Origin of the sequence: Desulfurobacterium atlanticum, from assembly GCF_900188395.1 — a bacterium.
GTDB lineage: Bacteria > Aquificota > Aquificia > Desulfurobacteriales > Desulfurobacteriaceae > Desulfurobacterium_A > Desulfurobacterium_A atlanticum.
Map to the genome: position 1 here is coordinate 173015 of NZ_FZOB01000002.1, position 46061 is coordinate 219075.

At 36.1% G+C, this 46061-nt stretch carries 40 protein-coding genes and 1 CRISPR repeat array (1 of these 41 cut by a window edge); of the genes, 16 read left to right on the top strand and 24 right to left on the bottom strand.

Annotation, left to right across the window (positions count from 1 at the left end; translation table 11 throughout):
* The 5 genes in view from uvrA to CHB58_RS02440 are tightly spaced (at most 42 nt apart) and all read left to right on the top strand, a layout consistent with a single transcriptional unit that may run on beyond the window.
* Nucleotides 1-1398, top strand: the final stretch of a protein-coding gene (gene uvrA, locus CHB58_RS02420; protein WP_089322511.1) for an excinuclease ABC subunit UvrA. The gene continues 1413 nt to the left of window position 1, outside the view; 1398 of the gene's 2811 nt are visible here — the last part of the coding sequence; its start codon lies off the left edge, out of view; the stop codon is at nt 1396-1398.
* A gap of 42 nt (nt 1399-1440) precedes the next feature.
* Entirely contained in the window at nt 1441-3150 is a 1710-nt protein-coding gene (locus tag CHB58_RS02425; protein WP_089322512.1) for an EAL domain-containing protein, read from the top strand.
* Between the two features lie 41 nt (nt 3151-3191).
* Nucleotides 3192-3779 carry a hypothetical protein gene (locus CHB58_RS02430; RefSeq protein ID WP_089322513.1) on the top strand — a complete coding sequence of 196 codons (588 nt, stop codon included), beginning with the start codon at nt 3192-3194 and terminating at the stop codon, nt 3777-3779.
* Entirely contained in the window at nt 3779-4552 is a 774-nt protein-coding gene (locus CHB58_RS02435; protein ID WP_089322514.1) for a prepilin peptidase, read from the top strand. The genes CHB58_RS02430 and CHB58_RS02435 overlap by 1 nt, the downstream gene beginning before the upstream one ends.
* Nucleotides 4553-5083, top strand: a complete 531-nt coding sequence (locus CHB58_RS02440) for a hypothetical protein (protein ID WP_089322515.1) — start codon at nt 4553-4555, stop codon at nt 5081-5083. It abuts the gene before it with no gap.
* Here CHB58_RS02440 and CHB58_RS02445 read toward each other — a convergent pair.
* From CHB58_RS02445 to CHB58_RS02470, 6 genes are read right to left on the bottom strand one after another with little or no spacing between them, the layout of a single operon-like run.
* Entirely contained in the window at nt 5073-5687 is a 615-nt protein-coding gene (locus tag CHB58_RS02445; RefSeq protein ID WP_089322516.1) for an HAD-IA family hydrolase, read from the bottom strand. The two genes, CHB58_RS02440 and CHB58_RS02445, sit on opposite strands and share 11 nt — an antisense overlap.
* Nucleotides 5684-6868: a bifunctional phosphopantothenoylcysteine decarboxylase/phosphopantothenate--cysteine ligase CoaBC gene (gene coaBC, locus CHB58_RS02450; protein ID WP_089322517.1), complete on the bottom strand. Its 1185-nt coding sequence runs from the start codon at nt 6866-6868 to the stop codon at nt 5684-5686. The genes CHB58_RS02445 and coaBC overlap by 4 nt, the downstream gene beginning before the upstream one ends.
* Nucleotides 6852-8189 carry a chloride channel protein gene (locus CHB58_RS02455; RefSeq protein WP_245807318.1) on the bottom strand — a complete coding sequence of 446 codons (1338 nt, stop codon included), beginning with the start codon at nt 8187-8189 and terminating at the stop codon, nt 6852-6854. The genes coaBC and CHB58_RS02455 overlap by 17 nt, the downstream gene beginning before the upstream one ends.
* Nucleotides 8190-8207: 18 nt before the next feature.
* Nucleotides 8208-9110 (bottom strand): zinc metalloprotease HtpX, encoded by a 903-nt coding sequence (locus CHB58_RS02460; protein ID WP_089322519.1) that lies wholly within the window; start codon nt 9108-9110, stop codon nt 8208-8210.
* Between the two features lie 12 nt (nt 9111-9122).
* Entirely contained in the window at nt 9123-10577 is a 1455-nt protein-coding gene (gene mutL, locus CHB58_RS02465) for a DNA mismatch repair endonuclease MutL (RefSeq protein ID WP_089322520.1), read from the bottom strand.
* Nucleotides 10561-12351, bottom strand: coding sequence for a chloride channel protein (locus CHB58_RS02470; protein WP_245807319.1), 1791 nt, complete (start codon nt 12349-12351; stop codon nt 10561-10563). Before CHB58_RS02470 ends, mutL begins: the two co-directional genes overlap by 17 nt.
* 275 nt (nt 12352-12626) lie before the next feature.
* Here CHB58_RS02470 and CHB58_RS02475 point away from each other — a divergent pair, with 275 nt between their 5' ends.
* From CHB58_RS02475 to CHB58_RS02505, 7 genes are all read left to right on the top strand, one after another.
* Nucleotides 12627-13319 (top strand): TIGR00703 family protein, encoded by a 693-nt coding sequence (locus tag CHB58_RS02475; RefSeq protein ID WP_089322521.1) that lies wholly within the window; start codon nt 12627-12629, stop codon nt 13317-13319.
* 8 nt (nt 13320-13327) lie between these two features.
* Entirely contained in the window at nt 13328-14047 is a 720-nt protein-coding gene (locus tag CHB58_RS02480; RefSeq protein ID WP_089322522.1) for a hypothetical protein, read from the top strand.
* Between the two features lie 24 nt (nt 14048-14071).
* Nucleotides 14072-14527 (top strand): prefoldin subunit alpha, encoded by a 456-nt coding sequence (pfdA, locus tag CHB58_RS02485; protein WP_089322523.1) that lies wholly within the window; start codon nt 14072-14074, stop codon nt 14525-14527.
* Nucleotides 14508-14660: a prefoldin subunit gene (locus CHB58_RS02490; protein ID WP_089322524.1), complete on the top strand. Its 153-nt coding sequence runs from the start codon at nt 14508-14510 to the stop codon at nt 14658-14660. The genes pfdA and CHB58_RS02490 overlap by 20 nt, the downstream gene beginning before the upstream one ends.
* A 100-nt stretch (nt 14661-14760) precedes the next feature.
* Nucleotides 14761-15516 (top strand): tRNA pseudouridine(38-40) synthase TruA, encoded by a 756-nt coding sequence (truA, locus tag CHB58_RS02495; protein ID WP_089322525.1) that lies wholly within the window; start codon nt 14761-14763, stop codon nt 15514-15516.
* Between the two features lie 25 nt (nt 15517-15541).
* Nucleotides 15542-17782 carry a carbamoyltransferase HypF gene (hypF, locus tag CHB58_RS02500; protein ID WP_089322526.1) on the top strand — a complete coding sequence of 747 codons (2241 nt, stop codon included), beginning with the start codon at nt 15542-15544 and terminating at the stop codon, nt 17780-17782.
* Nucleotides 17779-18894 carry an aminotransferase class I/II-fold pyridoxal phosphate-dependent enzyme gene (locus CHB58_RS02505; protein ID WP_089322527.1) on the top strand — a complete coding sequence of 372 codons (1116 nt, stop codon included), beginning with the start codon at nt 17779-17781 and terminating at the stop codon, nt 18892-18894. Before hypF ends, CHB58_RS02505 begins: the two co-directional genes overlap by 4 nt.
* A 24-nt stretch (nt 18895-18918) precedes the next feature.
* Here CHB58_RS02505 and rbr read toward each other — a convergent pair whose 3' ends face one another.
* The 6 genes from rbr to CHB58_RS02535 form a co-directional block, all read right to left on the bottom strand.
* The gene (gene rbr / locus CHB58_RS02510; RefSeq protein ID WP_089322528.1) at nt 18919-19503 is read right to left on the bottom strand and encodes a rubrerythrin; all 585 of its coding nucleotides are present in this window, start codon (nt 19501-19503) and stop codon (nt 18919-18921) included.
* A gap of 232 nt (nt 19504-19735) precedes the next feature.
* Nucleotides 19736-21529: an aspartate--tRNA ligase gene (gene aspS, locus CHB58_RS02515; RefSeq protein WP_089322529.1), complete on the bottom strand. Its 1794-nt coding sequence runs from the start codon at nt 21527-21529 to the stop codon at nt 19736-19738.
* Between the two features lie 208 nt (nt 21530-21737).
* Entirely contained in the window at nt 21738-22661 is a 924-nt protein-coding gene (locus CHB58_RS02520) for a 1-phosphofructokinase family hexose kinase (RefSeq protein ID WP_089322530.1), read from the bottom strand.
* A gap of 10 nt (nt 22662-22671) precedes the next feature.
* Nucleotides 22672-23550, bottom strand: coding sequence for an acetylglutamate kinase (gene argB, locus CHB58_RS02525; protein ID WP_089322531.1), 879 nt, complete (start codon nt 23548-23550; stop codon nt 22672-22674).
* Complete coding sequence (locus tag CHB58_RS02530; RefSeq protein WP_245807320.1) at nt 23538-24485, bottom strand: amino acid--tRNA ligase-related protein; 948 nt, start codon at nt 24483-24485, stop codon at nt 23538-23540. The genes argB and CHB58_RS02530 overlap by 13 nt, the downstream gene beginning before the upstream one ends.
* On the bottom strand, nt 24475-25050 hold the full coding sequence (locus tag CHB58_RS02535) for a metallophosphoesterase (RefSeq protein WP_089322532.1): 576 nt from the start codon (nt 25048-25050) through the stop codon (nt 24475-24477). Before CHB58_RS02535 ends, CHB58_RS02530 begins: the two co-directional genes overlap by 11 nt.
* Before the next feature lie 54 nt (nt 25051-25104).
* Here CHB58_RS02535 and CHB58_RS02540 point away from each other — a divergent pair, with 54 nt between their 5' ends.
* Nucleotides 25105-25782, top strand: coding sequence for an O-methyltransferase (locus CHB58_RS02540; RefSeq protein ID WP_089322533.1), 678 nt, complete (start codon nt 25105-25107; stop codon nt 25780-25782).
* Here the strand turns inward: CHB58_RS02540 and CHB58_RS02545 are convergent.
* From CHB58_RS02545 to CHB58_RS02575, 7 genes are all read right to left on the bottom strand, one after another.
* Nucleotides 25779-26933 carry an N-acetylmuramoyl-L-alanine amidase family protein gene (locus CHB58_RS02545; protein ID WP_089322534.1) on the bottom strand — a complete coding sequence of 385 codons (1155 nt, stop codon included), beginning with the start codon at nt 26931-26933 and terminating at the stop codon, nt 25779-25781. The genes CHB58_RS02540 and CHB58_RS02545 overlap by 4 nt on opposite strands.
* A 58-nt stretch (nt 26934-26991) precedes the next feature.
* Nucleotides 26992-27729: a succinate dehydrogenase iron-sulfur subunit gene (locus CHB58_RS02550; protein ID WP_089322535.1), complete on the bottom strand. Its 738-nt coding sequence runs from the start codon at nt 27727-27729 to the stop codon at nt 26992-26994.
* Between the two features lie 16 nt (nt 27730-27745).
* Nucleotides 27746-28051 carry a hypothetical protein gene (locus CHB58_RS02555; RefSeq protein WP_089322536.1) on the bottom strand — a complete coding sequence of 102 codons (306 nt, stop codon included), beginning with the start codon at nt 28049-28051 and terminating at the stop codon, nt 27746-27748.
* Nucleotides 28048-28371, bottom strand: a complete 324-nt coding sequence (locus CHB58_RS02560) for a succinate dehydrogenase, cytochrome b556 subunit (RefSeq protein WP_089322537.1) — start codon at nt 28369-28371, stop codon at nt 28048-28050. The genes CHB58_RS02555 and CHB58_RS02560 overlap by 4 nt, the downstream gene beginning before the upstream one ends.
* Nucleotides 28372-28373: 2 nt before the next feature.
* Nucleotides 28374-30074 (bottom strand): FAD-binding protein, encoded by a 1701-nt coding sequence (locus CHB58_RS02565; protein WP_089322538.1) that lies wholly within the window; start codon nt 30072-30074, stop codon nt 28374-28376.
* Nucleotides 30075-30176: 102 nt separating this feature from the next.
* Nucleotides 30177-32177, bottom strand: coding sequence for a ferrous iron transport protein B (gene feoB / locus CHB58_RS02570; protein WP_089322539.1), 2001 nt, complete (start codon nt 32175-32177; stop codon nt 30177-30179).
* Nucleotides 32178-32179: 2 nt separating this feature from the next.
* Nucleotides 32180-32395: a FeoA family protein gene (locus tag CHB58_RS02575; protein WP_089322540.1), complete on the bottom strand. Its 216-nt coding sequence runs from the start codon at nt 32393-32395 to the stop codon at nt 32180-32182.
* A gap of 156 nt (nt 32396-32551) precedes the next feature.
* Between CHB58_RS02575 and prmC the strand changes: the two genes are divergently transcribed.
* From prmC to CHB58_RS02590, 3 genes are read left to right on the top strand one after another with little or no spacing between them, the layout of a single operon-like run.
* A complete protein-coding gene (prmC, locus tag CHB58_RS02580) occupies nt 32552-33385 on the top strand; it encodes a peptide chain release factor N(5)-glutamine methyltransferase (protein WP_245807321.1) in 834 nt (277 codons plus the stop codon).
* Entirely contained in the window at nt 33385-34653 is a 1269-nt protein-coding gene (gene murA, locus CHB58_RS02585) for a UDP-N-acetylglucosamine 1-carboxyvinyltransferase (protein ID WP_089322542.1), read from the top strand. The genes prmC and murA overlap by 1 nt, the downstream gene beginning before the upstream one ends.
* A gap of 13 nt (nt 34654-34666) precedes the next feature.
* The gene (locus CHB58_RS02590; RefSeq protein ID WP_089322543.1) at nt 34667-36334 is read left to right on the top strand and encodes a mechanosensitive ion channel family protein; all 1668 of its coding nucleotides are present in this window, start codon (nt 34667-34669) and stop codon (nt 36332-36334) included.
* A 133-nt stretch (nt 36335-36467) separates the two neighbouring features.
* A CRISPR array of direct repeats spans nt 36468-41064; the repeat unit is 30 nt; unit sequence GTTTCAATTCCTTAGAGGTACGCTTAAAAC.
* 197 nt (nt 41065-41261) lie between these two features.
* Here CHB58_RS02590 and CHB58_RS02595 read toward each other — a convergent pair.
* The 5 genes from CHB58_RS02595 to rplM form a co-directional block, all read right to left on the bottom strand.
* Nucleotides 41262-42857: an ArnT family glycosyltransferase gene (locus CHB58_RS02595; protein ID WP_089322544.1), complete on the bottom strand. Its 1596-nt coding sequence runs from the start codon at nt 42855-42857 to the stop codon at nt 41262-41264.
* Nucleotides 42850-43860: a GTPase ObgE gene (obgE, locus tag CHB58_RS02600; protein WP_089322545.1), complete on the bottom strand. Its 1011-nt coding sequence runs from the start codon at nt 43858-43860 to the stop codon at nt 42850-42852. Before obgE ends, CHB58_RS02595 begins: the two co-directional genes overlap by 8 nt.
* 80 nt (nt 43861-43940) lie before the next feature.
* Complete coding sequence (gene argC / locus CHB58_RS02605) at nt 43941-44990, bottom strand: N-acetyl-gamma-glutamyl-phosphate reductase (RefSeq protein WP_089322546.1); 1050 nt, start codon at nt 44988-44990, stop codon at nt 43941-43943.
* The gene (gene rpsI, locus CHB58_RS02610) at nt 44962-45357 is read right to left on the bottom strand and encodes a 30S ribosomal protein S9 (protein WP_180706405.1); all 396 of its coding nucleotides are present in this window, start codon (nt 45355-45357) and stop codon (nt 44962-44964) included. The genes argC and rpsI overlap by 29 nt, the downstream gene beginning before the upstream one ends.
* Nucleotides 45358-45368: 11 nt before the next feature.
* Entirely contained in the window at nt 45369-45797 is a 429-nt protein-coding gene (gene rplM / locus CHB58_RS02615; RefSeq protein ID WP_089322548.1) for a 50S ribosomal protein L13, read from the bottom strand.
* Between the last annotated feature and the right edge of the window lie 264 nt (nt 45798-46061).

Consider the following 46061-nt stretch of genomic DNA (forward strand, 5'->3'; position numbering starts at 1 on the left):
GGGCTTGATTACCTTACACTTGACAGAAGAACAGGAACATTATCCGGCGGTGAATCTCAGAGAATAAGGCTTGCAACTCAGATAGGTTCAAAGCTTACCGGCGTATTGTATGTCCTTGATGAACCAAGCATAGGACTGCATCAGAGGGATAATCAAAGACTTATAAACACTTTAAAAGAGCTCAGGGACATAGGAAACACAGTAATAGTTGTTGAACACGATACAGAGACGATAGAAAATGCAGATTTTATAGTTGATATGGGACCGGGAGCCGGAATCCACGGTGGCGAAGTTGTTGCCACAGGCACGGCTGAAGAGATAAAAATCAATGAAAACTCAATAACAGGAAAGTATCTTTCCGGGAAACTTAAAATTCCTGTTCCTGAGAAAAGGAGAACACCGCAAGGAAAGGCACTAAAAGTGATAGGAGCAAAAGAACACAATTTAAAAAACATTACTGTGGAATTTCCCCTTGGACTTTTTATATGTGTAACAGGTGTTTCAGGTTCTGGAAAATCAACTCTTGTCAATGATATTCTTTATAGAGCTCTGTCCAAAGAGATCTACAAAAGCAAAACTATTCCGGGAAAATATGAAAAAATAGAAGGACTTGAACACATAGATAAGGTTATAAATGTTGACCAATCACCGATAGGTAGAACACCACGCTCAAACCCGGCAACTTACATCGGCGTTTTTGACCTTATTAGAGAACTTTTTGCTGCTACTCCTGAAGCTCGGGCAAGGGGTTATAAAAAGGGAAGATTTTCCTTTAATGTTCCGGGAGGAAGGTGTGAAGCCTGCAGAGGAGACGGAGTAATAAAGGTTGAAATGCACTTTCTTCCTGATGTTTACGTAACCTGTGATGTTTGTGGTGGAAAGAGATACAACAGAGAAACCCTTGAGATAACATATAAGGGAAAAAATATTCACGATATTCTGGAAATGAGCGTTGAAGAAGCCCTTGAATTTTTCAAACATCATGAAAAAATAGTAAGAAAACTTAAAACCCTATACGATGTTGGACTCTCCTATATCAAACTGGGACAGCCTGCCACAACCCTTTCAGGAGGAGAAGCCCAGAGAATTAAACTTGCTAAAGAACTTTCAAAAAGGGCAACAGGCAAAACTGTCTATATCCTTGATGAACCAACCACCGGACTGCATATCCACGATGTTAAAAAACTTATAGAGGTTCTTCAAAAATTGGTTGATATGGGAAACACAGTAATTGTTATAGAACATAATCTTGACTTCATAAAATGTGCCGATTACATAATTGACCTTGGACCTGAAGGGGGAGATAAAGGGGGAAAAGTTGTTGCCACCGGAACACCTGAAGAAGTGGCAAAAATGGATACCTGGACAGGTAGATACTTGAAAAAATTTTTGTTATAGTAGTTTTCAACCATAAATTAATAATCAACTTTGAGGGTTCTTTTGAAACTTAATAGATTTCTTGAGAGTTATGAAATAAGAGAATCCTGTTTTGAAACTATTAAACCTTTACAGGAGATAATAACAAAACGAGAGATTATCTCCATAGGACGAGAGCTTAAAGAGTATATTGACAGAAGATTTCCTGAATACAGAAAGCTTTTAAAGAACTCTCAAATTTCAAAAGGACTGTTCGCAGAAACAATATACGACTTCTACAAAAGTTTGTTTAGCAGAGAAACCCTCATATTAATGGTTAACTCCATTTTAAAACTTCACGAGAAAAGAGGTATTAACATAGTTGATTTTCTTGAAGTTTATTCTCTGTTTGTGGAGAAATTACTGACACTTCTATTCTGTAGGCTGGATAAAAAAGATAAGCAAATATATAAAACAGCATCAAAACTGCTCTTTGCAATAGGTGAATACATTTTAAATATAAGGAAAGAAGAACTTAAATTAATAGAAAGAGACCCTATAACAGGTGTATTTCCAAGGTATAAAATAACAAGCTTTTTTGAAAAGTACAGAGAAGAAAAAGACCACTATGGATTTATTGTTGATATAAGAAATTTTGGCAATATAAACACTGTCCTTGGATATGAAGCAGGAGACAGTATCCTTGTTTTTGTTTCCAACCTTCTTAAGGAAAATTTGGGGCAAAACAGTGGAGAAAATGTTTTCAGGCTACAGGGAGACCAGTTTTTTGTCTTTGTAAAAGGAAAAAATAGTGATAGCATAAAAGCTCAACTTGAAAGTGTTGTGGATTATGCAAAAAAACACTCTCCAACAGTCCATTTCCAGGGCAAATCCCGCAAAGTGCAGATTCCACTTATATGCGTGGGAGCAAAACTGGAGGAATCCTGTGAATATTCATGCTTTATGTGGACTCTTGAAAACGCTTTAAAAGAGTATAAAAAATTAAAAAAAACAGGGGTTTACCTTCTTGATGAAAAAGTTAAGAACCAGTGCTTTATTCAAAGAGAAAACATAAAACAGGTAATTGAAGCGATTGAGGAAAAAAGAATAACCTTTGCACTTCAAAAAATCTTTGATATTTCAGAAAAGCAGATTTTTGGCTACGAGGCTCTTGCAAGATTGATAAATAAGCACGGCGACATAGTTTCAGCTTCTGTATTTTTTAACAATTTAAATGCCTATTCCCTTGATGAAGAGATAGATATGATTGTGATTGACAAAGTTTTTCACTTTAAAAGTAGAGCAGGTATAAAAGAGAATATATCTGTTAATGTTTCAAATACCCTTCTTGAAGGAAACTTAAATTTCCTGATTACCACTGCAGATAAATACAACATCAATCCGAAAGAAATTGTCATAGAATTAACAGAAAGACAGAACCTTTCGTTAATTTCAAACCTTGAAGAAAAAATAGAATACCTGAAAGAAGCCGGATTTAAAATATTTATTGATGATTTTGGAGTTGACTATGCTAATTTTCATCTACTTGAAAAAATAAAAGTTGACGGTGTTAAAATAGATGGGAAGTTTATTAGAGATATAAATATAAATCCAATTGATAGAGAATTTGTGTCTTTTGTCCTTTCCATAGCCAGAACTCTAAATATCCATGTTGTAGCAGAATATGTTGAAAACCGTGAAATCTTAAAAACACTTGAAGAGCTTTCATCAGACCAAAAAGTGAAAGTTTTAGGACAGGGATATCTGTTTGGCAAACCAGAGGTCAAAACCTAAATTTACATTTTCGTTATAATTTTCCCGGAGGTTTTTTACAGATGAAACTCAAAATAGACGGAAAGGAACAGGTAATTAATATAGATACAAAAAAATACAAAAAATTAAAGGAAGTCTTAAGACTTGTTGAATTTCATTATCTTTTCCCAAGCAGAGTTATAAGAACAGTGGAAGTAAAAGGAAAACCGGTACCCCCTGATATGCTTGATTTTATAGAGAATGTTTCCGAGATAAACATAATCACTGACTCAACAGCAAATTTTATAAAAAAACACATTGAGCTTTCTGTGATAGCTCTTGACTCAATGGAAAATGCTGTGGAAGCTGTGATTGAATCTTTTGACACATCTTCTGACCTTGCCAGACTGCACCTTAATTACATAACAGACTCTATTTTAAAAACCGTAGAGATAGTTGAAAAAGGAAGCAACTTTCTTCCGTTGCTGGAAGACAGTGAAGAAGCTGTGGTAAATATTGAAGAAAAAATCTTAAAACTCAACGAACTTGAAGATAAAGAAGAAATCATAAAATTTCTTAAAGAGGAACTTTTAGAAGGCGTTGAAAAGTGGAAGGAGTTTCTTTTAAGACTTCTAATGACAATGGAAAATAGCTCCAGGGAGACCCATTAATGGTATATTCCAGCCTATTTCCTGTCTTTATCGGTTTTTTTCTCGGATTGATAGTTGGCAGTTTCCTAAATGTGTGTATATACAGAATTCCGAAAGAAGAATCCATAATCTTTCCCGGTTCCCACTGCCCCCACTGCAATCACCTGATAAAGTGGTATGACAACATTCCGGTTTTAAGCTATATCTTTCTTAAAGGAAGATGCCGTTATTGTGGAAAAAAAATATCTCCAATATATCCTATGGTTGAGATATTAACGGGTATTTTTACCGCTCTTCTATTTTTCAAATTTAAACTCTCTTTTGATGCTTTTTATTACAGTATCCTGACCTGGTTTCTAATAGCTATCTCTTTTATAGATATAAAAGAACTTCAGGTTCCTGTTAAACCATGCTATTTCACAATGGTTTTCGGTATGGCATTTTCAATCTTCACAAAAACAAACACTTTCATAGATTCTATTTTAGGAGCATCTCTTGGTGCAGGAATTATACTTTTTATAATAGAGACCTATTACATAATTAAAGGTAAAGAGGGAATGGGTTACGGAGATGCAAACATCCTTGCAACAATAGGGGCTTTTCTTGGATGGAAAAAGGTGTTTTTCGTTATTATGCTGGCATCAATGGTTGGTGCTGTGGTAGGAATCTTGATTTCAATAAAAGAGAAAAAGCACGGAGACACTCCGATACCTTTTGGACCCTTTCTTTCCATAGGTGGATATCTTACAATATTTGTAGGAAATTTGCTTCTTAAATTTTATCTGGGGGTATAGTTGGGCTATTCCTTAAACTCGGATATAAGCTGTGGAAGTAAAAAATTCCATGTTCAGACAGAATTTTACAGCAGTTCACAGAAAATAGTTACCAACATATTTTTAAATGGAAACATAATAAAGAGGATTGAGAAAGCTCCAGAAACAGATAATCTTGAGCATGAGATAAAACAACAGCATAATTTTGTGGTAGAAAAATTAACCACAGCATTGAAAGAGAAAATAGCATGCACCCAAAATACAGAGAAAAACGAAAAAGGAAAGTTCCCTTTAAGGGAAAACTCAAACAGAGAGAGCTGCTTTAAACCCGGTAAAAATCTGGCTGAAAAACTGATAAAAGAAAAACCCGGAGAAAGAGCTTTTAAGGAAATTGTAAAACGTAAGCCGGGAAAAAAATTGGTGGAAAAGTTAGTAGAGAAAAAGCCGGGAAAAGAAATTTTTGAAAAAATAATAGAGAAGCACCCTGGTGAAGAAACATTTAAGAAAACAAAAAAGTTTCTTGATACACTGTTTAACATGCTTAAAGATTAATTATGCTGAGTATATCAGCAGGTTTTCTTACTATAAAATTGGGATTGTACCGTAAAAGATTTTCTTCTGTGTTAAACCCCCATGTAACAGCCACAGAAACCACTCCCGCTTTTTTTGCCGCCACAACATCCCTTCCTTCATCTCCCACATAGTAAACCTGATCAAATCTCTCTTTTAAAGTTTTTAAAATCCTCCACTTTCGCGATAGAAAAGGAGAAGTTTTAACAAAAGAGAATATCTGATAAATTCCTTCTCTCTCAAGAACCGTTCTTATAAAGGAAAAAGAGTTTGTAGAAACTATACCAAGGGAATAACCTTTCTCTCTGAGTTTAAAAAGAATCTCTTTTACATCCGGTAAAACAGTAAAGCTACCTCCCTTTTTACTTTGATTTATCAAAAATCTTAAAGTCAAAATAAGCGGAAAAACTTTGTAGGATGCTATACGGTATTCTTTAATAAATTCGGAGAAGGAGTATTCTCTTAATATATTTCTATTCTCTATTCTGGAAATCCTGAAAAATGGAGCAAGCTGATTGTAAGCGTCTATAACCGTATCATAAGTATCCACCATAGTTCCATCAAAATCAAATACTACCGCTATCAATTCAACATTCCGCCAACAACTTTTAAAATGGAAAAGGCTACTTCTCTTTTAGTTCCAGAAAAGCGTTTTTCAAAATCTTCTCCAATAACAATACAGGAGGTCTTATCACTTCCGAAAACCCCCTTTTTAACGTCATTTGCAACAATAAAGTCAAGATTTTTTTCCATAAGTTTTTTTCTCGCGTTTTCAACAATGTTTTCCGTTTCTGCTGCAAAACCGACAACCGTTTTCACTTTTTTAGAAGCAGAAACCTCTGCAAGAATATCCGGAGTTCTTTTTAGTTTTAAAATAAACTCGCCACAATTTTTCTTTATTTTATTTTCTGCTTTCTGGACAGGAGTAAAATCTCCAACCGCCGCAGCAGATATAAAAATATCTGTTCCTTCAAGGTTTTTTAAAACAGCCCTTCTCATCTCATCAACAGTTTCAACTTCAATAAAATTTCTTAGATTATAAGGAGGTTTCAAACATGTTTTCCCAGATATAAGAACAACATCAGCTCCAGCAGCTACAGCCATCTCGGCAAGTGCATACCCCATTTTTCCAGAAGATGGATTTGATATAAATCTTACCGGGTCTATATATTCTCTTGTTGGACCTGCAGTAATAACAATTTTTTTTCCCTTTAAGAACTTTGGAACAAAATAAGATTCAACAGCCTGAACTATCTTTCCGATATCTGCAAGCCTGCCTTTCCCTTTTACTCCGCAGGCAAGTTCACCTTCATCAGAATCAACAACAAAATATCCTCTCTCTTTCAGAATTTCAATGTTTTTCAAAGTCGCAGGATTGTTGTACATGTTCACATTCATCGCAGGACAGATTATTCCTCTTCCCATAACAAGCGCTGTAGCAGTTACAGGATTATCAGCTATTCCACAGGCTATTTTTGCAATTGTGTTTGCAGTAGCCGGTGCAACTATAAAAAGGTCAACAGTTGAACCTAAAGTGGTATGCCTTATCTCTGGAGAATCTTCAGAAACCACATTTTTGTAAACTTCATGTCCAGAAAGAGTTTTAAGAGCAATTTCAGGAACAAATTTTAAGCCGGCCTCGGTAACGGCAGTAAAAACATCAGCTCCCCTTCTCTGCAACTCTCTTAAAAGCTCTATGCTTTTATAAGCAGCGATGCTTCCTGTTATACCAAGGAGTATCTTTTTTCCATCAAGTGTTTTTTCCACGACAGCCTACTCCTTTTATCAGCGGTTTAATATCTATCTCCTGCCCAAGATATAAACTAAAACCAAAGCTTGTAGTATAGCTTGTAATGACAGCAGCAGTCATAGGAATAACAACATCAGCATTACTCATTTCGGTAATCATAACTATCGCCGCAAGAGGTGTTTTCGCTCCTGCTGCAAGAGCCGCTCCCATCCCTGCAAGAGAAAACATAACTATCTGGTCAGGAAAGATATGGCCGAACATATTACCCATAGCAGCACCTATTATCAAATTTGGAAGAACAAGTCCCCCTGGAATGCCAAATCCTAAAGTTAAACTTGTAATAACCATAACTCCAACAATTATTGCAACATCTATCCAGATAGGAATGGGAATCTGGGCAATATGAGAAACTATCCTCATATCCGCAGGTGCTGATAAAATCTCAGTATCATGAATGGCTAAATAAAGAAGAAAAAGCACAGGCAGAGAAATTATAGTGCCTACTAAAGGCCTCTTTAAAGGTTCAAAAAACTGAGAAACACAACAACCTGTATGAAAAAGAAAAGTGTAAATATAAATAACAAAAGAGATGGCAAGTCCCATAATAACAAGATATGGAATGCTATCAAGCGTCCACACAGGTCTCTTTGTAAGGTAGATAAAAGCACTTTCTCCTCTAAAAAATGTAAAAGTAAGATAACTTGTAATTGAAGCAATAATCATCGGAACAAACGGAGAATAATCAAAATCGTACATATTCTCAAGTTCCATAGCAAAAATGGAACTTCCAAGAGGTGCTTTAAGCAGTGCACCGGTAAATGCACCTCCTCCGATAAGACCTAAAATATTTTTAAACTTTTTACTAAAACCATAAGCTTTCCCAAGCCATTCACCTATAGCCACACCTATAAAAAAGGAAGGCCCTTCCCTTCCTGCGATAAAACCTCCTGCCAGCACTAAAGTGGATGATATAAACTTTAAAAAAATCAACCTTGCAGGAAGAAAATATTTGGTTTTAAGATGCACTATAGCATAGCCTATCCCAGGACCACCAACCACAGGGTCTATCAAAAGAGTATAACCAACAACAAGAGCAATTAAAACAGGATAGATAAAAAAGAGAATCTCATGAAACGACAAAAGTTTATTAATTTCAACAATTAAAAGATCCATGAACGCAGCTATGGAACCTGTAACTATCCCAACGGTAAAAGCATACGGAATCCATCTCCCGAGAAAATACGAGATTGATAAAAGATCAAATCTCAGCTTTAAATTAACCTTTGCACAACCTTTTAGATATTCCCATACAAGATTTATCTTTTCTCTGTTAAACAATAATTTCTCCATAAAAAATTAAAACCTGAAAAACTCTCTAACTCTGCCAAAAAGTTTCTCCGCAAGTTCAAGAAGACGCCTGATTCTTTCTTCTGTAGGTGGATGAGTGGAAAACAGAGCAGCCAGACCTTCACCTTTAAAGGGATTCACAATAAACATGTGAGAAGTTACAGGTTTTACTTCAGCTTCAACAACTCCAGGAGGAAGCCCTTTAGCATAAAGCTCAAGTTTTTTTAAAGCACTTGCAAGAGCTTCAGGTTTTTGTGATATTATACCGCCCACTTCATCAGCCTTATACTCTCTTGAACGGGAAATAGCCAATCTGATAAGAGTCGCTGCTATAGGAGCAAGTATCACCATCAGAATTAGCCCTACGGTCTCAGCCAGGCCATTATCTTCATCATCTCTTCTTCCAAAACCAAAAAACATCATCCATCTTGCCATATCAGCAAGCATAACTATTGCACTTGCCATAGTGGCTGCTACAGCCGAGATAAGAGTGTCTCTGTTTTTAATGTGAGCTATCTCGTGGGCTAAAACTCCCTCAAGCTCATCTCTGTTTAAAATCTCCATAATTTTGGTGGTAACGCATACAACTCCGTGAGCAGGATCTCTTCCGGTGGCAAACGCGTTTGGAACATCCATAGGTACTATGGCAACCTTTGGCTTTGGAATTTCGGCGGCTTTTGAAAGTTTTTCTACAATTTCGTGAAGTTCAGGGGCATCATCAGGAGAAACTTCTCTGGCACCATACATAGAGAGCACTATTTTGTCTGAGAAAAACCAGCTTGCAAAGTTCATTGCAGAAGCTAAGAAAAATGCAAATATCATTCCGGTGGTGCCACCCACCAGTTTGCCGAATGCAAGAAGAATACCTGATAAAAGACCTAAGAGGAGAACTGTTTTAATTGTATTTCCCATAAACACCTCTCTTTAAATTCTACCAAGCTTTTTTAAAATTTCCCGCTTTCTTATCCTATAAAATATAGGCCTTCCGTGGGGGCAAACATTCTTCTCTTTACAGGAAAGATAAAGATTTATCAACTTTTGAACATCATCTATTGAAACAAAAGTTGTGCCACCCTTTATAGCCCTTTTACAGGCAACAGAAGCAATAGATTCAGGAGACTCTCCATTCAACAGCTTGTAAACATCTTCAACAGTTAAGATAGAAGGGATTGAAACAACTTTATAAAAATTTTTCTCTTTTACAACCTCTACTCCGAATCTTCCCAAAGTGACAACTTTCTGGTAATCCTCTATTCTTTCTCCAATTTCAACATTTACTCTATCAACTTCTCCTTTAAACAGCTTTTCAAGCAGAAGTTCATAGTTAACCCTTTCATGAAGAAGGTGCTTATCAAAAAAATAGTAATACTCTCCATCTTCACATATAACAACGGTATCATCACTACCTATTATGTTTAACCTGCTTTGATAAAAAGCCTCTTCCGTCTCTTTTAATAACCTTCGGGTAGCAAACGAAGGAAACTTATACAAAGACGTATCCACTTTTTTTTCAATTTCATCAAGAATATTTCTAATGTTTTTTAAAATTACTCTATCCTTTAATGGAGATAGGTTTACATCAACAGACGAAGGAGGAACATCTATAAACAAAACATACTCATCAATCATCAACTTTTTTAAAAGTTCCGAAATCTCTTTAACAATCACAGGCCTTCTGTTAACAAAAATCTTCCTGACCTTTCCGCTTTTCCCTTCAAATGAAGTTTTAAAAAAACCGATGAAGAATCTACCTTCAGCAACTTTAAAATTGGTAATTCCGACCATCTTCACTCTCTCAACCAGAGAAGAAGGATAGAATACCCTATCTCCTACTTTAAAAAAAATAGACTCGTTTGCCAACGCATAATCCATAATAACAGCTTTCATCTTTGTTTTCTCTGCTTTTGAAATCTCCCGTTTTCTGATAGGAGCATTAAAATAAAGATTTGAAACAGATACAGCCGTACCCCCTGAAAATGTTATCGGTTTATAATCAACAATTTCTCCTCCTCTGACAAAAATCTCTCCCCCAATATCTTCATTAAAATATCTGCTTTTTATTCTTAATTCGGAAAACAGAGAAATAGCGTGCAGCGCTTCTCCTCTAAATCCGTAGGTTTTAAGTCTGTTGAAGTCGTCAATGGAAAAAATTTTACTGGTAGCAAACCTTTCAACAGAGAGAGGAAGGTCTTCTAAAGGAATTCCCTCACCGTCATCAACCACTTTAAACTCAAAAGGAGAAACAATATCAACAACTATTTTAGAAGCATTGGCATCTATGCTGTTTTCTATAAGCTCTTTCAAAACGGCAGAGGGAGAAACAGCTATCTGTCCAGCCGCTATTTTTGAAATTATACTTTCATCAAGCCGATGTATCATAGTTTCCTGACAGCTTTTTCCTCTCCTGCTCGGCAAGGAAGTTCGCTATATCCACTCTTGTAATCATACCAACAAGATTTTTACTTTCAAAATCTTCAACAACAGGAGCTCTTCCAACACCGTTTGTTATAAAGGTGTTTAAAACCTCAAGTATTGTCATATCAGGCAGGACACAAACAGGATTTTCTGTCATAATATGCTTAACCTCAACCTTATCCCTGTCAGGAATAGGTACTTTCATTATGTCCCTTCCTGTAACCATACCGATAACCCTGCCATTTTCAACAACAGGGATTCCTGAAATAGTATATTGAGCCATTAACCTTTCAGCCTTTATAACCGGATCATCAGGAGAAAGAGTTATAACATTCTTTGTCATAATATCAGCAACTTTAAATGTTCTAAGTAGGGCTCCTTTAAGCTCGTCCATGTGAGCTGGAGAATCAATTCTGCTTGGAACCTGAGCGGGGAACATACTTATATCGGTTGTTAAAAGATACGCAACAGAAACAGATATAAGGGCAGGCACAAGAAGGTCATAACCTCCTGTTATCTCTACAACGAGAATAAGTGTTGATAGAGGAATATTTGCCGCTGCAGCAAGGGTAGCAATCATTCCAACGATTACAAGAGAAGCTATATCAAGCTCCGAAGGAGGCATAATACTTAAAAAGTGGGCAATATGATAAAAGGAAGCTCCTGTTAATCCACCAATTACAAGACAGGGACCAAATATACCACCAGAACCACCGGAACCAAGGGTAAGAGAGAGCCCTAAAATAACCATAAAAACACCTAATATTATATGGATGGGAGTTAAGTAATGGAAATTACCGAGCATTATAAGCTGTATCCAACCGTAAGCACTTCCTATTGCAAGGGGATTAAGCATACCTAAAATGCCTGTAAAAAATCCGCCTATTGCAGGTTTTAAAGCAGGGTGAAGTTCAAGATTAATGAAAAGGTGGTGAATCTTAAAAAAGGTATAAACCAACAAACGGGCAACGAAAGCTGCAAGAACACCCATTACAAAATAGGTTATGAAAAGTGGAAGAGATAAACCCTCAAAAGGTTTGGTGGGAACCTTGAACATGTGTTCAAAACCCAGGAAAATCCCAACAATAATGTAAGAAGTAACAGAAGCTATAAATCCCGGAATTAACGCTTCAACTTCAAAATCTCTTCTGTAAAAAAGTTCACCTGAAAGGAGTGCACCTGCAAGAGGAGCTTTAAAAACTCCAGCAATTCCAGCCCCAAGGCCGACGGCAAGGGCAATGTTTCTATCATGCTCATCAAGCTTAAACAGTTTACCCACAAAAGAGCCAACACTACCGCCTATCAATGCACTTGGACCTTCCATTCCGGAAACGCCGCCTGAACCTATGGTTATTGAAGAAGTGATAAGTTTAAAAACGGCAGACTTCAGGCCCAGGGGTAATCTGAAATGGAACGCTTTAATTGCCATCTCAGTACCTTCGCCGCGGGCTTCCGGGACAAGATAGGTGATTATGCCCACTATCAGTCCGCCCAGAGCAACGCAAAAAGGTAAAAGAAAAGGTCTTTCCATAATAAAGTGAAAAACAACATGACCTCCAGCTTCACCTGCCGGTAGTGGAGGATAGTATCCCACTATTTTTCCAAGGAAAATTTCATAGGAGAATTCAACAGCCTTTATAAATACGATTATGAAAAGACCACATAAGACTCCTATTACTCCGGGAACGAAAAGGTCTTGAAAGTTTTCATGGTAGGAAATCGTAAAACGCTTTTTCAACCCTCCAAATTGGATCAATTCTTTTCCTCCTTGGAACTAACCCCATATAAAAAATCGCTCCCGCTATAAGCATAATAATTATATAACCAAACACGAAAATTACAAAAATAGCCAATCTAATTTTAGAGTATTCAATAACTTCTGCATTTAAAGTAAAAGGAGATCTGTTCTACAGTCTTAAATCCTCTTTTTGTTGAAGTTTAAATATTGACAGTTAGTTTCATAAAATATAAATTATTATTGTAGATAATTTGATAGTAATATGGAGGATTTAGATGAATCTTACGGAACTGAGGGAATTGCAGGCACTTAATACACTTGTGTTTGAAACACTTGGGCAACCTGAAAAAGAAAGGGAGTTTAAGTTTAAATCTCTTAAAAGATGGGGGCTTGATTTAATTTTAGGAAAGAAAGGTGGGGAGGAAACGTTTTTTGTTTCCGAGTACGGGAAAAGAAAAGTGGGGGATACGTATGAAGAAGAGGGGGTAAAGTACGAAGTTAATGAAGTTCTGGAGGCTCTTCCAAAGAACAAAAAGTTATTTGCCCATATAGAGATGGAAAACGGAACAGCATATATAGTTGGCGAGTTGAGGGAAGGAGACAAAAACATTGAAATACTTAGACTTCCAGCTGCATCAATGCTTCTTGCATACTTCAAAAAGCACCGTCTTCACCACCTTATAGAAGCTTTACGAAACGTAGGAACAGCTACAGAACTTGTGAAACAGAGAGGGCAGGAAGGAAAGCCCTATCCGTTTGAAAAACTTCCAAACGTTGCAAGAAGATTTTTGAGAGAAGCTAAAAAAGTGGAGAAGGAAGCTGGTTTTGGCAGAGTGGCACTTGCATATTTTGGAGAAAACAAAGATGGAGATCCAAGATTCAGGGTATCCTGGCTACTTCCAACAATAGCTTTATTTGAAATAGATATAGCAGAAAAAGCTGACAAACTTCTTGCAGCTTTTAAATAGGAGTAAAAATGGAACTTTTAACATGGACTCCTATACTGTTTGCAAAGAAGGAGTTTCCAAGGGATGAGAGCGGGAAACCGTTTCTCCCCGGAAATGTTATAAAGGAAGGGATAATAAGTGCTTTCATTTACTACTACATAAAAAAAGACAGGGATATAGAAAGCAGAGTGAAGCTTTATCTGTTGAAGCAACATCTAAACCCTGATGAAGTGGTGAGAAGGATTAAAGAGATTATCTCTGATAAGTATCCTGAAATTCTAAACTTTGAAGTGATAGAAAGGATAGATCTTTCAAGTGGAGAGATATATACGACAACAGCAGAAGTTTTCCATCTAAAAAATTGGAAAGAGATAGAAACTTTTAAAGTGGAAGTGTTTAAAGGAAAGATAGAGCTTCCTCTGAAAATAAAGATACTTGAGAAACTTAAAGCTGCGGGGCACTCATTTTGTGAAGCTCTCGCAAGGATGGAAATGAGAATGCTTGGAGAACATCCCATTGTTGAGACATTCTACAAACCTCTGCTAAATGATATGAAAAGGTGGGAGATTCCCCTTAGACTTGGGATGTGGACTGATACAAAATTTAGGGGTAATTTGCTCTTTTTCTGGAGAATCAAAGAGGTCAGGAATAGAATTTTTGAAGAGCTGAAAATAGACATAAGACCAACAAAGGTTATTTACTTACCAAGAGAAAAAGCCACAGCAGGGTGGTGTGAGATAAAAATTTAAAAACCTGTTAGAGGGAGGTGAGTCATGGCTGTGAAGAAGAACGACAAAGGGATGACAGATCTTACAAGACAGCTCAGAAGCCTCATTGCACAGATTGAGGCGTTGAGGGTGGAAATTTCTCAGCTGGACACCCTTGTATCTGAGTACAGAAGCACCATTACAACGCTAAAAAACCTTAAAGAGCTTGGAGCCGAGAAAGAGGTTCTTCTGCCTGTAGGAAGGATAGCTCAGGTAGGGGCTAAACTTGAAGATGTGGATAAGGTAGTGATAAGTATTGGGAGCGGTATATCTGTAGAACTTCCATTTGATGAAGCTGTTGAACAGATAGAAAAGGAGATTATAGCTGTTCTTGCTCTGAGAGAAGCACTGGAAAAAGCTATGGTTGAGCTTTACGGTAAGGTTGAAGAGCTGTCTCAAAAAATAAGAGAACACGGACAGGCAGAAGCTGGAGGCAAAGAAGATGAAGGAGAAGAAAAATAAAGAAAAGGAAAGGGTGTTAAAATTTCTTGAAAAGTTGCCTCCAGACAGGAAAATTTATTATAGAATCGGAACTGTTATGGTGGAGGTTACAAGGGAGGAAGCGATAAGGCTTTTAGAAAAAGAGGAAAACTAAAAATATTTGTGGCTATATAAAGAGGCTGCTTTTTATAGCAGCCTCTTTTGTTTTTCTGGTAGAGTATTTTTGCAAAATTTTAGTTTTTGGAGTTTCTTTAATGGAAAGAAACATAAAAATAACTCTTGAGTATGATGGAACAAACTATATGGGCTGGCAGATTCAGAAGCACGGAAAAACAATACAGGGAACTGTTAAAGAGGTTATTGAAAAGATAGTTAATCATAAGATAAATCTTGTAGGTGCAAGTAGAACAGATGCTGGAGTTCATGCTTTTGGACAGGTTGCAAATTTTAAAACAACAAAAGAAATGCCTATTGAAAGGCTTAAAAGAGCAATTAATGGTCTTTTGCCGCCAGACATAAAAGTTGTGAAAACAGAAGAAGTTTCTCTTTCTTTCCATTCAAGACTTGATTCCAGGGGTAAAACGTATGTTTACCGGATTTTTAATAGAGATGTTCCATCTCCTTTTGAATATAAAAAGGCATGGTTTATCTCTCACGAAATCAAAGAAGCAGAACTACAGAAAGTGTTAAACCATTTTATAGGAACACACGACTTTACCACTTTTTCAAAACTATCATCAGATGAGAAGAAAAATCCGATTAGAACCATAGATAGGATAGATGTGAAAAGGGTTAATCACACAATAACGATAACTATAACAGGCCGTTCCTTTCTAAGACACATGATAAGAGTGATAGTTGCAACAGCAGTTGAATCGCTAAAAGGAAAAATAGATAGAGACTCCATCCCCGAACTTTTTAAAAAGCGAGACAGAAAGTTTGCCCCTTTCCTTGCGCCTCCTGAGGGATTATACTTAATGAAAGTTTATTATAATGATTATCCATTTTAAATAATATCCATATATTAGGAGTCTTATGAGAGTTAAAATATTTATCACAGGGACCGTTCAGGGTGTTGGATTTCGCCCGTTTATATACAACCTTGCAACACATTTGGGACTTAAAGGATACGTTCTTAATGATGTAACAGGAGTAACTATAGAAGCTGAAGGGGAAAAGGAAAAACTGGAACAGCTTATTGTAAGGATAGAAAAAGAGAAACCTCCTATATCAAAAATTTACAGTATGGAGTATAAGTTTCTTGAAGATAAAGGTTATAAAAGCTTTGAGATTAAAAAAAGCAGTGAATCTGGTGAAAAAAGAGCACTTATCCTGCCAGACCTTGCAACGTGTAATGACTGTTTTAACGAACTTGAAAATCCTGAGGATAGAAGATATCTGTATCCTTTTATCAACTGCACAAACTGCGGTCCAAGATTTACAATAATAGAGAAACTTCCCTACGACAGAAAAAACACAACAATGAAAATTTTTAAAATGTGTCCTGAATGTGAACGGGAGTACAACGATCCATCAAACAGAAGATTCCATGCACAGCCAAACGCCTGCCCTGTATGCGGTCCGCATATCACTCTAACAGACAATACCGGTAAAATTATAGCTGAAAAGGAAGAAGCACTAATAAAAACTGTTGAGCTGATAAAAGAGGGGAAAATACTGGCGGTTAAGGGGCTTGGCGGATTTCATCTAATATGCGATGCAACAAATGAAAAAGCGGTAAGAGAATTAAGGATAAGAAAACACAGGGAAGAAAAACCTCTTGCGGTAATGTTTCCCGATATAGATGCGATTAAAAAGGTAGCTGAAGTAAACAAACTTGAAGAGAGAGCTTTACTATCAATAGAAAAACCGATTGTAATTTTAAAAAAGAAAAAAAACTTCAACCTTGCACCTTCAATAGCTCCAGATAACACAACAATAGGTGCATTTCTTCCCTATACGCCGCTTCACCACCTGATTTTAAAATTCCTGAAAAAACCAATAGTTGCAACAAGTGCAAACGTAACAGACGACCCTATCGTAAAAGATAATGATGAAGCGGTAGAAAGACTTGGAGAAATTGCCGATTTTCTTTTAATTCACAACAGACCTATAAAAAGAAGATGTGATGATTCTGTTGTGAGGATAGTTGCACAAAAGCCTGCTCCTATAAGACGCTCAAGGGGATTTGCTCCTCTTCCTGTTAAACTTCCATTTAAACTGAAAAAGCCTGTTCTTGCCCTTGGACCGTTTATGAAGAATACAATTGCCGTTGGAGTGGATGATAAAGTTTTCATCTCTCAGCACATCGGAGACCTTGAAACACCTCTTGCAGTTCAGTTTTTTGAAGAAACCATAAAAGATTTTCTGAATCTATTTGAGATAAACCCTGAAGTAGTTGTATCGGATAAGCATCCGGGTTACTACTCAACAAAGTATGGAGAGAAACACTACAAAGAAAAACTTTTAAAAGTTCAGCACCACTTTGCCCATCTTCTTTCATGCCTTGCAGAAAATGAAGTAGCACCTGAAGAAACAGTCATAGGATTTGCGTTTGATGGAACGGGATATGGAGATGATGGAACTATTTGGGGTGGAGAAGTTTTTATCGTTAACTATAAATCCTACAGGAGAGTTTTCTATTTGAAACCCTTTCCACTTCCCGGAGGAGAGAAAGCTGTGAAAGAACCGTACAGAACAGCATTTTCCCTGTGCTATACATCAAATACCCCTCTACCGGAAAATCTGACCAAACCGCAGGAGATAAAATTTCTGGAAAAAATGGTGGAGAGAAAAATCAATTCACCTTTAACGTCCAGTATGGGAAGACTGTTTGATGGAATTTGCGCAATAGCCGGAATAAGAAGAAAAGTATCATACCACGCACAGGGGGCAATTCTTCTTGAACAGGCAGCACTGAAAAGCGACACAAAAAAATCCTATTCATTTAAAATAGAAGGAAATGTAATAAACTGGGAACCTGCTTTAAAAGAGATTGTTCAGGACATTAAAAAGGGACTTCCTGTAGAAATTATTGCCCGCAAATTTCACAACGCTGTGGCAAATATGATTGTTGATACTGCTCTCCTTTTAAGGAAAACTTATGGAATAAATAGCGTGGCACTGTCAGGTGGAGTGTTTCAAAACGGACTACTTATTGAAACAGTTTTACCAGAACTAAAAGATAAGGGTTTAAAAACATATACTCACCAGATAGTCCCCACAAACGACGGAGGTATATCCCTTGGTCAGGTCATCGCAGGAGGTTTAGCGTGAAGAGATTTGAAGGTGTTACACCGTTTATAGTGATGGATATTGTAAGAGATGCTCAGAAATATGAAGACACCATCCATTTTGAAGTGGGACAGCCGGACCTTCAACCGCCACATCAGGTTTGGGAATTTGCCCAGAAAGCGGTAAAAGAACACAGAACAGAATATACAGAAAGCCTTGGTCTTATCGCTTTAAGGGAAAAGATTGCAGAGTTTTACTACAAAAAATACGGTGTTAATATATCTCCGGGAAGAATTGCAATAACTTCAGGAACTTCAGGTGCATTTCTTGTTGCATACTCAGTGCTTCTTGATTTTAAAGAGAAAATTTTACTTACAGATCCATCCTATCCCTGCTATAAAAATTTTGCAAAGGTACTTGATATTGAACCTGTTTTTGAGCCTATAGACAGTTCTACAAATTATCAGCTAACACCTGGAAAGCTGAAAAAACACAAAAAAATCAAAGCTGTTCACATTTCATCTCCTTCAAATCCGATAGGAAACGTTTACGACAGAGAAAATTTCAAATCCCTTATAGAAACGGCAGAAAATTCAGGCATTTATTTCATTTCAGATGAGATATATCACGGACTGGTATATGACAAAAAGGAACATACAGCTCTTGAGTTTTCAGATAATGCAATAGTTATCAACGGATTTTCAAAATACTTTTGTATGCCGGGATTTCGTCTCGGATGGATTATACTGCCAGAAAAACTTGTAAGAAAAGCTGAAATAGTTCTTCAAAATTTCTTTATCAGTGCACCAACAATAAGCCAATATGCCGCTCTCGGAGCATTTGACTTTGAACATCTAAATAAAACAACTCAAGTCTTCAAAGAAAGAAGAGATTTTCTATTAAAGGAGCTTTCTGAAATATTTGAAATTGATGCAAGACCAGAAGGTGCTTTCTACATATGGGCTAACATCTCAAAATACCACAACGATTCATTTACTTTTGCAAAAGAACTTCTTGAAAACATCCACGTAGCTGTTACACCTGGAGTTGACTTTGGAGAAAACAGAACTAGAGAATATATAAGGTTTGCTTATACAAGAAACATAAAACATCTGAAAGAAGGAGCTGAAAGAATTAAAAATTATCTAAAATAGGGCCGTAAACCCTCGGCCCTATAATTAATACTCTTCACACTTCACTTCAAAATAATTCTTTGGATGATCACATGAAGGACAAACTTCAGGTGGCTCTTCTCCCTCATGAACATAACCGCACTTCATACACGCCCATACAATCTTTTTCTCTTTCTTGAAAATTGTACCGTTCTCTATCTCCTGAAGAAGCTTTTTAAATCTCTCCTCATGATGCTTTTCTGCAACAGCTATCGCTCTTAATCTCTTGGCTATTTCAGGATAACCTTCCTTTTCAGCCACATCTGCAAACTCAGGATACATGGTAGTATATTCGTAATTTTCACCTTCTATTGCAGATTTAAGATTATCAACAGTATTACCTAAAATAGTTGGAACTTCCGTTTCAACCTTTAAAACAGATAGGTCTTCATCACACTTATCTTTAAGAACATTTATAAGTCTCATAAGCCACTTAGCGTGCTCTCTCTCCTGTTCGGCAGTTAAAAGAAACACCTCAGCCACCTTTTCATACCCTTCTTTCTTTGCCACTTTGGCATAAAATGTATATCTGTTCCTTGCCTGACTTTCCCCCACAAACGCTTTTGCAAGATTCTCAATCACCTGCTTCATAGACCCTCCATTTATATAGTTGTTTAACCTTAAATATAAAGTAAAAAAAACAACCTCGCAATTATTTAATTCCAAAATCAACAATTTCACAAAGCTTTTATTCAAGTAAGAAAAAAGACCTATCCGATGAAACTATTTTGTATACTAAACTAATAATGAAACACGCAAAGAGAAAGATTTCATTGAAGTAAGCATTTAAAAATATAAGCGGGCAAAAGCCCGCTGGAAATTATTATTCTTTTTCTTCCTCCGCTTCTACAGTAATACCAAGTTCCTGAAGCTGTTCCTCTCTTACAGTATCTGGAGCTCCTGTTAAAAGACACTGTCCCCTTTGAGTTTTTGGAAATGCTATAACCTCTCTAATAGAATCCTCTTTGCAAAGTATAGAGCAAATCCTGTCAAGACCAAATGCCATTCCTCCGTGAGGAGGAGCTCCATATTTTAACGCTTCAATCAAAAACCCAAATCTATCTCTTGCTTCCTCTTCGGAAAGACCTATCACTTTAAAAATCTTTTCCTGAATATCACTTCTGTGAATACGGATACTGCCACCGCCTATCTCAACCCCGTTAAGCACCATATCATAAGCTCTTGCCTTTACACTTCCCGGGTCTGTCTCAAGCTTCTCAATATCTTCCTCTTTCGGGCTTGTAAATGGATGGTGAAGAGCTTCCCACCTGTTTTCATCTTCATTCCACTCAAACATAGGAAAATCGGTAATCCATAGAAGATTCACTTTATTTTCATCTATAAGCCCTGCCATTTTCCCAAGTTTCAACCTTAAATTTGAAAGGGCATGATTAACAACATCCTTCTTATCAGCAACAAAAAACAGAATATCCCCGGTTTCTGCTTCAAATCTTTCAAGAATTTTGTTAATCTCCCCTTCAGAGAAAAACTTAACTATAGGAGATTGAAGCCCATCAGGATTCACTTTTATCCATGCAAGTCCTTTTGCCCCGTATATACCTACAAACTTTGTAAGCTCATCAATCTCCTTACGGGAAAGGGAAGCTCCACCTTTAAAGTTTATTCCTTTTACAATTCCGCCACCTTCTGCAACCATCCTGAAAACTTTAAAATTACATTCAGCAGCTATATCGGTAATATTTTTAAGCTCAAGGCCAAATCTTGTATCAGGTCTATCGGTTCCAAATCTTTCCATAGCTTCATCGTAAGTCATTACAGGCAAAGGAATTTCCACATCTATATCAAGAAGTTCCCTATAGATTCGCTTTATAAGTCTTTCTGCAAAAGACATTACATCTTTCTCTTTTACAAAAGACATCTCAAAGTCTATCTGGGTAAATTCCGGCTGTCTGTCAGCCCTTAAATCTTCATCTCTGAAACACTTAACTATCTGGAAGTATTTATCAAATCCTGAAACCATCAAAATCTGTTTAAAAAGCTGAGGAGATTGAGGCAGTGCATAGAATTTTCCCTGATGCATTCTACTTGGAACAAGAAAATCCCTTGCGCCTTCAGGAGTGCTTTTTGTTAAAAACGGTGTTTCTATCTCTATAAAACCTTCCTCATCAAAAGTTTTTCTTACAACCTGATAAAGGCGATGTCTGAAAATAATGTTTTCCTGCATCTTTTTTCTTCTTAAATCAAGGAAACGGTATCTAAGACGAACATCCTCACCTGCTTTAACATCATCATCAACAGGGAAAGGTAACGGCTCACTACGATTTAAAATCTTAAGTTCATCAACATAAACCTCAACTTCTCCGGTTGAAATTTTTGGATTTTCTGTTCCTTCCGGCCTTTTTCTTACTTCTCCCTTTACTGCAAGAACAAACTCATCCCTTATCTTTTTTGCTCTCTCTGTTAACTCCTGACTTATCTCCGGGCTTACAACTATCTGAATTTTCCCGGTTCTATCTCTTAAATCTATAAAAACCACTCCTCCGTGGTCTCTTGTAGAATCAACCCATCCTGCAAGAGACACTCTCTCTCCAACATTTTCTTTTCTCAATTCACCACAGTAATGTGTTCTTTCAAAATCACCAAAATGGTCAAGCATCTTTCCTCTCCACAGTTTAAAATTGCAGCCTAATTATCCTAAATGAAGATTTCAATAGCAACAGTTAAATATGGTCTTAAACTTTCCGTAATTTCAAAAGTATTGAGATTCTTAACCAATACTCAAAGTGACTACACTTTTACTATTCCGAGAACAAAGCCCGAAAAATTTCTCAAAGTTTAAAGCCGTCTTTCAGACATTCTCACAATTAAACATAAGAAACCATTACCCGTTCATAAATATCGTAAACTGTATCAACATCACAAAGTTTCGGTCCCTCTTTCATAACAGTAGCAGTTCCGCAGGCAACTGCAAATGCAAGAGATTCTTCAAGAGACCAGCCTTTGTCAAGAGAAAAGATAAAACCTCCAACAACAGAATCCCCTGCACCAACGGTATTTACAACTTTAACTTCCGGGGGAACTGCTCTTATAACCTTATCAGCAGTAACAGCAACAGCCCCATACCTTCCAAGAGAGCTTACAACAACGGAAACTCCCATGGAAACAACTTCCTTACAGGCTTTAACTATATCATTAAAATCAAATAAAGGTCGTCCCACAAGGCGCTCAAGCTCGTGCTTGTTGGGTTTTATAGCAAAGGGAGAAGCCTTCACCGCATTTTTCAAAAGCATACCGTCAGCATCAACAAGAACTTCACACCCTTTCATCTTAAAATGCTCAATAATATCTTTGTAAAACGTATCAGGTAAACCTGGAGGAACACTTCCACCAAGTATAAGAAACTGAGGCGAATAACTACATATAAGCTCTTTCAGTTCTCTTACTTCCTCATCTGAAAGAACCGGTCCTTTACACGCTATTAAAACATGAGAACCTTTACCTTTCTGCTCAAGAATTGTATTAACCCTTGTTTCCTCTTTAATACCAACAGCTTTAAAATCAACCCTCTCTTTCTCAAGTCCTTTTCTAACACATTCTCCTATACAACCGCCAAGAACCGTTATAAGATTTGGAGAAGCACCGAGCCTGCTTATAACCCTTGCAGCATTTAAACCTTTACCGCCAGGTGAGAGGAAAGGATTCTCCACTCTGTTTGTATCATCCTCTTTTAAAACGGAAGTGTAATAGTAAACATCAAGGCACGGATTTGGACATACAGAAACTATCATCAATTCCCCCTTAAGAAATTTCGGTGCCTACACCTTCTTTCGTAAATATTTCAAGCAAAACCGCATGTTTCACTCTTCCGTCTATGATATGGGCTTTTTTAACACCGCCACCAAGAGCAATCTGACACGCTTTCACTTTTGGAATCATTCCTCCTGAAATTGTGCCATCTTCTATTAACTGTGGAATATCGTCTTTTGACAGAACAGACATTAAATCACCATTTTTATCCTTTATTCCTTCTATATCTGTAAGCATTATCAATTTTTCAGCTTTTAAAGCTGCCGCCACCTCTCCTGCAACGATATCAGCGTTTATGTTGTAAGCTTCATAATCTTTACCAACCCCAACTGGAGCTATAACCGGAATAAATTTTGATTCAAGAAGTTTAAACACAATTGCAGGATTTACCTTTTCAACTTCACCAACAAATCCAAGGTCTATAATTTCTGTCGCCTTAACCTCTGAAAGATACTTTTTATAATCTATTTTCCTTGCTTCTATAAGATTTCCGTCTTTCCCTGACAGGCCAACAGCATTACCACCATGAGAATTTATAAGTTTGACTATCTCTTTGTTCACTTTACCAACCAAAACCATCTCAACAATATTCATCGTTTCTTTATCTGTTACCCTCATACCACCGATAAATCGGGTTTTAATATCAAGTTTCTTTAAAAACTCTCCTATCTGAGGGCCACCTCCATGAACGATTACAGGGTTAATACCGATATATTTGAGTAAAACAACATCTTCAGCGAAACTTCTTTTTAGCTCATCATCCACCATTGCATTTCCACCATACTTTATAACAACAGTTTTGCCGTAGAATCTTTTAATGTACGGAAGAGCTTCAAGAAGAACAGAAGCTTTCTCTATCAACCTTTCCAATCTTCAACCTCCCTTATAAGTTCATCTGTTGTAAAAGGTATCACATCAGATATTTTCCCGCCTTTTATGGCCATTAAAAGTCTATCAAATCCAAGAGCAACTCCTTCACAATCTGGAAGCGGTTTATTTTTTAGAAGCTTTAAAAACCCTTTATCAACTGCTCTTTTTCCCTTTTTATCAAACTTCTCAAGGTAATCTTTATATCCAACAAGCTCTGTATAGCCGTTTGCTATCTCAATACCTTTTATGTAAAGCTCAAATCTCTCAGCCTTCCTATCTTTTACTTTTGCCATGGCAGAAAACTTCTCTGGGAAATCGTAAAGAAATAGTGGTTTTTTTATCTGTGATAACGCAGGTTCAATTTTATCAACAAGAAGGAAAAAGAAAGCATCTTCGTAAACTTCTCTGCCAGCAACTTTTTTCACTTCCTCCTCATCTAAAACATCTTTCACATCGGCAAACTCCCTGAACACTTCATCAACTGTAAGTTTTAAAAAACTACCTGTTAGGTCAACATCAATCTTAAAACCAAGAGTTTCAGCTTTACTAAAACAGTGCTTTACCATCCTTTCAGTTTCATCCATACCACAGGTATAATCTTTGCCCGCTCTATACCACTCAACCATCGTAAATTCAAGATTGTGAGAATCTCCTATCTCCTGATTTCTGAAAACACGGGCAATTTGAAATATCCTATCAAAGCCATACCATATAAGTCTTTTCATGAAAAACTCTGGAGATGTATGAAGAAAAAATAGAAACTCTTTTCCTTTAAAATCGGAAAAAAGAACCTTAACATTTTCAACATTATCGTCAGGATTTTCATAAGGAACAATAAAAGGTGTATCAACCTCTATAAATCCTTCCTCCTTAAAAAAAGAACGAATCTCGGAAAGAAGAGCATCTCTTAAAACAAAAACTCCTTTATCTATCAAGACAAACCTCCTTTAAAACGGTATAAACAGATACAGGGACATACCCTGTAAACTCTACATTCACATTAAAGCAAGGAATATCAAAAACGTGACAACCGCAGTGAATATTGAAACTGTTTCTGTGAACATGACCGTGGATAAGCAGGTCGCAGTTGGAAAATTTGAACAACTCTCTTACTCTGCCAATCAAATTGAGATAGCGTTTCTTCTTCCTTAAATCAAGAGCTGGAAAATGAGAAAGAAAAAATCTTCTCCCTTCCACTTCAATTATTTTATAAAGCGGATAAATCCTATCAAAATAACCGAGAAGCTTATCTTTAAGTTTAAAATCGTGATTTCCAAGAATTAGAATCTTTCTACACGGTAGAGATTCCCAGCGTTTTAGAAATCCTTTCTCATCATTAAGCGTCCAGGTGAAATCACCAAGATGGAAAAGTATATCTCCTGCTTTAATCTCCTTTTCAAGATTTTCAAGAATTCTATTTTCAAAACCTTCAAATCTGAAAGCACTTAAATTGACTATATTGGAGTGGTAAAAATGGGTATCTGAAATAAAGTAAAGCACACAACCTCCGCTTTGTTAAAATTACATCCTAAAATTAAACCAGGGTAGAAAACAATGGAACAGCAGTTTCTAAAAAACAGATGGAACAATTTAAGTGAAATAATCCCCGAAAACGTTGAGAATTTTATCTCAATCTATAACAAAAGAGAACCTCTGTTGATTGAGATAGAAGAGTTTGCAAAAAAAGAGAAAGTTCCCATCCTGCTTCCATCCTCAGCAAACCTTCTTAAACTGCTGTGCAAACTAAAACAACCCCGTACTATACTTGAAATAGGAACAGGCATCGGATACAGCACTTTATCAATTCTTTACGCTTTAAATGGAAATTGTGAACTGATTTCTGTTGATTTTAACAGAGATAGAATAGAAATTGCATCAAGCTTCATAAAAAAGAGCGGTTTTAAAGCAACTTTAATACATAATGATGCTTTCAATGCATTAAGAGATTTCCTTGCGGAAGGGAAAACATTTGATTTTATATTTATAGACTCAATGAAATCGGAGTATCCATTTTTCAATTATAAAATTCAAGCTCTTCTAAAAGAAAACGGAATGGCGGTTTTTGACAACGTGCTTTTCAGGGGATATGTGTGTGGCGTTCATCCAGAAAGATATAAAAGAGCTGTTTTTCTTCTTAAAAAATTCCTCAAAGATGTTAAAACCTATCCAAACTTTGAAAATTCAATCATACCGGTGGGAGATGGACTTCTAATAACTGAAAGAAAAAATTAATACATGGCAACTTTATCAAGAGAATGTAAATATTCTTTAATCCCTTCAGCTATTCCCCTTGCAATTTTCCACTGATAACTGCTTTTCACAAGATTTTTTCTGTCTTTTTTGTTTGTCATAAAGCCTGTTTCAATCAGAACGGCAGGCCTTCCAGGAGTCTTAATAACAAGAATATTTCTCTTCATATCTCTTATGCCTTTAACTATACTCTCATTAGTATTAGCCTTAAGCTTCTTAACAATAGCTTCGGCAAGCCGTCTGCTCTCAACAAAAGTAACAGTACTTGATAAGGAAACTATAACAGGCGTTATACTCCAGCACATAGTATCTGAGCAGATTTTCACATTTTTTGCTATCTCCTCAGCGGTATCGGTAGCCTTTGCAAAAAGAGTCGGAGAAGCTTTGAAAACTGTAACTCCATTCCAGTTAGGATGATTTGGCATTGAGTCAGCATGGATACTTACAAAAGCATCAGCGCAGGATTTAGCTGCAATCTCAGCCCTTTTTAAAAGGGGAACAAAAACATCTCTATCTCTTGTCATAATCACGGTAATACGCGGGTCTTTCTCAAGAAGTTTTTTTACCTTTTTAGCTATCGCAAGGGTGATTGTTTTCTCTTTGTATTTTGGATGTCTCCAGTGAATAGGCCATATTGCACCGGGATCTTTTCCACCATGCCCAGGGTCAAGAACAACGATTCTTTTCCCAAACTCTGTTTTAAGCTTTAACGGAACAAAATCAGGTAGCACGTCAATAACAAGACGAAACGGCTTATTTTTTCTGGCTTTCAAAGCAAAAATTTTGTAAGAACGAGGAGAATAAAGCTTTATTCTTATCTTTGTTTTTGTTCTGGTCAATGGAATTATCTCAACATATTTTGCAAATCTACTTTTAAGATAAATTTTCTTTCTATTTGCTCTTAAACCTTTAACGATAAAGACAAGGTAATTATGCTTCATATAGTTGGAGATATACTTTTTATAAACCTTCCCGCTTAAATCAAGAACTATCCTTGTCCTTTTTGGGGAGGATGAATATCTAACTCTTTTAACGTAAGGAATATACCTTTTTGCAAAAGAAAATTCCATAGAAGAAAGGGAGAATAGGCCTCCAATACCTAAAACTTTAAGAAACTGCCTTCTGCTAAACATAACTGACCTTCTCCCCTCTAAACTCAATTATAAAACTATTATATACTCAACGGAAAGTTTAACATTTCTTCCCAAAAAGAACCATCCTTCTTAAAAGCTGAAGGGCAAGGGCAGGGTCACAGCCTTTTCCGCACACAGCAGAGCAACTTCCGGCAAAATGGCATCTGAAAACTCCCTCAGGAGAAGCAACCACTTCCATTCTTTCATAATACCCTTCATCTCTGTTATCAACAATATACCTGAAAGCCTGAGCAAGTGCTTGAGGCCCCATAAACCCCTTTACTCCTTTAGAAAGGTCAGGTGTTCCCATACACACACTGTAGCAACTACCACACTTAATACAGTAAGCAAACTGAATATAACGTGCAAGTTGCTCTGGAGTTTGCTTAAGTTCTTTATCAGGTTCTATCGAGTAAATATCTTCATGTTTATTTATAAGGTAAGGTTTTACCATCTCATGTTTTCTAAAAAACGGCTCAAGGTCAACAACAAGGTCTTTAATAACAGGGTATTTAGAAAGAGGTTCAAGTCTAACAGTATTCCCTTCAAGCTGAGCTATTTTTGTAATACATGCAAGTTTTGGAATGCCATTAACCCTAACAGCACAGGAACCGCAGATAGCCATTCTGCATGAATGCCTGTATGAAAGGGAAGAATCAATATTTTCTTTTATATAGTTAAGTGCATCAAGTATAGTAACAACACTTGCTATTTTTGGAACCTTAAAAGTCTGTTCGTAAGGCTTTTTATCCTTTGCAGGGTCAAACCTTTTAATTATAAATGTATATTCTGCCATTCTTAAAACTCCCGTCTTAAATAACCTTGTGTTTTGCAGCTATTAAAATTACAGATAAAAAGGCACCTATAACAACAAAAAGATAATCAACAGCTTTACTGTATCCCTTCTTTTCAACAACAATTGAACGAATTCCGTAAAGTCCATGATAAAGAATCATCAAAATAGAAAAGTCAAGAACGTAAATGAAATAAGGTGTTTTAGGATGCAGCATCTCTTTTAAAGGTTTAATATGCATCATCAGATTATGCACTATAAAGAAAAAGAAAACAAAAACTGCCGATACAAGATAGAAAAAGTAAAGCAACCTTTCACTTCTCATGATGTCATCCCCTTTCCGATTATAAGAACGAGAAGAAAAACAGCAGCCATAGCCATACAGATATAAAAGAGTATCCTTGAATATTTAAGGGAAACTGGAGAGTAGGGATACTCTATAAATCCAGGTTTTCCTATAAAGAAAGCAAGTTCAAGTATTATAAGCCTTATGCCGTTAAACGCGTGATACGCAAAAGCAACTACGGCAAGCCAGTCAAAGTAAACACATACAGGCCCCTTTGCTAAAACATGAATCACCATATAAACAAAAAGAAAAACTCCCGTAATTCTGTGCAGTTTTGATAGCTTCTCTTCCATCACCATGATTAATACTTCCTTTCCACCGGTTTGTATTTTGTGATTTTCACATCCCTATAGTAAAGATCAAGCTTTTCACCAACTCTTTTAACAAGAGTATGTTTTAAGAAATTTTTATCATCCCTTTCAGGATAATCTGTCCTGAAATGAGCTCCTCTTGATTCTTTCCTGTTCAAAGCAGAAAAAGTGATAACCTCTGCAACATCAACCATATTAAGAAGCTCCTGATAATTTATCAGTTCAAGATTGTATATTCTGGAAGTGTTCCCAACTTTCACTTCAGAAAGTTCAGCTTTTATATCCCTTATTTCTTCAAGAGCTTTTTGAAGTTCTTCCTCATTTCTCTCTATACCCACAAATCTATCCATCGTTTCTCTCAGTTTCTTACGTAGAGAGTATAAAGATGTTTTTCCACCGCTTCCTATATGAGAGAAAAATTCCTTCTCTTTAGAATTTAAAAGTGCCTCATCAACTTTTTTCTTTCCTGAAAACTCTTTAAGGTTTTCAACAACTTTCTCACCACAAAGTTTCCCACACACAAGGCACTCAGCGGTAGAGTTTGTTCCAAGTCTGTTAGAACCGTGAATTCCAGCAGCAGCATTCTCACCTATAGCATAAACCCCGGGAATTTCTGTAACACCGTAAACGTCAGCAGCAATTCCACCCATAGAATAGTGCGCAGCCGGCCTTATCGGTATAGGTTCTTTAACAGGGTCTATACCTAAAAACTTCATACAAACTTCTCTAATAAGATGAAGCCTGTGCTTAACCTTCTCCTCTCCAAGGTGGGTAAGGTCAAGTAAAACATAACTTAAACCGTCTCTCTCAAAGGCTCTACCTTTTTTAATCTCTTCAAAAATAGAACGGGAAACAATATCCCTTGGAGCAAGCTCCATTGCAGTGGGAGCGTAATATTTCATAAACCTTTCACCATCTTTGTTTAAAAGATGTCCGCCTTCACCCCTTGCAGCTTCTGACATAAGAATCCCTGACGGGATAAGACCAGTTGGATGGAATTGAATAAACTCCATATCTTCAAGGGGAAGTCCCATTCTTAAAGCATAAGCAAGACCATCACCGGTAGAGCTATCTGAATATGTTGTAAATGAGTAGGTGCAACCCGAGCCACCTGTGGCAAGAATAAGTTGATTTCCTACTATAAAGTCAACCTCTCCTGTTTTAAGCTTGTAGGCTGCAAGAACAAACGCACCGTTATTTTCAAAAATATCGTAAACAAAATACTCATCGTACCTTTGATAGTTTGAAAATCTGAGAAGATTATCATAAAGAGTCTGCATTTCAAAAAAACCAGTCTTATCACTTGCATAAGTTGCCCTTGGATAGGAATGACCACCAAAAGGCCGTTGAGCAATTTTTCCATCTTTTGTTCTTGACCATGGACATCCTAAATGGTCAAGAAAGTAAATTTCTTCAGGACAATACTCTACAAACTTTTCAACTGCATCCTGATCAGCAAGAAAATCACTCCCCTTAACAGTATCATACTCATGCTTCTCAAAACTGTCCTCAGGAGATAAAACAGCAGCAGTTCCCCCTTCAGCACATACAGAGTGTGCTCTCATAAGCTGAACTTTTGAGACAAGTCCCACATTCACTTCATCTTTAGTTTTTCTTAAAATCTCAATAGCCACCCTGAGTCCAGCAAGTCCTGTCCCAAGAATAACAACATCGTGATAATAAACAGCCATAGCAGCGCCTCTTTCTCAAAAAATTTTGCGCAGAGATTATAACACAAGTATATCTTCTATCAAGAAAATCAGACATTTATACTAATTATACAATTATAAAGTTTACAGACTTACCACTAAAGCAATATGGTAAACAATAAAAGCAACAACCCATGCAACAGCAAGTTCTACAGCAACTACAAATAGAACCCATTTTTTTGATCCGCTCTCCTGATAGATAGCGGAAATGGTGGCTATACACGGAATATAAAGGAGAACAAAAAATAGATAGGCAAGAGCTGCTTGAGGTGTAAAAACTGTCCTTAACACTTCAGGAAGGTGCTCAGCATTCCCATAAAGCGTTCCTAAAGTTCCGACAACAACTTCTTTAGCAACACCACCAAACAGCAAAGCAATAACAGGCTTCCAGTCAGTTATACCGATGGGTTTAAAAACAGGAAGTATCAACTTTCCAATCATTCCAGCTAAAGAATGCTCCCCGGCATACTCCACACCAAACGGAAAACTGGCAAGAACCCAGATAATAACAGAAGCTAAAAATATAACTGTTCCTGCTTTTTCTATAAAATCCTTAACCTCTATAAATGTTTGATTTAAAACCATTTTCAAAGAAGGAACTTTATAAGCAGGTAGTTCAATAAAAAACTCTTCCTCTCCACTACTCTTTAAAAACAGTGATAACAACTTAGAAAAAATAAGAGCTATAAAAATTCCCGTTCCATACAAAGAGAGTACTATCAACGTTCTGCTACTTTCAAAAAAAGCGGCTATAAAAACGGTATATACAGCAAGTCTTGCACTGCAGGAAATCCACGGAATCACAAGCATCGTTATAAGCTTTTGAATCGGTGAACGCATAGCTCTTGTAGAGTAAACGGCAGGCACATTACACCCAAAACCGAGAATAAGAGGAATAACAGAAGCTCCAGAAAGCCCAAAAATTCTCATAAAATTATCCCAAAGGGCGGCTGCTCTTGCCATATACCCTGAATCTTCTAAAATGGAAAGAAGCGTATAAAGAACGAAAAGTATGGGAAGAAAAGACAGAACAGAACCTACTCCTGCAAAAACACCCCTGTCTATAAAGGACTTCAAAATCTCAGGAAAAGGTAGCTTATAGAGAAATGAAGGTAAAATATCCCCAAAAAATTTCCCAATAATCTCCACAAAAGGTTCACTTAACATGAAAGTCAATTTAAAAACAGCCGCCATAATAGCAAAGAAAACAGGAATTCCTGTTAAAGGAGTAGTAATAACACGGTCTATCCTATCCCTTAAACATTCTTTCTCACACTTTTTTTCCGCTTCAACAACTTCCTTAGCTATTTCAGAAGCGATAATAAACCTTTCTCTAACAATAATAGCACCTATATCTTCTCCCTTTCTCTCTTTGACCTCTTTCCTTATCCTTTCAAGAACAGATTTTAACTTTTCACCTGAAGAAGAACTTAAAACTTTTTCAATAATTTCCTTATCACCCTCAAGTATTTTTATTGCATACCACCTAACTTTTTGAGGCTCAAACAAACTTTTAATAACAGATGAAACTTCAAGAATTGCTGCTTCAACAATTTCAGAATAAACAGGTTGGAAAACTTTTCCCTTTATTCCTTCAAGAGCAACTAAAACCATTTTCTCTTTTAGCTCACTCAATCCTGCACCTGTATAAGCACTCACAGGAACAACGGGTAAATTCAAAATCTTAGATAACTTTTCAAAATTTATATTAAAATCTTCAACATCATCAACTTTGTTCAATGCAAGAATTGGTTTCACACCCATTTCAAGAAGCTCAAGAGTAAGATAAAGATTTCTTCCTAACGTGGTTACATCAACAACATTTAAAACGGTATCATACTTTTCATTCAGTAGAAAATTACGAGTTACCCTTTCTTCAATGGTGTAAGAAGTCAAACTATAAACACCGGGAAGGTCTATCAACTTTATTTTAAAGCCCCTAAAGGAGAAAAAACCCTCCTTTTTTTCAACCGTTACACCGGGCCAGTTTCCAACTTTAGCTTTTGTTCCAGCAAGGGCATTCATTATTGCCGTTTTTCCAACGTTTGGATTACCAACTAAAGCAACAACTATCTCCTCTTTCAACTTCACCTCACAATAACTCTTCTTGCCATACCTTTGCCAAGAGCAAACCTGCTCCCTGCAATCTCCACAATAACAGGGCCTGGTGCTGTTTTAATCACCCTTACCTTTGTTCCTGGAAAAAGACCAACCGATGCCATGCGGTTACAAAAACAGGGAGAACCTTTTATTTCAACAACTTCAACCTTTTCTCCTTCCTTAACGTCAAGCAACGTTCTCATAACTTCACCTTTAACTCTTTGATTGTTAGAATATATTAACTTTTTGAAAAACGTCAAGAAAGCAAAGGATTAAAAACTTTTTTCAAATATTAACGCTTTTCAAAATGGTGAAACTTAAAAACTAAATGTATAATTCCTCTTATGAAATGGACTGTTATGAAACTTATCAAACGAGCGACAGAAATTCTATCTGAAAAAGGAATAGAAACACCACGTCTTGATGCTGAACTTCTAATGTGTCATACGTTAGGTTGGGAAAATAGAGTTAAGCTTTATACAAAATATGACAGACCTTTATCATCTGATGAAGTTGAAACTTATCGCCAACTTATAAAGCAGCGAGTCAAAGGTGAACCTGTAGCATATATAACCGGAAGAAAAGAATTTTTTGGATTCCAGTTTAAATTAACAAAAGACGTTTTAATACCGCGTCCTGAAACTGAATTATTGGTTGAACAAACTCTTGAAATAGCAAAGAATATATCAGAAACTCCTATAAAAATTGCAGACATCGGCACAGGAAGTGGATGCATAATAATTACACTTGCAAAACTGCTAACAAAAAAAGCTGAATTTTTTGCAACAGATATATCAGAAAAAGCTTTAGATATAGCAAAGGAAAATGCAAAAATTCACAATGTAAATGTGCATTTTTTTAAAACAGATATACTGGAAAATCTAAATGAAAACTTCACAATAGTTGTATCAAATCCCCCGTATATCTCTTTCAAAGACAAAAGAGTTGAAAAAAGTGTTACAAAATATGAACCACACTGCGCTTTATTTGGAGGAGAGAAAGGCACAGAAATAATAGAAAAACTAACAAAACAAGCATACAGCAAACTTAAAAAAGGCGGTTATCTTTTAGTAGAATTTGGAGAAGGACAGGCAGGAGAAGTTAAGAAAATTTTTGAAGCTTCAGGTTTTAAAAATATACAAGTGCTTAAGGATCTGGCAGGAAAAGAACGAATAATCTTAGGAGAAAAGTAATGTATAAGTTCATAATAAAGGGTGGAAAAGAGCTAAAGGGAACTGTAAAAATCTCAGGTTCAAAAAATGCAAGCCTTCCAATCATTTTTGCAGCAATACTTACAAAAGAAGCTCAGATTGAAAATGTTCCCAATTTAAGAGATACAAGAACAGCCGTTGCACTTTTAAAAGATATGGGATTTGAAACCTGCTTTGAAAAGAATACTCTTTTTGTGAGAGAAAAAGAAAAAATTAAAACAGAAGCAGATTATGAACTTGTAAGAACTATGAGAGCCTCTATTCTTTCTCTTGGTCCCCTTCTTGCAAAATATGGAAAAGCAAAAGTATCTTTGCCTGGTGGCTGTGCAATAGGTGCAAGACCTATAAATTTTCACCTTAAAGCTCTTTCTAAACTTGGAGCAGAAATATCTATAGACCATGGATATATAAATGCAACTGTTAAAGGTAGATTAAAAGGAGCAGAAATTGTATTTGATAAACCAACAGTTGGCGGCACCGAAAACCTACTAATGGCAGCTGTGCTTGCCAAAGGAAAAACAGTAATAAAAAATGCTGCAAAAGAACCTGAAATAGTTGACCTTGCTAATGCTCTCAAGAAAGCTGGAGCTATAATTGAAGGAGAAGGCACTGACACCATAGAAATTACAGGTGTGGAAGAACTCTCAAAAATAGACTATACAGTAATGCCTGATAGAATTGAAGCTGGAACATTTATCTCTTTCATCGCTACAGCTGGAGGAGAAATCACAATTGAAGACTGTCCATATGACACAATAGAAGCAGTCGTTCAAAAATTTAAAGAAGCAGGGCTTACAATAGAAAAACTAAACAATGTAACAATAAAAATAAAGAAAGAAGGAAAACTTAAAGCTACAGACATCACAACACAGGTTTATCCCGGATTCCCTACGGATATGCAGGCACAGTTTATGGCAGCAATGTGCCTTGCAGAAGGAGTTTCAATTATAAAAGAAACAATCTTTGAAAATAGATTCCAGCATGTGCTTGAACTACTAAGACTTGGAGCTAACATTACAATAGATGGAAATACAGCTATAGTTAAAGGAGTAGAGAAACTTATAGGTGCAAAAGTTATGGCGACAGACCTAAGGGCCAGTGCATCCCTTGTTGCTGCAGGACTTGCAGCTGAAAACACTACAGAAATCTACAGAATCTATCACCTTGAGAGAGGCTACGAAAATCTTGAAAAAAAACTTCAATCCCTTGGAGCATACATAGAGAAGGTAAAAGCAGAAAAGCCTTTCTAAACAGGGAGAAGTGATGTTTATTTTCCATACAAAAGTGGCAAGCACAGAAATATATCTTGCATCCTTAACAGTTTTTATCCTGATAACAATTCAAATAATAAAAGTTATCATTCAACGAAAACTACAAAATAAATTCCTTAAAGCTTTAATTGAAAGTTTAAGCGGTATCTTATTTTTTATAGCAGGATTTTCTATCTCTAAACTTGTTCCATCTCCACTTCTAAAGTTTGTATTTGAAGATTTTTCAATTTTAATAGGCTCTGTATATCTTACCCGGGCACTCTATATAGCAGAAGAAGCAGCAACCCTACCCAGATTTATAACATTTTTCTTTCTCACACTTGCATTTATTACATCAGTATTTACACACTTCAATTTCTTTAATTTAGATGTTAAGATTCTTCTTTTTCTACGAAAATTATTCATAATTCTTGCATTTATACCTCTAATTACATCTTTAACATCTCTTCTTAAAGAAAGTATCAGGAACATTGTTTCTATTTCTCTGTTTATATCCTACTTAACTTTTTCAATACTGTGGCTATCTGGTCTAATAACTTTTGATACAAAAGCCATTGTAGGAATAGGTGTAATCGCTGTAATAAGTTTATTTTACAGCTGGGTTATTACACGAGGAACAGAGTTTATTAAAAATTTTATTGATAAAGAATTTGTGAGAAAAAGAGACATTGTTGTTTTAATAAAAAATCTCAAACTTCTAATTACCCTTATTTTTATCTTTTTCCTGAAAATTTCCCTGGAATACTTTTTCAATCTTGATAATCTTTTCTACATTTTAAAACAAACCTATTTTATTAAAACGGAACTGTTGAAAATAAGCTTCTACAATATCATCATTTCCATCTATTATGGATTTTTCCTGACATCTTTGCTCAATGTAGTAAGAAAAGGAATAAAACTTTACTTCCCAAAACACAGGCGCACAATAGAAGGCGGATCGGCAGAAGCACTCATATTTAACATAGGAATTCTCTTTGTTTTCATGGTGGTTCTATCTTCTCTTGGTATAACATGGAAAGTATTGCTTCCCATAGCAGGAACTCTCGGAGTTGGTATAGGTTTCGGACTTCAAACCATAATGAACAATTACATGAGCGGATTTATTTTACTTTTTAGTAAAAAACTGAAAATAGGAGATATCGTTGAACTTCCTCTTTCTGTTCCAACTTTGGGAAATGAAGAGAAAAATGTTTTTGGGAAAATTGAAGATATTGGCATTCTTGCAACTTTAATAAGAACAAATGATGGAGTTGAGATAGCCATACCAAACTCAAATTTTATATCTTCTCCTATAGTGAACTTCTCTCATCACGATCCGTTTGTAAGACTAAGAATTCCTGTAGGTGTATCTTACTCTTCAGACCCTGAAACAGTAAGAAAGGTTCTAACAAAAGTTCTTGAAAACATGCCCGGTGTCTTAAAAACTCCCAGGCCTAAAGTCTGGTTCTGGGAATTCGGTGAAAGCGCCCTTATATTCATTGCATCTTTCTGGATAGATATAAGAAAAGAAATAAAAATAGAAGAAATAAGAAGCAGATTTTACTACACCGCCTGGAGAGAGCTTAAAAAAGCTGGAGTAGAAATACCATTTCCTCAGCATGACTTATGGTTTAAAAATACTTTAAAAGTAGAAATTGATAGTAGGAAGAATCCTGAATAATTCACTATAAATGCTTTAAAGTAGGAGCAGATAAAACCTAAATCAATAAAACAGCAATCATAACTCTTATCTTATTTCTGAGGTACGCTTAAAACCTTTGGGAAAAACGACCTCTTTTACTACCTCTGGAACAGTTTCAATTCCTTAGAGGTACGCTTAAAACTACAGAACAGGCAGAAACCTATGCTGGAATTTACCGGTTTCAATTCCTTAGAGGTACGCTTAAAACCCAGGATATGGAAGAACTCAAAAGACGGTATCCTGATCTGTTTCAATTCCTTAGAGGTACGCTTAAAACAAAACTCATTTTGAATATCTATCATTATTATTAGATAGGTTTCAATTCCTTAGAGGTACGCTTAAAACCACCTTTAGCTTCAATGAAACCTTTCTGCTTTAGATAGTTTCAATTCCTTAGAGGTACGCTTAAAACTTTCCGGCAAAAGAGGAATCCCAGATAGAATCCCTGTTTCAATTCCTTAGAGGTACGCTTAAAACTTTAGAAAATAATGAGATTCTTTTTGTTGATTATTCGTTTCAATTCCTTAGAGGTACGCTTAAAACAAGGGAAAGGATTTTCATTTCCTCTGACTTCTATTGTGTGTTTCAATTCCTTAGAGGTACGCTTAAAACAAGCAGTAAAAACTAAATCATACCTTAAAGAGATAGCTGTTTCAATTCCTTAGAGGTACGCTTAAAACTCGTAAAATCTTTCTAGAAGTTGGTTTCTTTTATGGGTTTCAATTCCTTAGAGGTACGCTTAAAACAATCGGTGCTGAAAATGTCGGTCAAGTAGTTTCCAAATTGTTTCAATTCCTTAGAGGTACGCTTAAAACTGATGGATTTAGAGAAGTATTATATGTTTGATCCTAGTTTCAATTCCTTAGAGGTACGCTTAAAACTTTAGATACAATAGAAGAAGATTTAGCAAGTCAGTTGTTTCAATTCCTTAGAGGTACGCTTAAAACCTCATCTCTCTTTCCTCCTTCTCTTTTGTTTTGGTAAGTTTCAATTCCTTAGAGGTACGCTTAAAACTTGGTGAGGAATATAAGAATATTATAATTGAAGAGTTTCAATTCCTTAGAGGTACGCTTAAAACGCGGTGTTTGACCTTATTAAGAATGCTTATTCCATCAATAGTTTCAATTCCTTAGAGGTACGCTTAAAACAAGATGAAAAAGATAGCAAAAATCGGGAAAGCAACTTAGTTTCAATTCCTTAGAGGTACGCTTAAAACTATATCATAACCTTACCAACAACAAAAAATCCAAATAGTTTCAATTCCTTAGAGGTACGCTTAAAACCATATATATACCTTCTGTAGGTATGAATGAGCTTACTAGTTTCAATTCCTTAGAGGTACGCTTAAAACGATAATTCAAGTATAAAAGCAACTTTTTTTAGATCAAGTTTCAATTCCTTAGAGGTACGCTTAAAACGATAATTCAAGTATAAAAGCAACTTTTTTTAGATCAAGTTTCAATTCCTTAGAGGTACGCTTAAAACGATAATTCAAGTATAAAAGCAACTTTTTTTAGATCAAGTTTCAATTCCTTAGAGGTACGCTTAAAACGATAATTCAAGTATAAAAGCAACTTTTTTTAGATCAAGTTTCAATTCCTTAGAGGTACGCTTAAAACAAGAATGTGAAGTGTGGCAAAACATGTAATTATTGTAGTTTCAATTCCTTAGAGGTACGCTTAAAACTTTTTTTACACTTTATTGCTGATATAACAGGTTAAATAGTTTCAATTCCTTAGAGGTACGCTTAAAACTCGAAAGAATTATCAACACAGATTTACTACGTGTTGAGTTTCAATTCCTTAGAGGTACGCTTAAAACACAAATAACTCAATAGGTTCATATGTACTATCTTTAGTTTCAATTCCTTAGAGGTACGCTTAAAACAAGAAAACCGAGAAAAAGGAGGTATAAAATGAAAGGTTTCAATTCCTTAGAGGTACGCTTAAAACATTGATTAAGCATAAATCTGTAATTATACAATTGTGGTTTCAATTCCTTAGAGGTACGCTTAAAACAAATCCAGTAGCTTTGTCTATAATATGCGCCGTATTATGTTTCAATTCCTTAGAGGTACGCTTAAAACAGATACAAATGGAAATCCTACAGTTTATAAATTTCCTAAGTGTTTCAATTCCTTAGAGGTACGCTTAAAACCCTTTGTGATCATTTCCAACCTCCTTTTTTGTTTTGTTAAGTTTCAATTCCTTAGAGGTACGCTTAAAACTTATGGTAGAATGAAGAAAACCGAGAAAAAGGAGGTGTTTCAATTCCTTAGAGGTACGCTTAAAACTAGGGAAAGCAACTTATAGAAGGTTAATCTCACGGTGTTTCAATTCCTTAGAGGTACGCTTAAAACTTAACATCTTTACAGAAAAAGTTGAAAGTCTCGTTGTGTTTCAATTCCTTAGAGGTACGCTTAAAACACGGGATAAGATACACTCAACTTGGTTATGCTGGTGGCAGTTTCAATTCCTTAGAGGTACGCTTAAAACCAGATGTCTGTTGGGAATGTTTGTTTCCTATAAAGAGTTTCAATTCCTTAGAGGTACGCTTAAAACCCAGGCGGCAAGTGCATTTTCGGTGCTGTCAAGCTCTACGTTTCAATTCCTTAGAGGTACGCTTAAAACACAAAACCTGTATTAGATTTTGTATTCAATATAAAAGAGTTTCAATTCCTTAGAGGTACGCTTAAAACAAATAGTTTAGAACATGTTTTATCAAACACAAAAAGTTTCAATTCCTTAGAGGTACGCTTAAAACAAATAGTTTAGAACATGTTTTATCAAACACAAAAAGTTTCAATTCCTTAGAGGTACGCTTAAAACTGTTCCTATAAATAGCTCTTTTCCACTTACAGGATGTCGTTTCAATTCCTTAGAGGTACGCTTAAAACATGTTTCGGGTATATATTATTGTATGAAAAAAACTGTTTCAATTCCTTAGAGGTACGCTTAAAACAATAATGGAAGATAGGGATTTAGCGTCGCCGTCATAGTTTCAATTCCTTAGAGGTACGCTTAAAACGTATATTTCCAGTGAACGGCTTTATTAAATGCCGCTTGTTTCAATTCCTTAGAGGTACGCTTAAAACCAGGTTGAGCCGGAAGTCTCTCAACTCCAAGCAAAGCTCCGTTTCAATTCCTTAGAGGTACGCTTAAAACCCTGACGCTCCAGTTCAGACTATTCCAGATGATGCTAGTTTCAATTCCTTAGAGGTACGCTTAAAACTATATACGATAATTGTTTCAAAAACTTGGGATATAGGTTTCAATTCCTTAGAGGTACGCTTAAAACAGTCCGCTGTCTTTCTTTTCTCGTCGCCGCCGTTCTTTGTTTCAATTCCTTAGAGGTACGCTTAAAACTAGAGAGAAAGGATATTGTTTCTTACGCCTTGCGAGAGTTTCAATTCCTTAGAGGTACGCTTAAAACTTAAATTATATTTTTTTATTAGAAAATCAACATATTTAGTTTCAATTCCTTAGAGGTACGCTTAAAACAATTGCATTTAAAAGAGATAAGATTGTATTTGCTCAGTTTCAATTCCTTAGAGGTACGCTTAAAACCCTAAACCACAGTCATATTACACTGCTGTTTACAATGGTTTCAATTCCTTAGAGGTACGCTTAAAACTATAAAAGGAATAAGATGTTATAGGGTGGATATTTTGTTTCAATTCCTTAGAGGTACGCTTAAAACAGATTTTGATTCTGACACTCAAGCGTTGCTTGAGTGTTTCAATTCCTTAGAGGTACGCTTAAAACCATCGTTTATCCTCCTAAATATATATTATTTTTAATTAGTTTCAATTCCTTAGAGGTACGCTTAAAACCTTTTGGAGATTAGCTATCTTTTTGAGCTTTTTCCGTTTCAATTCCTTAGAGGTACGCTTAAAACCATATGGAACTGTAATGTTTCGTGGTGTTGGATCGGTTTCAATTCCTTAGAGGTACGCTTAAAACTCAAGTCGGTTATAAAAATACATCCAAGCCTGTTTATGTTTCAATTCCTTAGAGGTACGCTTAAAACTATATTAGGTTTGAATACGATATCGCCGGATTCGTAATCGTTTCAATTCCTTAGAGGTACGCTTAAAACGAAATAAACGATTATAAACTTCAAGAAAATATAAACAGTTTCAATTCCTTAGAGGTACGCTTAAAACAGCTTTTAGTGTAGTATAGTCGTTAGTTACACTATCTTGTTTCAATTCCTTAGAGGTACGCTTAAAACACGCAAGTCGTTGAATTTGAAAACTGGTGAAATAAATTAGGTTTCAATTCCTTAGAGGTACGCTTAAAACGAAGTACCGTCAGTAAAGAATATACCTGCCTCTGATATGTTTCAATTCCTTAGAGGTACGCTTAAAACGATATCCAATAACAGAAGATTACGATAAAGGTATTGTGTTTCAATTCCTTAGAGGTACGCTTAAAACTATCGTATATTTTCATTTTGACATTTTCGTTATTCAAGTTTCAATTCCTTAGAGGTACGCTTAAAACAAGGTTTTACCGTAGTTGATAAATTTGCCCCTGCTATTTTCAGTTTCAATTCCTTAGAGGTACGCTTAAAACTATCTAGATTTTTATTCAATCTAGATAACAAACCAAGTTTCAATTCCTTAGAGGTACGCTTAAAACTTAGAGCCACTGGGGTGTAAAACCCCAGTGAAATTAGTTTCAATTCCTTAGAGGTACGCTTAAAACCCACTCTATTGCTTATTCCTTTTTTCAAAGAACGTCAAGATTTATACACATATTATCATTACCTAATATTGGAAGTCAAATGTCGGGGATGATTATTAAGATATTTATAATAAACATAATAACTGGCAGAAAGACACTGGGAATAAGTAAATTACATAAATAAAAACGCATATTGGATTCCCGACACTTATCATAAATCAACGATAAATTAGTACTCTATCCTCAAACCCTTTAAAATTTCCATGCATTGCTTTTGCAACATATTTAAGAAAAATAGCAAATCTTGATTCACTGCCTCTTCTATAAAGCTTCCCTTTCCATAAAATCTTTATATCTTCTAACCTTTTAACATCATCAGATTTAACAAGAGCAAGAAGTTTCCCTTCATTTAATTGAGTCTTTATTTTCGTAAAGGAAACATCTCTAACAACCTTTCTTTCTGCATAAAAGGGTAAATTATGCCAGAAGTAACTTTCTACAAGCAAAGGCACATTTTTCTCAATTCTTTCTTTTTTTATAGCCTTTCCTATTTCGTCATAAGGTCTAAATTTTTCAACTGTTGGTAAAAGGGAAACAGTAAACATTGTAAAAAACAGAAGGGCTGAAATATAAGGAGTTAGTTTCAGTTCTCTAAAATAAATTAATAGTGCAGCTGCAATTACTACACATAGATAGTAAACGGGAGAAAGACTAAATACAAACACCACCAAGAAAGTAGCCACGAAGAAAACTACAGCAGGAATAATAAAAGCAGTTTTATAAATCTTTTTTTCAACCCCTTCTTCAGGACTATAATTTGAAACAAAATATCCAGTTATAAGTGAAAGAGCCGGATGAGCCTGAATTATATATGTGGGAATTTTTCCTTTTGCTAAAGTGAAAATAACAAGCATTACAAAAAGCCAGGCAAAAGGAAAAAGTAATTTCTCAAAATAATTTTTAATTTTCGCCAATCCGAAGTAAGCAACAAGAGAATATGGTAAAAACCCCCACAAAATAACAACTGGATAGTAAAACGGATTCAAGCTCCCATCTTTTTTCTCAACCGCTCTCTTAATAGTTTCTTTCATCAAAACATTTAAAAATTCATTACCAAACTTCAAATACATATAAACATACCACCAGCATCCAATAATTAAAACTAAAGGTATTCCTATTTGAAGTTTGAGAAATTTTATATCTTCCCATGCTCTAAGAAAATTAAAACTGTTTTCAAGAAGGATATAAAGAAGAATTATCCCTCCAATGACTATAATGTAAGGATAACCTTTTGTTAAAACTGTTAGGCCCAAGGAAATATAAGATAAAAGAATATAAGAGAATTTTTTGTTTTTATATCCTTTAATAAAGAGATACAAGGTCAACGTAAAGAAAAAGGTAAGAACATCCTCAGGAGAAGCGTAACGAGAGTTTATAACAAACTGAAGGCTTAAAAACATTGCGAAAGCAGAATAAACAGCAGATTTTCTATCAAAAAGCTCACGAGCAATAAGGTAAGTCAATAAAACAGAAAAAAGGGACAAAATTACAACAGGCAGTCTGGCAGAAAACTCTGAAATCCCAAAAAGCTTATAAGATAAGGCAACAAGCCAGTAAGTCATAGGCGGCTTATTAAATCTTGACTGATAGTTATAGTAAATATCAAGATAATTTCCACTTTCCATCATTTCTCTTGCCGATTCAGCATAAAAGCTTTCGTTAGGAATCCATATATCGTTTACCCCAAGATTTTTAAAGAAAACAAATACACTTAAGAGAATAAGAATAAAAAAGATAAATCGTCTCTTATCCATTTTCCCTTATCTCCTTTACCTTTTCAGCCACATATCTTAAAAGTTCTTTCATCCCTTCACCTGTCACAGCAGAAACAGCAAAGAAAGGATACCCTCTTGATTCAAAATATTTCTTTGCCTCATCTATAACAGACCTGTCAGACAAAGCATCTATTTTTGTTCCAACAACAATTTGAGGTTTTTTAGCAAGCTTCGGGGAGTATAGTTCAAGTTCTTTATTAATTTTCTCAAAAGCTTCCTTAAAATCTCTTGTTTGATCTGACAAATCTATCAGATGAAGTAAAAGTTTTGTCCTTTCAACATGTCTTAAAAACTCATGCCCCAATCCTCTTCCTTTATGAGCTCCTTCTATAAGACCGGGGATATCCGCCACAACAAAAGAAAATCCATCAACCTCTGTTACACCAAGGATAGGCCTTAATGTGGTAAAAGGATAATCAGCTATTTCAGGCCTTGCTGCAGAGATTCTTGACAAGAAAGTGGATTTCCCGGCATTTGGAAAGCCTACCAACCCTACATCTGCTATCAGCTTTAACTCAAGCTCTATCCACCTTTCTTCTCCCGGCTCCCCCGGCTCAGCAAAATCGGGTGCTCTCCTTGTAGGAGTTGCAAAAGCCGCATTACCACGCCCTCCACGTCCCCCTTTAGCTACAACAAGCTTCTCCCCTTCCCTTGTAAGATCACCAAGAATCTCTCCAGTTTCTGCATCTTTTACAACCGTCCCAACAGGAACTTTTATAATAAGGTCTTCTCCACTTTTTCCAGTTCTTTTATTTCCTTCTCCGTGTCTTCCTCTTTCAGCTTTATAGTGCCTTTTATACTTAAAATCAAGCAAGGTATGGATGTTTTTATCTGCAACAAGGATAACACTGCCACCTTTTCCACCATCACCACCGGCAGGACCACCTTTAGGAATAAATTTCTCCCTTCTAAAAGCCACACAACCGTTACCGCCATCACCACCTTTAACAAATATTTTAACTTTATCTATGAAACTGGCCATACGAAACCTCCAGCAGTGCAAAATTCAGGGAATTTCTAAAAGGAAAGTTAAATTAAAGATGGTGAAAGTCAACTATAAAACTATATCCAGAGAGAATACTGATTTAAACCTGTATCTTCTGGGAAACCACATAAAATATTCATATTCTGGATAGCCTGACCAGAAGCCCCTTTCCCTATATTATCTATCGCAGAAATAGCAACCCCAAGCCCTGTTTCCTCATCTTTTGTTACATATATATCACAAAAATTTGTCCCGGCAACATGAGAAGTTTCAGGAGGGAAAGATTTAAGCCTTACAAATTTCTCATTTTTATAAAACTGGTTATAAACAGCCTGCAACTCTTCTTTTGCAGCATCTGTTTTAAAGTAGATGGTTGACAATATTCCCCTGTTCATAGGAACAAGATGTGGAGTAAATCTCACTTTTTTTAAACTTAACTTCTCAGCAATTTCTGGAGCATGACGATGGCCTTCAACAGCATAAGCCTTAAATGTCTCATTAACTTCGCAAAAAGTAAAAGATACAGAAGATTTCCTTCCAGCCCCGGTAACTCCAGATTTACTGTCGGCAATAACTGGATAATTTTCGTCAATCAAACCTGAGATTTTTGCAGGATAAAGTCCAAGTATAACACTTGTAGGATAACAACCCGGATTTGCAACAATTGTTTTATTTTTAATTTCATCTCTAAAAATTTCAGGTAAACCGTAAGCCACTTTTGCAAAAAGCTCTTTAGCGTGATGCTTTACTCCATAAACTTTTTCATAAATCTCGGGAGAATCAAATCTAAAATCAGCACTAAAATCTATAATTTTAAGTTCTGGCTTTTTTTCATAAAGACCTCTAACAACAGGGAATGCCGCCCTATGGGGAAGACACACAAATACAACATCAGACATTGAAGCTACTGTATCAACGTTAAACTCAGTAAAAACTAACTTTGAAACTTTTGAACCGTAAAGATGGGGAAAAACATCAGATACTTTCTGACCGGCATACTGACGTGAAGTTAAAGAGAGAATATTTACAAACGGATGAAATAGTAAGAGGCGGAGAAGCTCCGCCCCTGTATATCCTGAAGCACCGATAATAGATATGTTAACGTTTTGACCACTGGTATCTTGCACGAGCTCCTCTTTGACCATATTTCTTTCTCTCTTTGATACGAGCATCTCTTGTAAGGAAACCAGCTTTTTTAAGAGCAGGTCTTAACTCAGGGTTAAAAGCAAGAAGAGCCTTTGCTATACCAAATTTAACAGCATCTGCCTGTGCTGACTTTCCGCCACCTTTAACGGTGCACCATACATCAAATCTTCCATTCATTCCAGTAACATCAAAAGGCTGTTCCATTATTTTAAGAAGAGCAAGTCTTCCAAAGTAAGTTTCTGCATCTTGCCTATTAACAGTTATTTTTCCTGAACCGTTTGGAATTATCCATACTCTCGCTATAGCTGTTTTTCTCTTACCTGTTCCGTAATATCTCATTTCTGCCATTGATTCCTCCATTAAAATTCAAGAGGTTTAGGATTTTGTGCACTGTGTGGATGCTCAGGACCAGCATAAACCTTCAACCTCTTAAGTCTCTTATCTCTAAGCTTGTTTTTAGGAAGCATACCCTTGACAGCAAGTTTAATTACTTCTTCCGGTTTCTTCTCAAGCATCTCTTTTAAAGTAGCCTGTTTAAGATGACCAAAATAGCCGGTATGCCTGTAGTAGATTTTGTTTTCAAGCTTTCTACCACTTGCGTAAATTTTTTCAGCATTCACAACAACCACAAAATCTCCACCATCAACATGTGGAGTGTAGGTAGGCTTATGCTTTCCCATAAGAATTTTTGCAATTTCACTTGCAAGCCTTCCAAGAGTTTTACCGGTAGCATCAACAACATACCAATCTCTTTTAACTTCTTCCTTCTTCTGCATGAAGGTTTTCATTTCAGTTCCTCCAGATAGTGGCGTTCTTCTAAAACGCCGAAAATGTAGCGGGCACGCGAAATTTACTATAGAGATAAAAAATTGTCAAGTGATAACGAGAATTTATCCCTGCATAGGTATACACATACTCCCCACCCACACCAAAGGAAAAAGGCTGCCCACCTGGTAGTTAAAATATTAAGAGCACTAAACATTCAAATTTTCAGAAAACCAAAACCACTACCAGGAGGACAACCATGCAGCTAAATATAAACCTATACCACG

Bases quoted from the DNA above. Each gene is read 5' to 3' on its own strand.
- CHB58_RS02430 (WP_089322513.1), top strand. From the start codon at position 3,192: ATGAAACTCAAAATAGACGGAAAGGAACAGGTAATTAATATAGATACA.
- CHB58_RS02435 (WP_089322514.1), top strand. From the start codon at position 3,779: ATGGTATATTCCAGCCTATTTCCTGTCTTTATCGGTTTTTTTCTCGGA.
- CHB58_RS02460 (WP_089322519.1), bottom strand. From the start codon at position 9,110: ATGGGAAATACAATTAAAACAGTTCTCCTCTTAGGTCTTTTATCAGGT.
- mutL (WP_089322520.1), bottom strand. From the start codon at position 10,577: ATGATACATCGGCTTGATGAAAGTATAATTTCAAAAATAGCGGCTGGA.
- CHB58_RS02475 (WP_089322521.1), top strand. From the start codon at position 12,627: ATGAATCTTACGGAACTGAGGGAATTGCAGGCACTTAATACACTTGTG.
- CHB58_RS02480 (WP_089322522.1), top strand. From the start codon at position 13,328: ATGGAACTTTTAACATGGACTCCTATACTGTTTGCAAAGAAGGAGTTT.
- pfdA (WP_089322523.1), top strand. From the start codon at position 14,072: ATGGCTGTGAAGAAGAACGACAAAGGGATGACAGATCTTACAAGACAG.
- CHB58_RS02490 (WP_089322524.1), top strand. From the start codon at position 14,508: ATGAAGGAGAAGAAAAATAAAGAAAAGGAAAGGGTGTTAAAATTTCTT.
- truA (WP_089322525.1), top strand. From the start codon at position 14,761: ATGGAAAGAAACATAAAAATAACTCTTGAGTATGATGGAACAAACTAT.
- hypF (WP_089322526.1), top strand. From the start codon at position 15,542: ATGAGAGTTAAAATATTTATCACAGGGACCGTTCAGGGTGTTGGATTT.
- rbr (WP_089322528.1), bottom strand. From the start codon at position 19,503: ATGAAGCAGGTGATTGAGAATCTTGCAAAAGCGTTTGTGGGGGAAAGT.
- aspS (WP_089322529.1), bottom strand. From the start codon at position 21,529: ATGCTTGACCATTTTGGTGATTTTGAAAGAACACATTACTGTGGTGAA.
- CHB58_RS02520 (WP_089322530.1), bottom strand. From the start codon at position 22,661: ATGATAGTTTCTGTATGTCCAAATCCGTGCCTTGATGTTTACTATTAC.
- CHB58_RS02540 (WP_089322533.1), top strand. From the start codon at position 25,105: ATGGAACAGCAGTTTCTAAAAAACAGATGGAACAATTTAAGTGAAATA.
- CHB58_RS02545 (WP_089322534.1), bottom strand. From the start codon at position 26,933: ATGTTTAGCAGAAGGCAGTTTCTTAAAGTTTTAGGTATTGGAGGCCTA.
- CHB58_RS02550 (WP_089322535.1), bottom strand. From the start codon at position 27,729: ATGGCAGAATATACATTTATAATTAAAAGGTTTGACCCTGCAAAGGAT.
- CHB58_RS02555 (WP_089322536.1), bottom strand. From the start codon at position 28,051: ATGAGAAGTGAAAGGTTGCTTTACTTTTTCTATCTTGTATCGGCAGTT.
- CHB58_RS02560 (WP_089322537.1), bottom strand. From the start codon at position 28,371: ATGGTGATGGAAGAGAAGCTATCAAAACTGCACAGAATTACGGGAGTT.
- CHB58_RS02565 (WP_089322538.1), bottom strand. From the start codon at position 30,074: ATGGCTGTTTATTATCACGATGTTGTTATTCTTGGGACAGGACTTGCT.
- CHB58_RS02575 (WP_089322540.1), bottom strand. From the start codon at position 32,395: ATGAGAACGTTGCTTGACGTTAAGGAAGGAGAAAAGGTTGAAGTTGTT.
- prmC (WP_245807321.1), top strand. From the start codon at position 32,552: ATGAAACTTATCAAACGAGCGACAGAAATTCTATCTGAAAAAGGAATA.
- murA (WP_089322542.1), top strand. From the start codon at position 33,385: ATGTATAAGTTCATAATAAAGGGTGGAAAAGAGCTAAAGGGAACTGTA.
- CHB58_RS02590 (WP_089322543.1), top strand. From the start codon at position 34,667: ATGTTTATTTTCCATACAAAAGTGGCAAGCACAGAAATATATCTTGCA.
- CHB58_RS02595 (WP_089322544.1), bottom strand. From the start codon at position 42,857: ATGGATAAGAGACGATTTATCTTTTTTATTCTTATTCTCTTAAGTGTA.
- obgE (WP_089322545.1), bottom strand. From the start codon at position 43,860: ATGGCCAGTTTCATAGATAAAGTTAAAATATTTGTTAAAGGTGGTGAT.
- rpsI (WP_180706405.1), bottom strand. From the start codon at position 45,357: ATGGCAGAAATGAGATATTACGGAACAGGTAAGAGAAAAACAGCTATA.
- rplM (WP_089322548.1), bottom strand. From the start codon at position 45,797: ATGAAAACCTTCATGCAGAAGAAGGAAGAAGTTAAAAGAGATTGGTAT.